Consider the following 57,671-nt stretch of genomic DNA (forward strand, 5'->3'; position numbering starts at 1 on the left):
CAGCGTTCAATCTGAGCCATGATCAAACTCTTCAGTTTAAAATCAATAGTACATATAGTGTACCAATCTTGGCTCATCAATTACTGACAAAAATTTGCTCAAATAAACTTCGAGTAATTTCTACCATTAATCAATGAAAATAATTTCGATCAATCAACTAGTAAAAATCCACACAAGTTGTTCTTCATAATCTCTTAATGATCTTCTTGTTGGTTCGTCACCAGCAAGCTAGGTCGGCTATATTACTCTTTATCTCTAAAGAGTCAACCAGTAATTCAAATTATTTTTAAACTTATCAAATAAAACCAAACTTAATCAATTCAACCAAGTCATTGTTTTATCAGAAGTTTTAATCTTCATCACCGCCGATGGATGTGCATTCTACAGCATTTCACATCCGTTGCAACACCCTTTTCCATTTATTTTTAGTTTTTCATTACGTTTGTTTATTTATTCTACTAAATCAGTGTTTTTTACTTAAAAAGTGTTTTTAGCGTACAGAAAGCATGCAATACGCCAAAGGCACCCATAAGATAAACATTAAAACTGGCATAACACCGTGCACTTCTTCAGGTTTTCTATACAGCCATTGAATAAATGGAATGGCGATACCAAATAATGTAACCATCAATAGCACATCAACCAATCCACCTTTCAGCAGTAGCCACAGCAAAACTGGCACACTCATCATTAAGCCAATTATCAATAAAAAACAGTATTCGTATTTTCTGAGCTGCCATCGTGTGAACCCTTGAATGATCCAGAATTGTTCTGCAGATTCAAAATTTGATTTTAAGTCCATTTTTATTACGCCTAGATTGAATAAACTCAGTGCAATATAGACGGCACACATTAATTGGAATAATTGTGAAGCAGTGAAATCAAGGCTCATGATGTTCCAAGTATCCACCTGTGTGGCGAACCAATACAAAATCACGACCGCAGTAACCGAAATACCGATACTGACAATACGGTGGGTTAGAAATCTTTTATGAAATGCCTGACGAATAATGAGTTTATTTTGGTTGAGCCAAAGTGGGCTATATTTCTGTATCACAAATACGCTAGGTACTTGCAGCTTTATTGGTTTGGATTTCCTACCGAGCAGCCAGAATTTTATTGCCGCTATACAGATGAAAGTAGATAACAACACCGCAACGAGTTGAGCTTCCAATATCGCTAGGCTCAAAATGGGCAAATATGTCAAAAGGCAGACTAAAACCCAATATTGATTCTGTTGTAAAAGCAGCATTTGTATGATTAATAAATTAAAGATCCAAAGAAGCATCAATACACTAATACCAATGGAAGCCAAAAGCTCATACTCAACCCAAACATATAAAAGCGCCAAAACAAATGGCAATAACATCAAAAAGCTTAAACTGCCTAAAAATTTGATTTCCACTGCAAAGCGACTTTTGAGCGTGATTGGCAATAGCGCTAGATAGCGATACCCTTCTCCACCGCTCAAAGCTTTACGCTGTATCGCACACCAAAATACATTTAAGGCAAGAAAGCCTGTCCAAAGAAACAGATTCGTGATTAACGATTTGCAATAAACCAAATCAATAATGGGTTGCACTAAAGATAAGAGCAGTCCGAATAGCATTGGCCCGAGAATTAATGTGACTAAAATAAGTAAATGCTTTTGCCGTGCAACTGCGTCTGCTGTGGTCTTGACATAAAATATCCATCGATATTTCAAAAGCGTTTTTATGATTGTTCGCTGCCCAACATGTCTTTGTATATTCATGCCGCCTGCTCATTGGACTTTAACCTATCTAGCTCGATGATTTTTGCTGCAAGACTGTCTCTAAATACAGGATCATGGCAAGACAATAGAATCAATTTTGATTGGCTCTGCTGTAAAAGTATGCTTGTTAATTCAGCCAAGGCGTTTTGATCTAAGCCATTGCTCGGTTCATCTAAAATCAGTAATGGTGCCGAAGTCATTAAGGCTGCAACCAATAAAAACTTTTTGGTTGTGCCAAAAGACATGTCAGCAAATGGCGTGGCTAAATAGTGTTCTAATTTAAATTTTTCAATGAATATTTGATACTGCTCATGCGCTATCCCTCGAATATCACACATTAAATTCAGAAACTCCTGCCCTTGTAAAAAATCATAAATAGGGCTTTTATCTGGCACATAGGCCACAAGTTTCTTGTATTCATTGTTATGAGGGGCATATGGCTGATCATTAATCAAAATATTGCCTGCATCGAAATCCAGCATCCCAGCAATCATCGCAAGTAAGGTGGACTTCCCTACTCCATTCTCAGCGACAACAGCGACAATTCCGAATTCGTTTAACTCTAAATTTAGATTTGAAAATATACATTTTCCCGCAAAAGATTTGGACAATTGCTGCAAGCTCAAAGAAACCATCATGATGTTCCTGATTTATTATATTAAGTTATTGATTTATTATTAATCTATCTTCACATATCTTAGATCTGAATTAAATAGATTCTTTAATCGACAACTTTAATTTTTTCAGTGTTATTCACTATCTAAATACGCCAAAATCATCTTCGGCAATTCCACTTTAAGCTGCTGTTCTGTAATTAAAAAACTATTATTGCTCACATAGCGCATCATGGTAAATAAAGTACTGTTAATAATCACAAAAGAGCGATGTTTCAGCGTTTCAAAGTTCCAATGTGAATAATAACGATTAAATAAATACATCCCAACTTCAAAAAAATGCTTTTCCAAAACCTGAGAGGCATCTGAATGACTGTATTGATGCCAATGTTTTAAGATCTCAATGAAGAAGCCACGATCAGCTTTCAACATATCAAAGCCAAACTGAATACAAAGTGGGATCACCTCATAAATACTGTGCTGCTCTTGCTCCACGACTATATTTTTTAGTGCTAACCCCAATTGTTCTGATTTTCTGAGCAGTAACTCTTCTACGATTTGTTCTTTATTTTCAAAATATTGATAAATCGATCCAACGCTCACACCAGATTTTTCCGCAATTTTGGGCGTCGTCAGCTCCAGTAAACCTTGTTCTGCAATACACAACTGCGCTGCTTGCAAAATGCTTTCCACGATCATTTTCGCGCGTTGTTGTTGTGGTCTTTTTCTCATTCTATTGCTCTCCAATGCGATAGTGTTATGCGAATTGAATGCGAATAAATATTCATATTAGTGTGGTATGCAACAATAACATTGAAGATCAAAACATGACCACTCACTTCAATACCCGACTGGCTTCATTTCAGGCCACGCAGCAATCTAATCTACTGAGTTTTCTGTTGTCTCATTTGACGGGTCAGGCTGCACAGCCAAATTACGCTCAATATCTTGCCCTCAATAAAGCCTTGCAATGTGGTGATCCACAGATGGAAAAAGTGCTCACGTGGATGATGCAGAACCCTAAACAGCATCGTGAATATTTTGAAATCGCCTTATTTAAAGGTGTCGAGCAGCTCCCCTTTCCTATTCCTGAGCTCGAGCATTTTTTTAAGCATGTTGAACAAACACCGCCTTGGTTAGAGCCAGAAAAAATACAGCAAGCCCTTGAATTCACCCATCGCCTAGGGATTAACAATGGCTTTATATTGCGAGATCTTTCACTCATGGTGGGTTATCTCTTCCCCGGTTTCAATCAGCCGCTCATGCTGACCGGTGCTTTAAATAAACAAGCAGGTACACGTCTGGCTGAAACCACAAAATGGTGGGTAGATATCACTGAAGAACGCGGACTCGAACGTTTGTATGCGGGATTTACATCGACGATTTATGTGCGTTTTATTCATGCTGTGGTACGGCATCAACTCCAAAAAGGTAAAGACTGGGATTTTGCAACGAGGGGGGTGCCGATGAATCAATTTGACTTGGCGATGACCAATCTTGCCTTTAGCAGTGTGGTACTTTTGGGCATTCGCGCTTTAGGGATTTTTCCATCAAAACAAGAGACTGAAAGCTTTTTGCACTTTTGGCGTTATGTGGGTTGGTTGATGGGTATTGATGACAAATGGTTAATTGAAAAAGAATCTGATGGTTGGAAACTGTTGTATTGGATGCAATTTGTACATCCTCAATCTGATGCAAGCAGTATGGCTCTCGGCGCCAGTCTCTCTAAAGAACCTTTTGAACGACAGTACAAATACCTCCGAGCACTTCAGCAAAAACTGGCTTATCGACAACATCTGGAGCTGACACAATTTTTTATTGGCAAAAAACGCATGCATAAATTAGGGCTCAAACCACAGTCCGCCGCATGGTTTGCCTATTATTTATTGGCTAGAAATCTTGTCCTGTATTCAGGCGCTAAGCATGTCCCAAGTTTAAATCAAAAATTACAGCAAAAAGGCCGTGCGATTCAAAAACTCGGTTTAGCACTGTATCAAAGTAAGGCCAAACAACTGGCCAGTATGCACCAATAAAAAAAGCAGAGCGATCGCTCTGCTTTTTAGATGACAAATGTCAGGACTTAGAATTTCATCGAAATACGTGCCCAATAATTGCGACCGATATTATTAAACTGTTGATCAGTCGCTAAACCTGTCCCTGCATCACCCAGTTTATTTAGATGTTCGGTATAAGTTTTATTCAAGAGATTATCCACACCCACAGATACATCTACACCCTCATCAATATGATAAGTACCATTTAAAGACAGTGTGCCAAATCCTGCACTTTCTTTCAGGTCATAACCCACGATATTGCCTTGGTGCGCACTGATACGATTTTGCCCATCAACCACACGCCAGAATGCTCCCAAAGTATAATTATCTTGGATATAACGTAAGTTGATACGTGCTTCTAACGGTGAGATTTGTGGTAATGGCTTGCCATCTGTGGTGTTTTTACCCCACGCATACATTGCGCTGACATCGGCTTGAATATGATCGCTAAATTGATAGCCAATCCCTGCTTCAGCTCCCGCAATGGTAGCATCGACATTTTTCGCACCCGCGCTAAAGGTTGAACCATGATCATGCTCACCTGTATTTGGATGATTGTGATAACTCATCAAAATAAAGTCCTGAATCAGCCCCGCATAGGCAGACGCCCATGAACTGAATGCGCCATGTTCATGTTGATAGCCCACATCTAACTGCAAGGTTTTTTCAGGCTCAACGCCATTAAAGGTGTTTGTTGTGCCTGCATTGCCATGTTTAGGACTAAATAATTCCCAATAATCTGGCATGCGCTCTACATAGCCTAGACCGATATAGGTTTTACCATTGTCATGTTCAGGGTGCTTATTTTCAAAACGAATAAAAGCACTTGGTAATGTTTCATTCAGCTCCGTGTTATAGCCACTCGCTTTCGAAGCGGCGCGCTCATCTTTCACTTGTACTTGATCGAGACGAAGTCCCGAAACCAACTTATTGTTGTCACTCAATTGATAACTGACTTCTCCAAAACCACCATATGACTGAAACTTCATATCGGGTTCACGTGCTTTGTCTTTATAGCTATTGCGCATCCCTTTGCGAATGCTATGTTCATTGTTCTGTGTGTCAATGCCTGTGACAAAGTCAATCTTATCCCATTCATGTGTCACAGCCATACGTGCATTTAATGTTCTGCGAGCAACATTCGATGCCATTGGCATATTCATCATGCCACTTGGTTGAAACTCACGTAAGCTGAAGTTATCCATGACATGATCATTAAAACTATAGTTGACCTGTGCTTCGATTTTTTTAATCACCTCTGTGACATTTTTTTTCTCGACACGAAGGCCTAAGCTTTCACGGGCAAATTGCGAACCATCCATTGAACGGCCTGCGTATACAGCCTCACCATCGGCTTTACCTCCAGTAAGTTCTACCCATGTATCTTCGTTTGGCGTCCAACCAAGAGCCAAATCTGTATTCCACCGCTCCCAGTCTGACGGCACAGTATTACCATCTCCGTCTTGGTAGCTATCCGCAACAGAACGACTGGCATTCAAACGGACATATTTTTTCTCATCACCGACTGCCGCTTCGACATTGTGATCTAAACGACCATAAGAACCGATCATCACACTGGCTTGACCACGGTAGTTTTTATCAGCATCGAACTGTTCAGGTTTGCGTTCAAACAAGACTGTTGCAGCAGAACCTGTATTGGCATATTGAACCGTTTGAGGTCCTTTAATCACTGAAATTCGGTCATAACTTTCAGGGGAAATATAAGACGTTGGTGCATCCATACGACTCGGACACGCCCCTAGATTTTCTGTGCCATCGGTCAAAATTTTAATGCGTGAACCAAACATGCCACGGAAGGTTGGATCTGCATTGGTCCCCCCATTTTTAATAGCACTAAAACCTACAATACTTTTTAAATAATCGGCCCCATCACTGGCAGGTATCGGTTGAATCGGCTGTTTGGGATTGGCACGAACAATCAGGCCATTGGCATCATTCCCCTGATGTGATGTCACCACAATCGGTGCCAAAGTCTGTACGGCATTGGTTTCCGTCATCTCTACGGACATCTCGTCAGCCATCACCGTAGTTGAATAGCAGGCAATACAAATTGCAGCCGCAAGAGGCTGTAGAAAAAATTTAGGCTGAGCCATGTTTATCTCACAAAATACATAAATAAAGGCGTACCTGAGTCCTCAAAGACCCAAGTTTAAAAAACGTCGGATTTATGCAGCGAGTGGCGGGGCTCGACCTTGCGGAAGTAAAAAGAGTTGTTGAAGAACAAACCAGACATGCTTGAAAGCTTTTTGAAAAGCAATTAAACGAACTTGAATTCGATCAAGCACTTCTTTCACATCAAGTTCAGGGGGCAAAACCAAATTGCCATAGACCGTACAATACTGACATTGATGACTGGCATCATGTTCATGGGCAGTATGATCGACTTGAACTTGCTCTACATGAGCGGAAGATGAATGGTGTGAATTTGCGGTATGTTCAGCATGAACATTGGGAAGTAAAAGTGCACGCGTAATGGTTTCGCAGACCGGAGCAACTTGATATTGCTTGGGCAACAATGGCTGTAAAAAAACAGCAATCTGCAAAAAAACGGCTGCAAAGGACAGCAGCACTCCACTACGAAACAATACAGGCAAACCCTAACATTTGTCTGACCCAAGTATAACAAAGCCCAATCGAAATTGGGCTTCTCTCAGGTATTTTTTAACCGCGATCAATTAACGTTTAACTGCGACTTTATCTTTTTGACGTTGGCGAACCAATTTTTCCACTTTGTCACGTGCACGTTGACGTTTCAAAGGCGATAGATAGTCGACGAACAACTTACCATTTAAGTGATCCATTTCATGTTGGATACAAACTGCGAGAAGTCCGTCCGCTTCCACTTCAAATGATTGACCTTCAAGGTTAATTGCCTGAATTTTTACACGTGACGGGCGCTCAACTTTATCGTATATTTGAGGCACTGATAAACAGCCTTCTTCATAGGGCTGCGTCTCTTGCGTCAATGGCGTAATTTTGGGGTTAATAAACACCATGGGTTGATCTTTTTCTTCAGATAAATCCATGACTATCAGCTGAATATGGTGATCTACCTGTGTTGCTGCCAGGCCAATTCCCGGTGCTTCATACATAGTTTCAAACATGTCGGCTGCTAACTGACGAATTTCATCAGTAACTTCTTCGACTGGTTTTGCAATGGTACGAAGACGGGGATCGGGGAAACTTAAAATAGGTAATAAGGCCATACGACGTCCTCACTTATGCCATTGATCAAAAAACAAAATGAAGGAATGCTTCATCAAAAAATTGTGTGTAATATCGTTATTATAACGCAGTTACATACATAATTTTAGGAATTATGATAATGAAAAAGGTTTTGAAGGGCATGCCAACTTTTAGTGCCTTGGGGTTTAAAAAACAATTATTGGCACTTACAGTCTGTGTAAGTGTGGGGATGGGAATGGTCAGTGTTGCAGAAGCTGCCCCTGCTCGTAACGTCAATCCACCGTCATTGAAGGCAGGTGCGCCTCAAGTTTATGTGGTGAAAAAAGGCGATACGTTGTGGGATATTTCCAAGCGTTTCTTAAAAAATCCTGTGCGCTGGCCTGAAATCTGGGCGAGCAATAAACACGTGAAAAATCCGCATTGGATTTTCCCAGGTGACCGCCTATTAATGTGTACCTACAATGGCCGCCCAATCATCGGTAAAGATGAAGGTGATGGCTGTGAAGGTATCATTCGTCGCTATACAGGTGGCACTAAACTTCAACCACAAGTTCGTGTTGAATCCCTAAATAGTGCGATTCCGGTTATTCCATTGGAATATATTAAGCAATGGCTTGAGCGCAGCATGATTGTTGCAGCTGATTCTGTGGAAGGCACACCTTACATTTTAGGTACAGCTGATCAACGTGTATTAGCTGCCAAAGGCCAAACAGTTTATGCACGCGGCCAAGGCATGCAAGTCGGTCAACGATATGCTGTTTACCGTGAAGGCGAACCGTACATCTTTACCGATGCAAACGGCAAAAAATACAACGCAGGTTTAGAACTGACTCAAGTCGCTTCAGGTGTTGCCGTTCGTGGTGAAAATGACATTACCACTTTAGAACTGACCGATACTTATAATGCCGAAGTTCGTCGTGGCGATCGTGTTCTTCCTGAATATGACCCAATGCTGCCAACGCTGTTCTATCCAACCAATGCAGAAAATGTCACTGCTGGCGGTAGTATTGTTCGTGTCATGGGCTCGATTGGTACTGCAGCGGTTCACAGTGTGGTGACGATCGACCGTGGTAGCTTGCAAGGCGTTCAATCTGGTCAAGTCTTTAGCGTGAACCAAAAAGGTGAAATCGTGACTGATCCGAAAACCAAAGAAAGTGTTCAACTTCCAGGACAACGTATTGGCAACATCATGGTATTCAAAACATTTGATAACTTAAGCTATGCTTATGTACTTGAAAGCGAATTACCAATCAAAGTGGGTGCAACGATTCAGCCACCACTGATGGATGACTAAGACCAAATCCATAAAAATGAGGCTGTATTTCAGCCTCATTTTTTATTATCCAACAACGATATCACTGATCATTTTAAACCATAAAAAGAAGACATTTTCAAAGGTCTCATTATGCTCAACTCATTAACTGACTTGCATTTAGATTACATTCGCCTGTGGTTTGTGGTGCAACACTCACTTCGTAGTTTCTATAAAATTCAGCAGCACTATCCTGTCCTACACCACGCCCTTAAGCCTGATCAAATCACCACTTGGCAAAAATTAGGACTGCATAAAAATCATTTACAGCGCTTTGAAGAATTTCATAGTCCAAGTGGACAGCTTAGCTTTGAAAAATGTCTCAAGGATATTCAACAATACAGTGACTTTGTACTGATTCCTGAAGACCTGAACTATCCTCAACAGCTTTTACCTTATAGCGACAAGCCGCCCATTCTATTTGGGCAAGGTAATGCCCAAGCCTTGATGCAACCCCAAATTGCGATTGTTGGTAGCCGCAAACCTAGTCCCCAAGGTCGGCAAATTGCTTATGATTTTGCTTATTATCTAAGTGAGCAAGGGTTCTACATCAATAGCGGTTTAGCACAAGGAATTGATGAAGCGGCACATCGCGCTGCCATACAACACCACAGAACCATTGCCGTGATGGGCACAGGTTTAGATCAAACTTATCCGACCGCACATCAGCGTTTAAGACAAGAGATCATCCAACATGGTGGGACCGTAATCAGTGAGTTTCTTCCACACACTCCACCCCTGCAACACCATTTTCCACATCGAAATCGTATCGTCAGTGGGCTCAGCCTTGGTGTCATCGTGGCGGAAGCGGCATTAAAAAGTGGTTCACTGATCACAGCTCAACGCGCTGCCGAACAAGGCAAATCTATTTTTGCCATCCCAGGCCATATTTATAGTGAGTCGCATCAAGGTTGCCATCAACTCATACGCGAAGGTGCAATTTTGATTGATCATCCACAACAGGTCATTGAAGACTTAGCATTGGCAACACAGTGGCAATCACAAGCTGCCGAAACCTTAACAACCACCGAAATAGCGACACCCGAAACAGCAACACCGGACACTCCACCACCCGACCCCATCCCAGAACATTTAATTGCGCTGTATCGGCAACTCGATTGGGTCGGCCAAAGCCTTGATCAATTGTCCATTCAACTCAAAATTGATACCGCGACATTGACCAGTCAACTGATGGAATTAGAGTTAATGGGCTATGCCACACAACAAGCCGGACACTACTTACGTTGTAGAATGGGTAAATTAGGTTCACAATAGTCCTTTGTCGAATCAGATAAGGTCTATAGAAATGATTACCACCTCTGTTGCAGAAGCAGCTTCCTGTCTTAAAAAAGGTCAGGTTCTCGCATATCCTACAGAGGCTGTTTGGGGATTGGGCTGTGATCCCTACAATGAGCAAGCCTTTCTCGAAATTTTGCGCTTAAAACAACGTCCCATTGAAAAAGGCGTGATTTTATTGGCTGCCAATGTCGCTCAAGTTGAACACCTGCTCCAAGGCTTAACAGAAGATATGCGTCAGCAAGTCATTGCGACGTGGACCAACCGTAAACCCAATGAACGTGCAACCACATGGTTATTACCAGCTGGCGACCATATTCCAACATGGATTAAAGGCAATCATCCAAAAGTCGCAGTCCGTGTGACCACCCACTCTTTATGTGTGGCTTTATGCCAAGCTTTTAATGGCTTTATTGTGTCTACCAGTGCCAATCCTGCAGGATTAACCCCTGCACGTTCCTTACAAGAAGCCAATCAGTATTTTGCCAATGAACTCAATTACTTAAATGGTGATCTCGGTCTAAGCCAAGAACCAAGCAAAATCATTGATGCTGAAACAGGTGAAATCATCCGCGCATAAGCTCGGATGCCTCTCTACACCTGCCTTTCGGAAAAATACAGACAAAAAAAAGCTCAGCCATATAGGGATGGCTGAGCATAAAAAAGGATGTGTATAAAATCACATCCAGAGGGTCTTACAATCTCTGGGTAAATATCAAGTAATTATTTAAAATTAAGAATTACTTCATCATTTACGACAAAAGTATTATGTAATATTTTTTTAAATTTAACAAATAGATTTTTTATATAAATAAAACCACTGACAAGCACTTTATTTGTGATTTTATAACCACTTAGTCAAAATATGTATCTATTTTTGATTGATTTTTAAGACGAGCATTTGTTTTTTAATTTAGTTTTACACTCAAAAATTCATTTTCAAAAGATTTACTCTATAAAAAAATAAGTTTGTTTGCTTATTTTTTAATCAATACTTCTCATAAATTTTCAACTTTTTACTGGATTTACTTACGCTGCGCCAAGATCACCCCAGTAATCGCCATCACTGTGCCCACGGTATGATAAAACATCCACTGCTCAGCCAACCAGAAATAGGCAATGATCGCAGTAAATACCGGCATCAAATTCATAAAAATACTGGTGCGATTCGGCCCGAGATGTTGCACAGCCAACATCCATACCAACGGTGCAATCAATGATGGAAAAATTGCCGCATAAAATACACTTGGCGCATTCGCAGGATTAATCGCATCAATGCCTAAATACAACACGAATGGCAAGTGATATAAAACGGCAAAGAAAATTTGTACATATAAGCTCAACAGTAGCGGAAGTTTCAGTTGCCATTTTTTTAAAAACACCCCATAAAAGGCATAGAAAAACACTGCGAAAATCATGAGGATATCGCCGAAATGTCCGCCCATATTCAGTAATTGACTGAAATCTCCTTGCGCAATGACAAACAATAGCCCCGTAAATGAAATCGCACAGCCCAAGATGGCATAGCGATTAGGCACATCTTTCAGTATGAAAAATGCAACCGCAATCGTAAAAACAGGGATAAAGGCATTGATGATACCCATATTGGTCGCCGTCGTATAATGCGCAGCGGTATAGCCCAAGCCTTGATATAACACCATGCCAAAAGCACTCAGCACAGCCAATTGCTGCCAATGCTGCCCGATAAGCTGTCTTTGCTGCCAAACGGTTTTGAGCATAAAGGGGGTTAGGATCAAAAATGCAATAAACCATCGATAAAAACTGATACTGACTGGTGAAATATAATCAGTTACATAGCGGGTGACGGTAATATTTAACGACCATATAAATACTGCGATCAGAGGCAAACAAATTGCAAATTTCGCCCAACGCGCTTGAAGCAACATGTCTGACTCCTCAATATATCGTGCAAAGATTGGTCTAGGTATTTTGAGTGATGTCTGTTTTAATTGAAATACATGATTTCAGACATTTATATTGTAGTTCAGACATCGACACCTAGGCATATATGACATCAGCACCGATTGAACAACAAATCGAGCTTTTTGAAGCGCACTACACCACATTAGATACGGTCTATCCGCACAGTTGTCTTTGGGGTGATTTTAATTTTTGTCTCGATGGTATTTTCGAATATGAGATACAAGGGCAACACCATCTCTCACCTGCCAGTTATGGGGTGTGGATTCCCCCACATACAGAACATTGCTCAGTCGCGATTGATGAGCAACCTATTCATTATGTGGCAATCCGACTGGCACCTGATCTCTGCATAAATTTCCCCAAGCAGACGGAAGTATTTAGCATCCAGCCTTTCTTTCGTTTGTTGGTGCAAGAAATTTTGGCCTTTCCTACAGAGCAACATACCACACCACCCTATCGACACCTACTACAGGTCTTATTCGACCAGTTAAAAACTGCACCCAAACATCAACATTATTTACCGCAAAGCCATGATGCGGTGTTAAAGCCGATCTTGGCGCAGCTTGCAGATGTAGATCATTTTAGCTTGAGCCTACAACGATGCTTATCCAATGTTGGTTTGAGTGGGCGTCAGTTACTGCGGCTGAGTCAGAACGAACTGCAAATGAGCCTTTCTGAATGGCGAAACCGTGCAAAAATTATTTATGCCATTCAACAACTCCGCGCTGGTCAGTCTATTAAAGCTCTCAGCTATGAATTGGGCTATCAACACAGCTCAAGCTTTATTGAGTTTTTTAAACGCTATACAGGAAAAACCCCAAACCAACACCATGCCACTACTTAAACGATAAGCACTCAAGCAAGCCTCAGCTCGAATTCTGCAAACTACTACAAAAATTATGCGAAAAGCCTATCGATAAAAGCTTGCTGTTCACCAGATTTCCCTTTAAAACAAGGATGAAAGGCACAACTTCAATTAGGAACGAATATGTCAGCTTCAGTTTACGATATCCCGGTAAAAACCATCCAAGGTGATGACACCACACTCAATCAATACCAAGGCAAGGTTTTATTATTGGTCAATGTGGCCTCTAAATGTGGGCTAACACCGCAATATGAAGGCCTAGAAAAACTCTATACAGAAAAGAAATCACAAGGTTTTGAAGTCTTAGGTTTTCCTGCCAATAACTTTTTAGAACAAGAACCTGGTTCTGAAGCGGAAATTCAAGAATTTTGCTCGATCAACTACAAGGTCGATTTCCCACTTTTTGCAAAAATTTCTGTTGCAGGCGCGGATAAACACCCCCTTTATCAAACCTTAACCCAAGCCATTCCTGAACGCATTGGTGAAGGCCCATGGTGGGATGATTTAGTTGAATACGGTTTAACACCAAATCCAAAGCCTGAAGTGCTCTGGAACTTTGAAAAATTCCTCGTGAATAAACAAGGTGAAGTTGTGGCTCGATTTGCACCTGACATCAAGGCAGATGATGCACGTATTGTCGATGCCATTAATGCTGAATTAGCCAAATAATTCGCCAATATCTCAATCTCTCAGTTAAGATTATTTTGATTTTAACTGAGATTGATCATTTTAAATTATCACAATAATAGTTATCAATTATCACATAATGATAATTTACATAGTTTATCCATTATTTTAATATTTCACATACACATTGTTCAAAGTTTCCCTGTAAATACTCATTATGATGAGTCTTATCAAATCACATCCAGCAGTAAACAGGTGAACTTATGAATACATTAATGAAAGCTATCGTTTTATCTATTTCGACAGCACTTGTTGCTGCTCCAGCAATGGCTGCACCGCAAAATAGCCAACAACATGCACCTGCGCATAACCAAAATACGAAAGCTCAACAGCACACTAAACAAAACACACCAGTAAAAAACCAAAGCCAGAACAAGAAAAAAGCCGTAAATCCATCACATGATTGGCGTTCTGGACAAAAAGTACCTTCTGAATACCGTGGTCATAGCTACAAAGTAGACCACACCAAATACAAAAAATTGTCTAAACCAGGCAAAAACCAGCAATGGATTAAAGTGAATGGCGACTACATTTTAATGAATGCTGTCAGCCACGCCATTATCAAAATCATTGCGGGTTAAACCCACCAAAACATCAAAAGAGGGCAAATGCCCTCTTTTTTTTTGTTCAAGCGATTATTTTGTTATTGCTTTGCAACAATCTATTTTTAATCCACATTCTGCCCCTATATTCAAAGCATAGACTTAACACATAGTGATGATTGAATGAAAAAGCTAGTGCAGAATGCCCTTCTCCCTTTTGCCATTTTTAGTGGTGTTTTGGTGCTGATCGGTTGTGACCCTGCAACAGCACCTGAGCAAGACATTCAAACTACCACTGAAGAAGTTGAATTATCCAATACGGCTTCCTCTGAGCATCATGAAGCAACTGAAACAGAATCAGCGGCTCAGCAACAAAATCTAAAAAGCGGCAATATGTTTTACATTGTCCGTGATGTCGCCGACATGCAATTGAAAGCGGGCAGCTATGTTGAGCAATTGAAACAAACCCAAAGCGATATTGAAACGGCAGTCAATAGCCAAGACCCGATTCAACTACAAAAAGCAGCCGATCAGCTGCAACAACAATTGAAAGGTTTTAATCAGGCACTCAGTGGACTGAACCTAAAAAGTACTGAAATCAATGATATTCGCAGCAATTTACAAGCTGCCAATCAGCAAGTTTTGGCTTCACCCTTTTTAAATGGTCAAATGGATTTAACTCAAGTCGATATTCAGAAAATTAAAAATCAAATGGGTAATATCCAACTGGAGATGGTTAAACTTGCCAGCATGATCATTTCAGATCATTCAGCTCAAGAAAAAACATCAGAAAGCTAATTTTCTCTTAGCTCTAAACATGCAAGACAGACCTTTCAATCATACTGAATCGGTCTGTCTTGATTTTGCTCTATGTTATGTTGCCTGTGGGATTTTGCATTAAAGCCGCATATCAATCACGATACGGCCATCAATTTTACCTTTTTCCATACGATCAAAAATATCGTTGATATTTTCGAGCGGTTCAACATGAATATGTGCTCTGACTTTACCGCGCGCAGCGATATCTAGTGCTTCTTTTAAATCCAGACGTGTCCCAACAATTGAACCACGTACCGTAATTCCCTCCAGCACCATATTAAAGATCGACAAGTCAAAAGTTCCGGGTGGCAAACCATTTAAGACCATGGTACCTCCACGACGGACAATGGCAACAGCCTGCTCAAAGGCCTTCGGAGAAACCGCCGTCACCAAGACACCATGACAGCCTTCACCCGTTGCCTGCAACACTGCTTCTTTTACATCGGTTTTTAAGGCATTAATGCCGACATCGGCACCGAGATTTTTGGCCAATTCAAGTTTTGAGTCATCAACATCAATCGCTACGACATTAAAGCCCATTGTTTTGGCATATTGCACTGCCACATGACCTAGACCACCAATACCGGAAATGGCGACCCAATCCCCAGTTTTGGCCTCGGTCATTTTCAATCCTTTATAAACAGTGACACCAGCACATAGAATAGGTGAGATTTCTAATAGATCGACACCTTCAGGAATCACACCGACGTAATCACCATCTGCTAAGCAATATTCTGCAAAGCTGCCGTTGACTGAATAGCCTGAGTTCTGTTGTTGTTTACATAAGGTTTCCCAGCCCGCATAGCAATGATCACAATGCCCACACGCTGAATATAACCAAGGAATCCCGACGATATCACCAACTTTTAAATGTTCAATTCCTTCACCAATTTCAACTACTTCACCGACACCTTCATGTCCAGGGATAAAAGGTAAGGTTGGCTGAACAGGCCAATCGCCATGCATGGCATGTAAGTCGGTATGACAGACACCTGTCGCGATAATTTTGACCAAGACTTTGCCCGGCGTGACTTTAGGAATTTCGACTTGTTGTATTTGTAGTGGTTGATTAAATGCAGTCACTACGGCTGCTTTCATTGTTGCCATATTTATTCTCTCCATCTTATAAGTGTTGAGATTATTTTTTAAACAACCTAGCTCTACTATAGAGGAAGAATAAATTGGTCGGCGTGATGAATTTGTAAGCAATTCTCTCGGTTTGCTACTTCTTGTGATTCAGTACCTGATGATCGGTTGATCGACCACACATCACAAAGTGCCATGCTGTAAATTCACAATATTTTTTAATCTAAAACTTCCCACATAGTGTTAAGAACCGATATTCAAATATTTGAAACGCATAGAATTTTTAAGCATAGAAAATCTCCCAACCAGAAAATAAACAACTGCCTCTTTTTCCTATTTTAAGATTGAGCAAACTCATAGGTATTACAGTTTTTATCTTGTCCAAGTGCACGTTGCACATCTTGCTTAAAACGGGCTTGGGCAAAATGAAATTTGGCTGGCAGAAACAGGGTAATTCGAGTTTTGTCAGCTCCCATTCCCTCCACCAACATTTTATGTAGAAAAGCGCCATTTTCTGTACGCGCCATCAGCGTGCCCTGCTCTAAATGTTCTTCCAGTCGATTGTCAGTATACACATAAGCTTCTGCTGAGGTGAACGCCACACAGTGGTTATAGGCTTGTCTTAGGTTGCGAAAAGCGGATAAATAGGGAATTTCAAGTTCTGTACTGATGCCATTATCCACTGATTCCGCTACCAATGCGGCTTCAGTCGCGACATTCGGTGTGGTGACATATTGGCTTTGGCAGGCAAGCAGCGGCGTTGCCAGCAATAAGCAGAAACATAATCGAAGTGTATACATAAAAAGTCCTGACCTATTTTGTTGTTATTGGCAGTGCAAAAATTGTAGCAAAAGCCCGTAGCTGCTTTAATATGTAATATAAGGTCTACAGATTTTTTCATCCACTATGCAACTGATTATTTTCACCGGTGTACAAGCATCGGGTAAATCCACATTTTATATGTTGAATTTATATCACAGTCATTTGCGTATTAATCTTGATATGCTGAAAACCCGACATCGGGAAAATATGATCTTTGAAGCAGGTTTGGCATCCAAAACCAAAATGGTGATTGACAATACCAACCCAAATCGGGAAGCTCGTGCTCGCTATATCCAACGCGCAGTTGATGCAGGGTTTGAAGTCATTGCTTATTATTTTGAAACCGATTTGGACAGCACCTTAAAGCGCAACAGTTTACGTGAAGGCAAAGCTCATATTCCAGAAGTTGGTGTGCATGCGACCTATCGAAAGCTTCAAGTTCCGTCACGGGATGAAGGCTTTGATCAAATTTTTAAAATTAAAATTATCAGTCACGGCGAGTTTTCAATTTTACCCATGCATGAATAACGACCATTAACCTGCTTTTTGGCTATCTTGCCATTTTTTAAAAGCCGATTGCATGGCCTGACGCTCATATGGTTTCACTAAACGACTTTCTAATGAAGCAAAATCACCTTTATAGGCAGCAGCGACCATCGATTTTGCCAGTTCTTGAATACTCATACGCCCACGGTGTTCATATTGTTGAACTTCTTCATGGGTGAGTTCAACATCCCAACATGACACGACAGAACTTAGATCAACCGCAATGCTCAAGTAATATTGATCAAAGTCTTGATAGAGTTCCCAGAAGTGGGGTTCGAAGGCAATAAGGTTCATAAGAATTTATTAGGCAGATGATTTATTGCAGATTAAGACAAAAGCTGCATGAAATATATGCAACTTTAGATCACGTCATTTACTTTAAATTTAGTAAAAACAATATTTCTAAAGTCGATGTACGAGCAACGTATAAAAAGCTAGAAGTACCAAATTTAGATGAAGGGTTTGATGAAATATTTAAAGTAACAATTGTAGGGAATGGGGAGTTCTTAGTTAGTTTAGATTAAGAACTCTCCTTAAAATTATTTTTTGTATTTAGCCATTATTTCCATCATTCGTTGCATACCTTCCAACTGTAGCTTTAATAATTCCTCTACACCCGATATAGACTCTACCATTGATGGTATTGGACGCTCTCCAAATTGAGCATCCTTATCAAACCAAAATTTCAACTGCCTATTTTTTAAACCACTTTTTATCGAATCTAATGTTTCTAACCATTTAGTTGACCCACTTTTTTGAGCTTCAGCTAAAGCTGTTCCAAATGTGAACTCTCTAGATTTTGATAAGTGAAATCTTTTTTTAAGACGGAGATCCATGTGTAAAGTATGCATTTCCAAACTAAATTTATAATCATCTAAATCAAGTAGATTGAAAATTTCTTTATAACTATCTGTAACTATCATCCAATCACTTTCAGGACATATATCATCTGCCAAACGATCTAAATCACAAGGGAAAAGCTTCCTAATAGTAGTTGGTTGCATCTCTACTCCCAAAGATAAATAGATTTTATGCACTAACTCAGAACAGAATGAACTTTCACTTTCTACAAACTTAACATCTTTAGATTTATATACTTCAGTACTGTAACTCTGAGCATAAAATTGAAGTGTATGTTTTAATACTAAATCCGAATCCATTTCGGCAAGTTTATTATTTCTAATGACTCTCCAATTAGCTTTGCAATTTTCCAACTCTATGAATAGGGGTGAAAGATGCACTCCTTTACCACCAGTTGCATGTATAACCACTCCATCTCCTATATGAATCATTACATGACTACTGCATGCCTTCATATAAAATAGTTTTTGTGCAGCAATTAATTTTGGCGATATCTTATTACACCCCTCTACTAAAATTACGTCTCCGATTTTTAAATTAGATAGAGCATTTTTATAAATTTCACCATTCTCATTATTAATATTCATTTAATTCGTACCAATCATTTTACATTTCAATAATATACTTGCCATAAAAAAACCACCCTTTCGGGTGGTTTCTTCAATCTCAAACTGCGTCTTATTGAGCGCGGTTTTTGATTTTGCGGATGGTTTCCAACTGAGCAGCAGTTTCTGCAAGAGCAGCCAAAGCAGCAGCTGAGTCCAAGTCGCTCTTTTGATTTGCTAACAATTGTTCAGCTTGTTTACGAGCTTCAATAATTGCTGCTTCATCAAGGTTGTCAGCACGTACTGCAGTATCTGCAAGTACAGTAACAACGTGCGGTTGAACTTCTAGTACACCACCTGATACATAGATTAATTCTTCTGTACCATTTTCAAGCAGAACGCGGATTGCGCCCGGCTTGAGCAAAGTTACTAGTGGTGCATGGCCAGGCATAATACCCAACTCACCACCAGCACCTTTAGCAATTAGCATAGTTACAGTGCCAGAGTACAAAGACTCTTTAACACTTACAACGTCACATTGCATAGTTGACATGAGAATCTCCTAAATTAGGTAACTAATTAAAGTTTCTCAGCTTTAGCAATAACTTCGTCAATACCACCAACCATGTAGAACGCTTGTTCTGGAATGTGGTCGTATTCACCAGCTAGAAGACCTTTAAAGCCACGAATTGTTTCTTTAAGCGGTACAAGTTTACCAGGAGCACCAGTAAACACTTCAGCTACGTGGAACGGTTGAGAGAAGAAACGTTGGATCTTACGTGCACGGTATACAGTAAGTTTGTCTTCTTCTGCCAATTCGTCCATACCAAGAATTGCGATAATGTCTTTCAATTCTTTGTAACGTTGAAGAACGTTTTGAACTGAACGAGCGATTTCGTAATGCTCAGTACCCACTACAAGTGGATCTAACTGACGTGAAGTAGAGTCAAGTGGATCGATCGCTGGGTAAATACCAGAAGATGCGATGTCACGGCTCAATACAACAGTCGCGTCCAAGTGAGCGAAGGTAGTAGCAGGCGATGGATCTGTTAAGTCATCGGCAGGTACGTATACCGCTTGAATTGACGTAATAGAACCAGACTTAGTAGACGTAATACGTTCTTGAAGAACACCCATCTCTTCTGCAAGAGTCGGTTGGTAACCTACTGCAGATGGCATACGACCTAGAAGTGCTGATACTTCAGTACCCGCTAGTGTATAACGATAGATATTGTCGACGAACAATAGAACGTCACGGCCTTTACCGTTTTCGTCTTTTTCATCACGGAAGTACTCAGCCATAGTCAAACCAGTCAACGCTACGCGTAAACGGTTACCTGGTGGCTCATTCATCTGACCGTAGACCATTGCTACTTTGTCTAGAACGTTAGAGTCTTTCATTTCGTGATAGAAGTCGTTACCTTCACGAGTACGTTCACCAACACCAGCAAACACAGATAAACCTGAGTGAGCTTTCGCGATGTTGTTGATCAACTCCATCATGTTTACAGTTTTACCAACACCGGCACCACCGAACAGACCAACTTTACCACCTTTAGCGAACGGGCAAAGTAAGTCAATGACTTTAATACCAGTTTCTAAAAGGTCAGTAGAAGCCGCTTGTTCTGCATAAGAAGGCGCTTGACGGTGAATTGGTAAACGAGCTTCAGTACCAACAGGACCAGCTTCGTCGATCGGGCGACCAAGAACGTCCATGATACGACCTAAACATGCAGTACCTACAGGTACAGAGATAGGCGCGCCAGTGTTAGTTACAGTAAGACCACGCTTAAGGCCTTCAGTAGAACCCATTGCAATAGTACGAACTACGCCATCACCAAGTTGCTGCTGAACTTCTAATGTAGTTTCAGTACCATCAACATGGAGAGCGTCATAGATCTTAGGAACGCTGTTACGTTCAAACTCGACGTCGATAACCGCGCCGATGATCTGAATGATACGACCGCTACTCATTGCTGTCTCCTCAATTCAAACTAATAATGTTAAACGGCAGCGGCACCACCAACGATCTCAGAGATTTCCTGAGTAATCGCGGCTTGACGCAGCTTGTTATAAATAAGTTGTAGGCTCTTGATCAATTCACCCGCGTTATCAGTTGCAGCTTTCATTGCAACCATACGAGCAGACTGTTCACATGCGATGTTTTCAATCACACCTTGATAAACCATAGACTCAATGTAACGAACCAATAAACCATTTAAAAGCTCTTCAGCTTCTGGTTCATAGATATAGTCCCAACCGTATTGACGGTTTAGACCTTCGCTTTCCTCAGCAGCTGCTAAAGGAACAAGCTGTTCGATTTTTTGGTTTTGAGTCATGGCGTTGACAAAGCCGTTTGACACTAGATAAATACGATCTAACTCGCCTTTATCAAACGCGTCTAACATCACCTGTACAGAACCAGTTAACTGTTCAAGACTCGGAGCATCACCTACGTTTGTAGTTGCACCAAGAACTTTACCGCCGTAGTTTTTAAAAAACGAAACCGCTTTTTGACCAATTAAAGCAAATTGAACTTCAATTGACTGCTCTTGTTGCTGTTGTACGTGTTTTACCACTTTTTTGAACAAGTTAATGTTCAAACCACCAGCAAGGCCACGATCTGAAGAAACAATGATATAGCCAACGCGCTTTACAGGACGTTCAACCATATAACGGTGTTTGTATTCAGGGTTCGCTTGTACCAAATGAGCAATTACACGGTGCATATTTTCGGCATACGGACGGCCTTGAGCCATGCGCTCTTGCGCACGACGCATCTTAGAAGCTGCTACCATCTGCATCGCGCGAGTAATTTTCTGCGTGCTTTTGATACTAGCTACTTTGGCGCGAATTTCTTTTAAATTTGCCATACGCTTAACCTAGTATTCGAAAGCCCTTTCGAGCTTCCGAAGGTTGATCCGTGAACCAAACCAAAACCAGATTCAACACAGTTGAATCTTAGTAAGTTTGAGTCGCTTTAAAGCTTTCAATACCTGCTTTGATTGCTGCTTCGATTTCTTTATCGTAAGCACCAGTCTCGTCAATTTTTTGCATTAACGCAGCATTTTCTGAACGGAAGTAAGAGATCAACGCAGCATCAAATGCAACGATTTTCTTCACTTCTACGTCAGCCATGTAGCCTTCGTTAGATGCATAAATTGAAACAGCTTGGTCAGCAATTGAGTATGGAGCATATTGTTTTTGCTTCATAAGCTCAGTTACACGTTGACCATGTTCAAGCTGTTTACGAGTTGCTTCGTCAAGGTCAGAAGCGAACTGAGCAAACGCAGCTAATTCACGGTATTGCGCAAGAGCGGTACGGATACCACCTGACAATTTTTTGATGATCTTAGTTTGAGCAGAACCACCAACACGTGATACAGAGATACCCGCGTTCACAGCAGGACGAATACCTGCGTTGAATAATGATGTTTCTAAGAAGATCTGACCGTCAGTAATCGAAATTACGTTTGTAGGTACGAATGCAGATACGTCACCGGCTTGAGTTTCAATAATCGGTAATGCAGTTAATGAACCAGTTTGGCCTTTAACTTCACCGTTAGTGAATTTCTCAACGTAGTCAGCAGATACACGTGAAGCACGTTCAAGTAAACGTGAGTGTAGATAGAATACGTCACCAGGATATGCTTCACGACCTGGTGGACGACGTAGAAGCAATGAAATTTGACGGTAAGCAACAGCTTGTTTAGACAAGTCATCATAAATGATAAGCGCGTCTTCACCGCGGTCACGGAAGTACTCACCCATTGTACAACCAGCATACGGAGCAAGATACTGCATCGCTGCAGGATCAGCTGCAGCAGCTGCTACAACAGTTGTGTACGCCATAGCGCCAGTTTCTTCTAGCTTGCGCACAACGTTAGCGATAGTCGATTGTTTTTGACCAATTGCTACGTATACACATTTAATGCCAGAATTTTTCTGAGCGATGATCGCATCGATCGCCATAGCTGTTTTACCAGTTTGACGGTCACCGATGATCAACTCACGTTGACCACGACCAACAGGGATCATTGTATCTACTGATTTATAACCAGTTTGTACAGGTTGATCCACTGATTGACGCCAAATTACGCCTGGTGCTACTTTTTCAACAGCATCAGTAAGTTTTGCGTCAATAGGGCCTTTACCATCAATTGGGTTACCCAAAGCATCTACTACACGGCCTAAAAGTTCTGGACCAACCGGAACTTCTAATACACGACCTGTGCAACGAGCTTTTTGACCTTCTTGAAGGCTTAAGTAGTTACCTAAGACAACGGCACCCACTGAATCCTGTTCTAGGTTCAGTGCCATACCAAATAAGCCGCCGTCGAATTCGATCATTTCACCGTACATTGCATCAGCAAGGCCGTGAATGCGCACAATACCGTCGGAAACCATAACAATGGTCCCTTCGTTCTTAGCGGTCGCGCTGGTGTCCAGATCGCCGATACGCTGTTTAATGAGCGCACTGATCTCGGATGGATTCAGTTGTTGCATTGCGCTATACCTCAATCTTTTTAAAGTTCAGTCTTCGAGCTGTTAAGCAAGAAGACGAGTCCGCATTTTTTCAAGCTTGTTAAGCGCAGAATCATCTATCACTTGGTCGCCTGCACGAATAACTACACCCGCGATTAACGCTGGGTTAACTTCTACAGAAACATTTACGGCAGCTTCGAATTTTTTCTCTAATGCATGCGCAAGTAATTGTTCTTGTACAGAAGTCAATGGGAATGCAGATTCAATCACTACATCCACAGTATTGTTATTCTGTGATTTGAGCTGTTCGTATTCTTCTGAAATTTCAGGAAGAAGTGCCAGACGGTCATTATCGGCAAGCAATGTCAAAAAGTTTGACACTGCTGCAGTCTGGTCTTCACCTAAAACTTTGGCAAAAATACTTACCTGCTCAGCAGGAGTAAGCTCAGGGCGATTTAGATAAGCTGAAAATGCTTCGTCTTGCACCGCAGCACTGAGCAAGTTCAATGCATTTGACCAAGCGTCAGTTGCATTTTGCTCAGAAGCGTAAGCAAATGCTGCTTTAGCGTATGGGCGTGCCAACGTCAAGAGTTCAGCCATAATCCGCCTCTCTTAAAGTTTAGCAGCCAGCTGAGTCAGCATGGCATTGTGAGCTTCTGCGTCAACTTGCTGGTTCAGAATTTTTTCTGCGCCAGTAACTGCAAGAGCAGCAACTTGTTGACGTAATTCTTCGCGAGCAGCATTGATTTCAGTATCAACAGCTTCTTTAGCTTGTTGACGAATACGCTCACCTTCAGCCGCAGCTTGAGTACGCGCTTCTTCTACCAATTGCGCACCACGACGGTTCGCTTGTTCGATCAATTGAGCCGCTTGTGCTTTAGCCGCATCTAATTCAGCTTTCACTTGTGCTTGCGCATCCGCAAGGTCAGCTTTCGCTTTTTCAGCAGCGTTTAAGCCATCAGCGATTTTACGCTGACGCTCACTAATCGCATTGATTAGTGGTGGCCAAACAAATTTCATGCAGAATGCGACAAAAATCGCAAAAGCAATCGCTTGGCCAATCAATGTGAGGTTGATATTCATTGCTATTCCTCAATAGTTTAATTTAGGAATTAAGCTGATTAACCTACAAATGGATTAGCGAAGATGAAGAACAAGCCAATACCAACACCGATCATAGGCACAGCATCAAGAAGACCCGCGATTAAGAACATACGAGTTTGAAGTTGTGGAGCCAATTCTGGTTGACGAGCAACAGCTTCTAAGAAACGGCCGCCTAGAAGACCAAAACCAATCGCAGTACCTAAAGCACCAAAAGCGATCAAGATAGCAGATGCAATTGCAACTAGACCTAAAGTGAGTTCCATGATAATTCCTCAGAGGTTAGGTTTATACCAAATTAAGTTAAAAAATTGTGTGCCCAACCACCCTTTGACAGTTGAGCAATACCATTAATGCTTTTCGCTAGCCATACTCATATATACGATAGTCAACATCATGAAAATGAATGCTTGTAACGTAATAACAAGAATATGGAAGATCGCCCAAGGCACAGACAACGCCCACTGGATCCAGAACGGCAATAATGCGATCAAGATGAAGATCAACTCACCCGCATACATGTTACCGAACAGTCGTAGAGCCAATGAGATTGGACGTGCAATAAAAGTTACTAATTCAAGAATAATGTTTACTGGAATAAGTAATGCTTTTAAAACTGGGTTACTTGGGTTAAATGGGTTAAGTGCAAATTCTGCACCGAATCCGACAAGACCTTTCTCACGGATACTATAGAAAATAGTTAACGCAAATACTGATAATGCCATACCCAAGGTAATGTTAGGATCAGTAGATGGAACGATTTTGAAGTAAACGTGGTGAGGATCCATACCAAACACGTTAGCACCGATCAATTGAGCTGTATAAGGAATCCAGTCAACAGGGATCAAGTCCATCAAGTTCATGAGGAAAATCCACACGAAGATGGTCAACGCTAACGGCGCGATTAAGCGCGATTTGCCATGGAAAGTGTCACGGACACTTGAGTCAACGAACTCGATAATCATTTCGATTGCAGACTGGAACTTGGTCGGAACACCAGAGTTTGCAGCTTTCGCTACAACCCAGAACAACAAACAGAAAACAATACCAAGGCCAATAGACCAACCCATTGAATCCAAGTGAATAGCAGTGAACCCCATCTCTTGAGCTTCTTTAGCAGTCTCAGCTAACTTCCAAGTACCATCTGGCATTTTGCCATAGGTCAAGTTAGTCAAGTGATGCTGAATGTACTCGGTCGAAGTAAGGGCATGTTCTTCAGCAGCCATAAATCACACCTGGTCAATGTCAAAACTAATAGAGAAAACGAATATCGCGTGCTGCCTGATATCTCGTTACTCTCCAAAAAACTTTTCAATTTTTTGTTGTGTTTACACTCGTTTTTTTAAGCGTGTTGCCCAAAAAGGAGCGACCCACGACATACTTTGTACGAGCATAAAACCACAAAACAATGCCACCGCTGACAACGGCTTGACATTGATCAAAATCAAAATGAATCCAACAATCACGATTGCAAACTTGCCCATTAAGCCACGATACATGTTTGACAGCACCTGTTTAGAGGCACGGGCACCAGCCGCACGAAACGACTGCCATGAAAAGTAGCTACTTGCTAGCCAACATACCAACGCACCCAAAGCTGCACTATATGCTGTGATTGTGTCTTTAAGGACCCAACCAATCAGGGCTGAAACAGGAATCATTACTGCTTGTAAGATGACTAAAGCTTTCGCTAATCGTCGATCAATCATGCGACTAGTTCGACTCATTTTTGTTCACTCACAGCAATTCTGCTTGACAAGTTTAACTGATGATTATTTTTAATCGCAGGCATTATAGAGTTACACCCCTTAACTTGCAATCTTTTCCCGACCTTAGTCGTGTTTTTTTAAATTAGCAAACTGCTTTCAAACTAATCAATAGTTGTTTATTTTTTACTTTACTTTCGTGCATTTAGTGTGCATTTCAGGGTTTCATCAGCCAACATCTTCCATGCTGTTACAAAATCCCCTGCCCCACTCATCGTTTCGTCAACTGGCTGAAAGACGATACCACCGAGCTTTTGATACTGATTTTGACTGGCATGTGCTTCTGCAAGTAAGCATACTTTTGGCTGCGCGCGATGGTCTTTCAGGTACTTGATTTGTGCCAATGTCGGTGCGACATGTGGATCATCTGTCAACGCACCGGTAAATTTCAAATTCAGTGAGCGCTCAAGATATTGATAGGCATCGTGGTAAGACCAGTAAGGTTGAGCACGGCTCGACACATCGGTTTTTTGTGCAGTAACCAAGAGTTTCTGAGCAAATGCACGCGCATTAGCCCAATATTTTTCACGATGTTCTGGAAACTGTTGTGAACGTAAAGCAGCAATAAAAAAGCCGATTCGAACCGCATTGTTAGGTTCAAGCCAGACATGGGTATCGATTGTGCCTTTTAATGCATTGCCACGGACATCCCGTAATGGCAAAGCACTGATAATGCCTGAGTCTAAAATAGCGATACTTTTGCCACTTTCACCTAACATTTTTGCTAAAGGTGCTTCGTGTGCATGGCCTAACCATAAAACGAGATTGGCATCTTGCACGGTTTTACGGTGCGCAGGCGTCAAACTCACATCATGTCCAGATTGATGGTCAAGCAATAGTTTGGGCTGCTCTACACCCTTGAGTACATCCTTCGCGATTAGATAAATCGGTTGTGTAGAAACAACGAGGCCTTGCGCCCAGCTCATCACACTGAATAAAGCCAAACTACAAAAAAGAAATACACGGGACATGGGGAGAGAGCACCATAAAATGAATAGTGTTATAATATAACAAAATCGTAAAAAAACCTACGTCTGTTCGTAAGTACTTACGCTTCATGTTAAGATTTAAAGTCTTTTTCTTTATACAGTTTCGTACTCGAGGTTTGCTATGAGCGCATGTTCACACGAACATCATAATGCTTTGCATGGTGTACACGATCATCATAATGTCGAACAGCGCCTTGCTGAAGCTGAGAGTCTCTGTAGTGCGACGGGTGCTCGACTTACGCCCTTGCGTAAAGAAGTATTGGAACTGATATTGAACGCAACGGGACCAATGGGCGCTTATGATCTTTTGGCTAAAATCAAAAGTGAGTCTGACCGACCTGCAGCGCCACCGACGGTGTACCGTACGCTGGATTTTCTGCTTGAAAAAGGTTTGATTCATCGTCTAACGTCGATTAATGCTTACATCCCATGTTGTCATCCGCGCGAAGGACATCAAGCTGCATTTCTGATTTGCACCGATTGTAAATTAGTCAAAGAAGCATCTGCTCAAGGCTTGATGGCGCAACTCGATGAATTGTCTGCATCCGATGGTTTTACTGCACATCACAGTATTATTGAAATTTCAGGGATCTGTCAGCAGTGCCGCAGCAAACACTAAATGTGAAGCCCATTGTGGCTTTAGAGCATGTTCATGTCCGAATCGATGAACGTGACATTTTAAAAAATGTAGATTTCGCCTTACACGAAAAAGAAATTGTCACCTTGATTGGTCCTAACGGTGCAGGCAAATCCACGCTCATCAAAGTGTTACTGGGTATTGTAAAACCTGTATCTGGCAAAGTGATCAGCACACAAAAATTAAAATTTTCATATGTGCCACAAAAATTTAATCCATCACACAGCTTACCGCTACGTGTGTGTGATTTATTGGCACTAGAAAAATGTGATGCCAGCATTAAGCAAGAAATTATTCGTGATACAGGCATTGCCAAGTTACAACAATCTAAAGTTCAGCAACTATCGGGCGGCGAACGTCAACGTGTATTGATTGCACGGGCTTTATTACGTCAACCGAATGTATTGGTTCTGGATGAACCTATGCAAGGTCTGGATATCCAGTCTGAAGCGGAACTGTATGACTACGTGCGTAGCTTGCCAGAAAAATATGGCTGTGCAGTTTTGATGGTTTCTCATGATTTACAATGGGTCATGCAAGGAACACATCGTGTGGTTTGCCTCAATAAGCATATCTGCTGCAGTGGCTTGCCTGAAAATGTCCAGCAACATCCTGAATATCAAGCGATCTTTGGGACAAACCGTGTGTTCTATCAACACCATCATGATCACTGTGCGCATGGCGATAGTGCAACGCCTTGCCAGCATGACTCTCGTCCCCATATTCACCCTGAACCGGAAGCATAATCCATGATGGAATGGCTACAACTCCTTTTGCCAGCATGGATCATGGGCACTTTGCTGGTGTTCCTGACTGCACCCCTCGGCTGTTTAATGCTATGGCGTCGCATGTCATTTTTTGCGGACACCATGGCACATGGCACTTTACTCGGTGTCGCCATTGCCGGTGCAATGAGTCTACCGCTTTGGACAGGCGTTACATTGATTGCGCTCTTATTGGTTGCAATCTTATGGGTGTTACACGACCCTCGCTTACCCAATGACGCTTTGCTTGCGCTATGTTCTGCAACACTCCTGTGCTCAGGCTTACTCTTCATACAACATTTGCCAAGCTTAAGACCTGAATTACTCAGCTATTTATTTGGTGATTTACTCACCATTTCTTGGTCAGATTTGCCTGTCTTTGCAGTGGTGATCATTGTGGCACTGACCGTGCTGTATAAAAGTTGGCAATCTCAGATTCAGATTGCCATTGACCCCGATATTGCGGTCAGTGAAGGTGTCAGCGCTAAATGGCAACGTCTGATTTTTATGTTATTACTGGCATTATTTACTATATTGGCTTTACGTGCTGTCGGCTCATTGCTGATGGGTGCATTGTTAGTGATTCCTGCATTAACCGCTCGTTTATTGGCAAATTCCCCGAAGCAAATGGTACTGTGGTCTTTCATCATTGCCCAAGTCGGTGTAACTGTAGGTTTATGGTCAAGTGCTGGTTTAAACACCTCTACAGGACTGACCATTGTATTAACTATGGCGCTGCTCTTTGCCCTAATTTTTATTATGCAAAAATTTAAGAAAGTGGCTTAAGTAGCAACGTTCATTGTTCAATTCGCGACATATCAAAAAAAAAAAGCCATGCAGTTGCATGGCTTTTTTTGCACGTCAAATACGATGCTTAGAATCATCTCACTGGATTTATTGATGCACCAAACTCAATAAGCTCGCCGCACAAGCAAATAATACCGCAAAAGCTCGATTCAAATATTTTTGTTGTTTGGGTGATTTTAACAACCGCAGCACTTTTGCAGCGAGACCGGTATACCCCGCCATGACAATCAAATCGATGCTAATCATTGTTGCAGCCATGATGACATATTGAATCCATTGGGGTTTGGATAAATCTAAAAACTGCGGCAAAACCGCCAACAAAAATACAATCGCTTTAGGGTTGCTCATATTGACCAAAAAGCCATGTACAACTAATTTTAAACGTGATTTATTTGGTAAATCTTGTTGGATTTCAATTGACTCTGTTGGCGCTGTCCACTGTAAATAAGCCAAATACAATAAATAGCCCACACCAAACCATTTCACGATCAGAAAAGCCCATGATGTCGTCGCAAATAAGAACCCTGCCCCAGCTGCAACAATGACTATCTGAACCAAAAGTGCCAATTGCAGGCCGATGGCATTCCAATACCCATGCTTAAACCCATAATTCAAACCACTCGACATAGACGCAATTGCACCTGCACCTGGGGAAACACTAATCACCCAACATGCCAACATATATGCAATCCAGATTTGATAGGACATCATTAGCTCAAGTTTGAAATGGGTCTGTATTATATGACATTTACTCTATTTTCATGACAATAATGCACGCTAAAAGGCCAAATGAAGGCTACACTCTCAGCGCTGCTTAAGGCACAATACACACAGCCACTCAGAAATTATAATTTTTAGGAGCCATGAATGTCTGCTCAATCTGTAATTTTGCCATTACCCTCAGATCATGCTCGTTTTATTGTTTTACGTTTAAAAGATTTAACGATTAGCGAATTAAAAGAACAACTTGAAGACTTACTTAATACTCGTGATCGTCTGATTACCCAACATCCAAATGCACAGATTAAAACGGCTGTGGCTTTTGGACCAGAACTTTGGGCACAACTTTACAGTCAATCCCCGGCAGGCTTTAAACAACTTGATCCAATTCAAGGTTCATTTAACATGCCTGTAGCCCCAGCAGATGTATTTATCCATATTGCAGCACAGCGTACAGATATTTGCTTTGCGCTGAGCCAAGCATTCTTTGATGGTATTCAAGATAAAGTTGACGTACTGGATGAACGTGTGTGCTTCCGCAATTTTGATGGCCGTGATTTAACCGGCTTTATTGATGGTACTGAAAACCCTCAATTTCCAGATGACCGTGCTGAAACAGCATTATTAGCAGAAGATGCGGGTATTTTTGCTGATGGTTCTTTTGTCTTTGCACAGCGTTATGCACATAACTTAGATAAATGGAAAAAGTTAAAGGTAGATGCTCAGGAACATGTCATTGGGCGTACCAAACTTGAGTCGATTGAGTTGGATGAAGACGAACAACCTGAAAACTCACATGTATCACGTACCGTTGTTGAAAATGGCGAAGGTGAAGAACTAGCAATTTTGCGTCATTCATTGCCTTATGGCGATGGCCGCGGTGACCAAGGTTTGTTTTTTATTGCTTATACCCATGACCTCAGCATTATCGACAGCATGCTAGTACGTATGTTTGGCACCAGTGGTGACGGCATTCATGACCGCTTACTTCACTTTGTCACTCCTATGGATGGCGCTTATTACTTTGCACCGAGTGAAGAGTTATTGGAAGAAGTTTTGGAAGATTGAATAAATAAAGCCGACGAGAGTCGGCTTTATTTAACAATGTTGGATTTTTCAAGTCCTTAACAATATTTCTATATTGAATAAATGAAGCCCAAATAAATTGTTAAAGATTATTACAAAACATCTGATAATTTTATATAGCCTTTTGTTATTTTACCCAACCCCTTAAATTCAACATTAATATAAATCAGGTTATTATTCTCAATCAAGCCATCTATTTTTACTTTATCACCACGAATAATATATGATTTTGTTTTCTTTAATTCATTATTAAAAAAATATGCTTTATTTGCGCTTATTTCTAAATTTTTCACTACTTGATTTGAATTGTTTTTTAAATACATTTTAAACAACCCACCTGAATAAACCTTACTTAAATTAAGATCACTATCTAGTGTTTTCAATTCTTCTGACAGGAGATATTTACCATTTTTCAAAACATATATTCGAGTATACCCAACAGCTCCATCATTAAACCTTTCAATAATTTTATATTCATTAATATCAAATTCTGGATCATATAGAGGGCTTAGATAGAATTTTTTTGCTTTATTTTCTGATATATCGAATATTTCATATTTACCCCCAGAGTTACAATCATCAGTGTGATTTACAAATAAATATCTTTTATTATCATTAGTTAAATTTTCAATTGAAAAAGCATCTTTATCAAAACAGTAATTCTCATCAGTAAATAGAAAAATTTTAGCATTATCCTGTTTAAAAAAAATATTATTATTTTCTTTAACCAGCTTATTATCGGCACATGCAAATGTGGAATAAACCAATATAAATAGAAAAATAAAAAAATTATTTGAACCCATTTCGCTTTTCAACCTCTCTTAATATTTTCAAAAATAAGCTTTTTCTTTCAGCAAGACCATTTGTACCACCATTAATCCTTTTGCTTACCTGCTCTACTACACCTAAATGATATGAATCTGAGTATGTTTTTGTAAAATCAATATAACCATTACGAACTAAACTATCCGCATTTTTAAACTCATTAAATGCCCATACTGCACTTTCCACAGCATGAAAAAGATCATTGCATAATAAGTCTGGATCACTTACCACATCGATCCCTGAATATTTTTTATATTTAAGATATGCACTTTTCCACGTTAATTGAATTAAACCTTTACCTTTATATTTGGGTCCATCACCTGGAGTCGTATTTCCTTCTGCTAAAATTTGTTTACGCCTTCTACATGATCTACTCTTAGGAGCATTACATACTTCTGGAGGAAAATTTCCAATGTCATAATCCTTTCCACTTGCATATTCAATCAAGGTATTAAAATGATCACACTCATGATAAATTTGAGCAAGAAAATGACATAATATAAGCTTATCTGTCATTTTATACTTCAACAATCCCTTATTTAAAGCGGGTAAAAATTGTTCTGGAGTCGAGTTTTGAGTTGGTCTTCCATTCATTGTTTTATGCCAAAACAATTTTTTTGTTCCATAAACTTCTTTGAAAAAGCTTAATGAAATTATCTCTCCCGCAGAGGTATCTTCTATCCGCTGTGGCGTAATTGGATCATTTTGGGCTGTTTTTCCATTTAAAACATCTACATCTAATTGTAAATCAATAAATTCTTCTTTTACTCTTCTAACCATAAAATCTACTGAATCTAAAGGTTTTCCATCGGGTTTAAATATAGTCAATTTAATTTTTTGACCAACCCAATTTGTTAATTTCAACTGTCCGTTTTTAACTTTAAAATTTTTCTTGTTAACATTATCAAAAATCATTTCAACATCAACATCTTGAACCGCATAACGCTGACCTGATTTATCTAACACCTTTATTAGGGTGAAACCTTTAAAATTATTATATGGCTCATTAAGTTTAATTAATATAGGTTGTTCTTTTCCAGCCCCCGAATTTCCAGAAAAATTAAGCTCAAATTGATCATTAGAAGTAAGTACTAAAACTTCAATATCTCTATTTGGTGATGATAATACCTCAACAATACCTTGGTCATTGGTATATTTATCTGGGGAACTCCCCTTACCTTTTGGTCTTGACTGAATGGGGAAATTAACCATTGCTTTCCCATTACTATCCAATACTTTAAATAATGTACTAACTATTCCTTTACTAGGACTTACATTGCTTGTTCTTTGATATTCTTCAATTGTTTTAGGTAAGTTAATTATAATAGGATTCTTTTCTGATGAGCTTATTGAAGAATTAATTAATTTAAATGATGTGTAATCCTTCTGATTAGGAGGTTTTGCCAATATCTCTATCATTCTATCCGGCGATGCTTGAAATATAAAAAGACCATTAACATCTGTTTTTTTTAAATTTTCTTTCGATGATCCTAGGTATTTAGATTTTACATTTAAATTAATTACATACTTTCCAGAACTATCAAAGAATTTTGCTATTATTGTATTTAATTCAGCCATTTAAAAATCCTCACTTGTATATACATTATTATCATCAAACTCAAGTAAAGCCTCTTCTAATAATTCATCTTTATTATCACCATCTAATCGTTTTTGTTTCAGCGAAACATATGAAGAATCGAAACCTAACGCAATAAAATCATCCGCTTTTGGTGTATAAAATCGTAAAGAACTTATTTTATTTTCATTATCTAATAAATCTTTTTTAGCTTTTAATAAAACATTCTGCTTTTCATTTAAAATAATAATTTCTTTTTCTATTGTGGAATTTTCATTCCAAGTGTAATCAACCTGATTACTATAAATTGCTTCTAGCTTTGGCAAACTTACTTTAGGTGTTATTGCAGTTCCGCCTCCCACAAAACTATGCTGCCCGGCCTTACTCTCAAACTTGCCGCCTGTTGTTGTAAATATTCCACTGCCATTAATTTTCAGTTGCGAGCCCCCTGCAGTCAGCACAATTTCTTTAGGACTGGTAATTTCAATTTTATCTTCCGTTGAAATGAGCTTAATCACCTTTCGGGCAATTGCTTCAATAGCATCATCTTGGGCTTGTAATTCAACTTTCCCTTTTGCGGCATACGCACTCAGGCCCTTTTGAGCTGCAAACAAACTGATTTTATCTTGCGCATGATGCACAATATTTTTTTGTGCACTCACATTCACTGAACCTTGGGCACTTTCTGCAATATCCTGCGAGGCTTGTAAAACAATATCTTCCGGTGTGGTAAGTGCAATACCATTGGGTGATGCAAGCAACATCAACGCTTGGCGGAATAATTTGCCTTGTTCTTGTTTTTCCACTGTATTGGATTTTTCTAAACCTTGCGCATAGCCTTCCATAAAGCCTTGTACTTTTTCTAATGCTTTTATGGGTGTCATCGCTGGTGGTAAACCAAAACCACCATTATTCAACAAATCATCGGGGTTAAATTTGATGTCTTCGATCAATTTACCCACATCTTTTAATGCTTTTAATGGATCTTCTTTTAGGTTGCTTTTCAGACTTGCGATTCTCCCCTGAATCACATCTTTACCATTTTCTTCAATATGATCTATGACAGACTTTAAGTTATCAAAGGCATCTTCGGCATCATTAAAAAATGCTTTAAATTCTTTTACTGTACTTTTGACATCATGTGCGATTGAGCCCATTTCTTTGACAAAACTTTTACAGTTCTTTAACGCTGCCAATGGGTCTCGACTTAGCTCCTCCTTGAACAAATTTAAAGTCGCTTTGACAGCTTCGGCAGTACTTTTGATTTCTAAAGAGTTTATTAACTTCGGCAAACGATTAATTACATTTAATGCATCGGTCTGCTGCTTTACGGCTAAACCACTCAGCATATTCATGCTCTGATGCCCTTGATTTAAAAGAGACTGAGCTTCAGCAGCAGCAAGATGATCGGCAACTGCTTTATCCTGTGCATAGGTACTAATGAGTAAACCTTTACCTGCACGCATTGCCCCCCAAGCATCCGTACGCAGCTCAAACCCCTCACCACGACCATGGCTACTGTCTTGTTCTTTAGGATGGCTGAGATTACCTAAATTCAGCTGTGTCGCCGCATGACTACTTTGTAATTGGGTACTGATCTGCCCTGTCGTATCATCGAAGCGCAGTTGGTTAAAGCCTGCTCCCGCAACTTCTTGCGAACGGATACCACTGAGTTTTTTGGTTTCAGGAAGCTGACCTTTGAGGTCAAACATGGTCTGAGAGCGCTCAGCTTCATGTATTCGTCCTACTACAAAGGGACGATCCACATCTCCCTCAAAAAAGTCGATGACCACAATCTCGCCAATACGAGGATGGAAACGTGCTCCATAACCTTCACCCGCCCAAGGAGTCAGTACATCGACCCAAGCCGAGTCACTGTCATTATCATTACTCCCTGCTCCGCCATCATGACTGTGGTCGTCACTGCGGGTGAACGTAAACCGAACTTTGATACGCCCCCAAGCATCGACATAAATACTTTCACCTTCTGGACCGACCACTTTAGCCCGCTGTGGAAACGCAGGTGGCCGGTGTAATAAAGGATCATATTCAGGCACCACAGAAATTTGCCGACGGACCACATAGAGCTCATTGGCCTGCCGTTCATCCCCTAAAGATAGCCAACGACTCGCGGCAAGTAACTTTTCTAATTGAACCAAAATATCTTTGGGTAAATTATTTTGGTTATAAAATGCTTTGCCCAATATGAGAAATTCACGATCTGTCGTTTGATGTTGATCGATTTCAGGATGATTTTCTAATTCAAACCAATACCCAACTTGTGCATCCCTTACGCTACTGCTGGCGGTAAAATATTTGGCTTGTAATTCCTGATATTGATTGAGTTGCCGATTCAACTGATCCAATTGCTGTGTATTTGAAGTGGTCGCCTGATCTGCACCTTTAAGGTCAGTTGTCCAAGCCGAACTTACGGTCCAAGCCTGCTCTAAACTTAAGGTTTCATTGTGCTGTTGCTCACTCTGTGCATGGGCGCTTAAGAGCGGATTACTTTGGTCTTGTGCCAAATGTTGAGCTTGCCAACGCTGCGTTTGAATGGTGGTCGATTGTAAAAAGCGTTCTGCCACAAAACTGGTGATCGTGTCTAAACGTTCCGTGGCATGACTCCGATGAAAGCGAATTTTTTTCCGCTCTAAAGCACTATAAGCCTGATTGGTATCAATTAAACGCAGCTGCTGTGCTTGCATCGGTGCAGCCGAAAATGCGACAAATAACTCCGCTTCATCAATTAACCAATTGATCCCTTCACTGCGCCAAAGGCGAGTTAAAAATGCATAATCACTTTCATTCGCCTGCATGGTGAATGGACGCACATCATAAGTACGTGCCAACCCCTCTAAGTTCAGACTTAAACTGGCAGCAAACAACGCACTTTTTTTCTGCCATTCACTAAAAATAATCTCGGTCATCTCCCCAACCGATTTATTCATAAAGACACGGCTGTTACGACGCTTATGCCAGAGTGCTGTGGCATCCTCAATCACCAGCTTATAAACGGTCAATGCACCATCACTTTGACCTTGGCTTGCCCCGGTAATCACCCCAGTCAGGCGACTGAGTTGTCCCAAATCTGTCACTTGATCGACAGCCACTCGGCCACCGATAAACTGCTTTAAAGCAAGATGAGCATTGGTCGAGAGACAAATAATTTCCGTACGAAAGCCTTGATTGATAAGGTGTTGACCTTCAATCCGTTGAATAAAAACTTCTGTGTTTAATGATTCATTTGAAAAATGAATGTGTAGCGCACGTTTCTGTACGCTAAAGCCAAAGTTTTCCACCATGGCGTGAATATTTTTAAGCATTGTTATTATGTATTTAATTTTTTTAATGACGGCATTTTAGGAAATGTTTATTTTTTCGTCTACCCTATTTTGCAAATAATTTGTTGAATTCTTCTTTTTGGCTTTCACATCACTTTAGGATTCAAGTGAATAGGAACATCAATACTGGATCATTTTTGCTGAGCTAACTTTTCGCAGCCGCTGAGATGCTGCTACACTCAAAATGCAATCTATAAAAAATTTTAAGCTCCATGATCACAATTGAATCAAAACTCCCTGCGCAAGGCGTGACTATTTTTAGCGTCATGAGTGCAATGGCTCAGCGTCTAAATGCACTGAATTTATCTCAAGGTTTTCCTGATTTTCCAGCACCTCCAGCGCTGTTAAATGCGCTAAGTGATGCAACGCAACAGGGTTTTAACCAATATGCGCCCGGCGATGGACTGATGCATTTGCGTGAGCAATTGGTCCAACTGTTTGCCCAACGCGACCAATTAAATATTGACCCTCACACCGAAGTCACCATTACCCCGGGTGCAACCATTGGTATTTTTAGTGCCATTCAAGCCGTGGTTCATGCGGGTGACGAAGTGATTATTTTTGATCCGAGCTATGATAGTTATGCGCCCAGTGTAAAATTGGTTGGGGCTCATCCCATTCACATTGCCTTAGAGACGCCACATTTTACTGTGGATTGGAATCGTGTTGCTGCTGCGATTAACGATAAAACCCGGATGATTATTGTCAATACACCGCATAATCCAACAGGTGCTATTTGGGATCGTGAGGACTGGCTCAACTTGATCGAACTGATTCAAGATAAAAATATTATTGTGCTATCAGATGAGGTCTATGAGCATTTAATTTTTGATGGTCGTCAGCATCTATCTGCTTTGTCATTTCCTGAGCTGCGTGAACGTAGTTTTGTCGTGGGTTCATTTGGTAAAACTTTTCACGTTACAGGGTGGAAAACTGGTTATTGCATTACAGCGCCAGCCTTGATGCAAGTGTTTCGCCAAATCTATCAATTTGCCAATTTCTGCGGTGTTACGCCCGTACAAATGGCACTGGCTAACTTTATGGCAGAACATCCTGAGCATATTGCTGAATTGGCCGATTTTTACCAAGCCAAACGTGACCGTTTCAATGCCGGCTTAAGCCACTCTAGATTTGAGTTGATTCCATCGGCAGGTACCTATTTCCAAAACCTTGATTACAGTGCCATACGCCCAGATTTAAGCGATGTGGAGATGTGTCAGTTGTTGGCAGAGCAACATAAAATCGTAGCGATTCCAGTCTCGGTGTTCTATCAAAAACCTCCGGAAAATTTACGCTTATTACGTTTCTGTTTTGCCAAACAAGATGCCACCTTAGATCAAGCTGCAGAGATCCTCTCCGCGGTTTAAAGCAATATCTGCCCAAACGTTTTTTTAAAACAGACATGTAGAAATAATGAAGCCTTGGTTACTCAAAAACTAAGGCTTTTTTGAATGCAAACATGATAGTGTTATCAGTAACTTAAAATCATAAAAAGCCGCGTCTAGGACCTGAGCATGTCAAAACAACAGTCCCTCGTTACTCAGCAAAATTTATGGAAAACGTTTTTAGTTTTTCTGGTGCCTTTGATCGCCACCAATATTTTGCAGAATTTATCTGGGACCATTAACACCGTTTTTGTCGGTCAGATGCTTGGGGTACATGCCATTGCAGCCGTTGCGGTATTTTTCCCGATCTTGTTCTGTTTAATGGCTTTTGTGATTGGACTCTCGGCAGGTGCAACCGTGTTGGTGGGTCAAGCTTGGGGCGCACAAAACCTTGAAAAAGTTCGTACTGTGGTGGGTTCCACCCTGTTCATGACCTTGATTGGTGGCAGCATCATTGCCTTTTTAGGGGTGATATTTGCCAAGCCCATTTTATTGGCCTTAGGCACAGCCCCAGACGTGATGCATTTATCTTTGCCTTATGTGCAATGGATGCTTGCGGGTAGTCCACTACTCTTTATTTATATTATTTACACCTCGATTTTGCGTGGGGTCGGTGACAGTACCACTCCGCTGATCGCATCGGGTATGACCATTGGTTCAGGGCTGATCATTACACCCGTGCTGATTGCCGGAAAATTTGGATTTCCAAGTTTAGGTATTATTGCCCCTGCCATTGCCAGTCATATCGGCTTTTTAATTGCCTTGGTATTTTTATATTTCTACTTAAAAAAGAAAGATCACCCGCTCAAACTCAACTTCGAGTTGATTCGTCATATTCGCCATCAACATGATCTTAGTAAAATTATCTTAAGACTGGGGATTCCAACGGGTATTCAGATGGTCACGACCTCTGTGGCCGGTCTCGTCATTGTCGGTTTAGTTAACCGCCATGGGGCTGATGCCACTGCTGCATATGGCGCGGTCAATCAGGTTTTGAACTATATCCAATTTCCGGCCTTGTCCATCGCGATTGCGGCTTCTATTTTTGCAGCACAAGCCATTGGTTCGGGTCATTCTGAATTAATTAATCGCGTGAAACGTACGGCCATCGGGATGAATTTCATTATTACTGGCATCTTGGTGGCATTGGGCTATTTATTCTCTAAATATTTAATGGCGCTGTTTATTACAGACCCTGAAGTTGTGGTTCTCGGTCAAGAATTGCTGTTCATTGTGCTTTGGTCGATTTTATTTTTTGGTGCCAGTGCGATTTTTGCTTCCATTATGCGGGCCAGTGGAACGGTGACCGTGCCGATGATTATTAATATTATGGCGATTATTTGCATTGAAGTGCCGTGTGCCTACCTATTCAGTGAATGGTGGGGCTTAAAAGGTATTTGGTATGCCTATGCCTTGGCCTTTGTCAGCTTATGTATCTTACAAGGGCTGTATTACCAACTGGTATGGAGACGAAAAGCCATCAAAGTATTGCTATAAGGTTCGCTAATAGCGTTCAATGCCAATACACGCTTTAAGTTTACATATGGAAAATCTTGTACAGATCCATGCATAAAGTTTGCCGTTAAACTGCTGTTTATTTTTCAACATTTGATTTTATATCCTGTGGATTTATCTACACTTAAAACACAATAGATTTAAAAGTTACATATTTTCAAACAATTACGGTTTGGCATAGATTTTGTTCTTATCCCAAGTATCTTTTAAGAATAATTGGGATGAGAAATTTTTATGTCTAAACGTCAAATAAAGCTTGGGGCTTTTATTCCAACTACCTCACAGCATGTCGCAGGTTGGCGTCATCCTGAATCTCGCCCACAAGATCATCTCAATATTGATTATGCAATTGAACTGGCAAAAACCGCAGAACGTGGTCTATTCGATGCCTACTTTCTTGCCGATGGTCTGTCTGTCCGTTGGAGTTCTGCTATCGAAGGTGAGAAGGGTTTGGGCGATAAAGGTGTTGGCTTTGAACCCGTCACATTATTTGCAGCCCTTTCGGCTGTGACGCAAAATATAGGCTTTATTGCCACAGCATCTACGACTTATGAAGACCCTTATATTTTGGCGCGTAAATTTGCTTCTTTAGATCATATTTCTAAAGGTCGTGCTGCATGGAATGTGGTAACGACAGCTTCTGCCGATGCCGCAAAAAACTTTAACATTCAGCAGCACCCTGAACCCAAAGAGCGTTACGAACGTGCCGATGAATTTATTGAGGTGACTCAAAAACTTTGGGACTCATGGGAGGATGATACCTTCCATTACAACAAAGAAACCGGACAATTTTTTGATGCCCGCAAACAACATCAGCCCAATCATCAGGGCCAATACTATCAGGTACTGGGTGCACTCAACGTCTCTCGCCCACCGCAAGGCTATCCGGTGATTGTTCAAGCAGGGCAATCTGAAGATGGTCGTGAACTAGCCGGTAAATATGCCGAAGTGATCTTTACAGCACAGCAGAATTTAGCAGATGCCCAAGCCTTTTATCGTGATGTCAAAAACCGCTTAGTGAAATATGGCCGCCATGCAGATGACCTGAAAATTATGCCGGGCGTTTCGATTTTTGTTGCCAAGACAACTCAAGAAGCCCAAGAAAAATATGACTTTTTAAATAGTTTAATTCACCCAGAAGTGGGTTTAAGTTTATTGTCTGCTTTGGCAGGTGGCATTAATCTGGCCAAATTTGATCTAGATGCCCCTTTCCCAAAAATAGAAGATGCAGACATTAATTTCTCCAGTCGTCAGCAGATGATGATTGATATTGCCCGGAAGCACAATTTTAGTATTCGTCAGCTCTATCAATATATCGCTTCAGCCCGTGGACATTGGACCTTGATCGGCACGCCGGAACAAGTCGTAGACCAACTGCAGGAATGGTTTGAGAATGACGCTGCCGATGGTTTTAATGTCCTACCGCCAACAACACCTGCGGGGTTAAATGACTTTGTCGATCTCATCGTTCCTGAACTGCAACGTCGCGGTCTATTCCGAACAGCCTACGAAGGCACGACTTTACGTGAAAACCTCGGTCTAAAACGCCCTGAGAATCAATATGTGCTGAAGAATCAACAGGTGCAGGCCTCTTAGTTATTTTTCAATGAGTGATTTTATTAACCCATCTCTAAAATGCCTCATCCGAGGCATTTTTTCTATCTGAGTTAGGCCATCTGCATAAAATCCCTTAATTTTATTATGTGTTTATATATAAACAGATAAGTTCTGCAAGATTTTGGATGATGCATCCACAACAAGCGATTGATTTCTCTGTTGATTTTTAGACATTTAAAATTCAACAATACAATAAATGCATGTTTTATAATAATATTTTAATTGGCATAAACATTGTAATACTCCTAGTGAACAATAACATTTACAGAGTTCATTTATGTCAAAACGTCAAATTCGCTTAGGGGCTTTCGTACCAGGGACTTCACAACATGTGGCAGGCTGGCGCCATCCGCAAGCTCGCCCACAGGATAGTCACAATTTAAAATACTTTATTGAACTGGCAAAGACCGCTGAGCGTGGTTTATTCGACGCCTATTTCCTTGCGGATGTTCCCGTTACCGTCGATCCTGATACAACACCTGATTTGGGGCTGAATGGCACCTTCTCTGCCGGACTCGAACCGGTATCCCTATTTTCTGCACTTGCAGCGGTAACCGAACATATAGGCTTTATTGCCACAGCGTCGACCACCTATGAGGCACCTTATAATTTAGCACGTAAATTTGCCTCTTTAGATCATCTGTCTGAAGGTCGGGCGGCATGGAATGTGGTGACCACTTCTGGCAGTGTGGTTTCAAAAAACTATGGCATCAATGATGCACTGCTCCCCAAAGAACGCTATGAACGTGCAGATGAGTTTATTGAAGTGGCACAAAAGCTTTGGGACTCTTGGGAAGATGATGCCTTTGAATACAATAAACAGACTGGGCAATTTTTTACGGGCGATAAACTGCATCCACCTCGCTTTAAGGGTAAACATCTTGCGGTACATGGTGCATTAAATATTGCTCGTCCACCACAGGGCTATCCCGTGATTGTACAAGCGGGACAGTCTGAAGATGGTCGTGAACTGGCAGCCAAATATGCCGAAGTTATTTTCACCGCACAGCAAAAATTAGAAGATGCTCAAGCCTTTTATCGTGATGTAAAGTCGCGTCTTATCAAATACGGTCGCCATGCCGATGACTTAAAAATCATGCCGGGTGTCTCGATCTTTGTTGCACAAACTGAAGCCAAAGCTCGGGCAAAATACGATGAATTAAATGCTTATATTCATCCGACTTTGGGACTGAACTTACTCAAACAATTGGGTGGTTTTACTGAAGACCTGTCGCAATTTGACCTCGACCAAGCGCTACCAGAACATTTAACACAGGCGCAAAATGGCGCAAGCCGTCAACAACTGATTTTAGAGATTGCGCGTAAAAATAATTTTACCATTCGACAACTTTACCAATGGTTTGCGAGCGCACGTGGACATTGGACCTTGATTGGCACGCCTGAACAAGTCGTAGATCAACTGCAAGAATGGTTTGAGAATGACGCTGCCGATGGTTTTAATGTCCTACCGCCAACAACACCTGCGGGGTTAAATGATTTTGTCGATCTCATCGTTCCTGAACTGCAACGTCGCGGTCTATTCCGAACGGCTTATGAAGGCAAGACCTTACGAGAAAACTTAGGTTTAAAACGACCTGAAAACCAATATGTTTTAGAAAAAAGACATACCTCCCAAGCCTCATAAACCAACGTTTAATAAAACTGAAAAATAAATGCCCCAACTGGGGCATTTTTATGGACTGATATTAATCCAACTTAAGCGATGATCATACTGACCTATATTTGATAAGCCTAAAAAAAGCCCTGAATTCAGGGCTTTTACATTGTCTAGGTGATGGTCAATTCAGACTTACCATGCAAATTTATAATCGGCAAATCGGTGAGATAAAGGTTCAAGCAACTGATCTTTTACTGGATCACTAAAGTCAGTCAAAATGTCATTTTTAATATTGGTCAGACGGACATCTTCGCGTTTACGCGGATGGGCTAAATGAATATCTACAATACGTTTAATTCGTCCCGGATGTGGCTGCATGACCACTACCCGATCACCCAAAAATACCGCTTCTTCGACATCATGGGTGACAATAATCATGGTGATTTTTTCACTTTGCCAGATTCGCTGTAATTCATCCTGTAAATTTTGCCGCGTCAATGCATCAAGTGCGCCAAAGGGTTCATCGAGCAGTAAAATCTGTGGTCGATTCACCAAACTACGGGCAATCGCCACACGTTGATTCATCCCACCAGACAACTGCGAAGGATAAGCATCTTTAAATTGGGTTAATTTGACCAACTCTAAATGTTCATCAATCAATACATCTTCTTCTGCACGGCTAAACTGGCTTTTATGCAATGCAATCCGTACATTTTCCCGTACCGTCAACCATGGAAACAGGCGATGATCTTGAAACACGATACCACGTTCCAAACTCGTGCCCTGTATAGGCTGACCATCAACCAAAATCTGGCCCTGAAACTGACGCTCTAGACCAACCAACAACCGTAATAATGTGGATTTTCCGCAGCCACTACTTCCCACAATACTAATGAACTCACCCGGCTGAATATTCAGGTTAATGTCCTTAAGTACAGTTAAGTCTTCTTGCTTTTGTGTGGGATAATGTTTCGTTAGCTGCTGAATAGAAACCGAACCAGCTTGTTCTACGCTCATATCATTATTCTCTATTTGTGCTGACAAACTTTGCTGGACTAAACCTTAGAGTTTAGCCAGCGACACTTCCGTCGATTTAATTAACACCACCACCTCTGAACCTACTTTTAAATCTAAATCCTTCACCGAACGCGTCGTGATCACGGACGTAAAAAAGCCTGCTTTGGTTTCCACATCAATTTCTGAAACCACAGGACCCTCTACGATTTCATTAATCACGCCTTTGAATTGGTTTCGCACATTTACTGAAGTAATCGCCATTTTAATTATGCCTTTTGTTATTAAGAGAGCTTTACTATAAAACAGTTCAATCACTTGCTATATCTTGATTTATCCTTTAGTTATCCCGATTTTATTTATCTTAAAATCAGATAAATAATCCACGCATGAGTTTATCGGTGAAACTGATATTTAAATATCGAATTATTATTTATCTTTTATTTTTAAATCTTTCATCATGATCTGCATTTTCAACAACTATAAGAAACGATATGTCTATTTTGACCCACCCTGCAGTGCCCTCTGCACTGAAACATAAACGGGCAACAGCGACGGTCTTTGCAGACCCGTTATCGCAAGCGTTGTTGTCTCGAATTGAACAAATTGCACCAAGTGAGGCCAATGCACTCATCATTGGTGATACAGGCACAGGTAAAGAATTGGTTGCACGCCAAATCCACCAATTGAGCCATCGTGCCAAAGGTCCTTTTATCGCGGTGAACTGTGGTGCCTTTACCGAATCATTAGTCGAAAGCGAATTATTTGGACATGAAAAAGGAGCCTTTACAGGGGCAATTAATAGCCGTATCGGTTGGTTTGAAGCAGCCCATAATGGCACCTTATTTTTAGATGAAATTGGTGATCTGTCCTTGCCTATGCAAGTCAAATTACTCCGTGTTTTACAAGAAAGAGAGATCGTTCGAGTCGGCTCACTCAAATCCATTCCAATTAATGTCCGAATCATAGCCGCAACCAATGTCGATTTAGAGCATGCCGTACAGGATGGGCGTTTCAGGGAAGATTTATTCTACCGCTTACATGTGGCGTTGCTACGCATTCCACGTCTCTCAGAACGTCGTGGTGACATTTTGCCTTTGGTTAAACACTTCATTCAGGTCTATCAAACCAACCCACATGACACACCATTACGCCTCAGCCCATTGGCGCTCAAGAAACTCCATTTACATAGCTGGCCGGGAAATATTCGCGAATTAGAAAATACCATTCAACATGCGATTTTAGTCAGTGAAAAAGGTGTGATTGAACCAGAAGATATTAGTTTTTCGAGTATTCAAAGTGCATCGTCGTTTTCGCGTGCAGAACCTTTTAACTTACAAAATGCCACCTCTGCTGTAGCCAACATCAAAGATATTCAAGATGCTGGACAGTTACTTGAGCAGACCTTTTTACAAATTTTTCAAGCCGCAAATCAACTTAAGCATGACAATATTAATGAGCTGATTGAAGAAAAATTTATCCGAAGTGCGTATCAGCACTGTCAATACAATCAAGTGCATACGGCTCGTTTGCTTGGAGTGACAAGGAACGTGATTCGCACTCGCCTAATTAAATATGGCTTATTATAAATAAGTCATATTTTTATTTACTCCACATTAAAATAATAATCCCAAAAACTGATACATAAATATTCATCTACATTATTCTTTATTCATTGCATTATTTTAAATATAAAAAATCAGTAATAAAAAACCTCAGTATATCCCGAGGTTTTTATTTATTTTTCCATTTTGTCTAGATTATTCCACGGGGTTTCGTTTCCACGCTGTAAAGTATTTTTCTAGTCCAATCAAGAAATAGTTAAAGGATAAGCCTACAAGGGTAATGACTAATATGCCTACAAACATTTGTGGAATTTCAAAGCTAAATTGCGAATAAATAATCAGATATCCCAGACCTGCTTTGGCACCAAACATTTCTACTGCCACTAAGGCCAAAATAGAAATCGCCCCTGCCAGACGGATACCGACAAAAATCGTGGGTACGGATGCAGGTAGAATCACTTTTCGGAACAATTGATAGGGTTTTAGGCCCATGGTTCGTGCCGATTTAATCAGTAAAGGATCGACCGTTTGTACGCCTGTAATGGTATTCAATAAAATCGGCCATGTGCATGCATACACCAACAGACTGATTTTTGAGGTTTCACCAATGCCTAAAAATAAGATAAACAGCGGCATCAACGCCAATGCTGTGGTATTTCGAAACAATTCTAACAAGGGATTTAAGGTTTCAGCCACGAGCTTGTACCAACCAATGATGAGACCTAAAGGAATTGCGATCGCTAGGGCCAAAATGAAACCAATAATGGAACGCTTTATACTGGCCAAGAAATGGATGCCTAATTGACCGCTTTGATATAGCTGCCATGTAGTTTCCAATACCACAGATAACGGCGGTAAAAAAGCCGGATTGACCACACCACTCCGCGGCAGAATCTCCCACAGCAAGAAAAAAGCCACAATGGCAATGGTGCGTTTAAAGACCGTGTTTAACCAAGTGAATTGTAGTCTGGGTTTAATGTCGTTATACGATTGCGTATAACTGATGGCTTGTTTAGTCGATGACATAAATAAATCCTCTGAATATTTTAGTTATGTGCAAGCTGTTTATGTTTTTCAAGGGCTTGCGCTTTAATCACTTCTTCACTGAGCAATGACCAAATTTTATGGCGAATTCGGCCATATTCAGGCAATGAACGGACATCTTCACTGGAGCTGCGCAAGCTTTGAGGAATTTCAATCACTTCCTTAATTCGCCCCGGTCTTGAGGTCATAATCGCCACTCGCTGACTCAGATAAATTGCTTCATCAATACTGTGAGTAATAAAAACAATGGTTTTTTTCGAGCTTTTCCAGATATTGATCAGCTCGGCTTGTAAGGTTTCTCGGGTTTGCGCATCTAGGGCAGCAAAGGGCTCATCCATTAATAAAATTTCTGGTTCATAAGCCAAACTTCGGGCAATCGCAACCCGCTGTTTCATCCCGCCGGAAAGCTCATTCGGATAATGCTTTTCAAAGCCACTGAGACCCACAAGCTGTAAATAGTATTCGGCTTTTTCACGGCGTTCTTTTTTTGCTACGCCTTTGGCTTCTAGACCAAATTCGATATTTTCCAGTGCGGTTAACCATGGATAGAGCGCATATTGCTGAAACACAATGCCACGGTCTAAACCCGGTTGAGTAATCTGCTTGCCACTCAGTAAAATCTGCCCTGCCGACGGTTTGGTTAAACCCGCAATTAAGTCTAATAATGTAGATTTTCCGCAGCCACTTGGCCCCACGATTGAAACAAATTCACCCGGCTGAATATCCAAAGTGACATTTTCTACGGCAACAAATTCAGGCTTATAATTTTTACTGCCGACATGGTTTTGTGCAGGAAATACCTTACGCACGTGATCTAAATGTAATGCACTGGTCATTGTTATATTCCTTTTGATTTTTGGTCTTGCGCATAGGGATTAAATTCATTGCTATAGATGCGACTGACCTCAATTTGATTTGGTTTTAATTTGTGTTCTTTTTCTAAGGCACTCACCCATGGGGCAAAATCCTGATCTTTTTGCACACCACCCACTTCGTGGACACCTGTGCCTGTGTAATATGGAATCAGTGCTGTATTTTCATTGCGTTGACGTTTTTCGATAATACTTTCCATACGGGCAATGATTTGCTCTTTCGGCGTGTGGTGTAGCCATTCTTGAGCTTTGGCCACGCCACTGACAAAAGTGCGAGCCAACTCGGGATGTTCTTGAATAAACTCTCCTCGCATCGAAAAACTCCCTGCGGTAAAGGGGCCGTATAAATCAATATCTTTAAAGATGCTGCGTACACCACCATTTTTTAAGGCACGTTTTTCCAAAATGCCAGAGAACACTGCAATATCAATTTGCCCATTCCTTAAGGCTTGTTCTGAGCTCACCGGTGGCAACATAATCAGCTCAACTTGACGGATTTCATCATCGGTTAATCCATGGCGAGCCAAATAATCTTTCACCACAAAGTCATAATGCGCCCCGTAGGCATTCACTGCGACTTTCTTGCCAATAAAGTCTCGTGGGCTACGAATAGGACTATTTTCTAGCACATAAAAACCCACGTTTTGTTCAGCATCACTGCCATAAGAAGCCACTACGGGGACAACATCTAGACCCGCGGCAATAACTTTCACCACAGCACCATTAAAGGCGCCAGCAAAATCAACATCACCGGCCACCAAAGTGAGTAAATCTTGTGGCCCACCTTGTACCGTGCCGACATAACTGAGTTTAACGTCGCCTAAATAGCCCAAGTCTTGTGCCAATTCAGGTAAGGACACCAGTCCCGGATAGCTTTGATAGCGTAGTTCTTTTAAAGCCACTTGCTGAGGTCCATCCACTCGCTGCGTGCTGCAACCAACCAAGGCTGTGCCACCGATCAAGGCAGCTAAAAATAGGCTACGCCAGAGTTGGGGAATTTTATGGATTGTCTTTTTTTTCATTGTTATGTTCTCCTATCCAACCTGCTGCCAAGCTAAAACTTTACGTTCAACCCAAGTCAGTACCGTATTGAGCAACACGCCTACAGCACCAATCAGCAACATGCCAAAAATAATCAATTCGACATCAAAAGCCTGACGCCCTTGAATCACGATATTGCCCAGACCATTGCCATAGTTCGCCAATAAAAATTCAGAGCCAATGGTGGCAAGCCATGCGAAAATCAGCCCAAGTTGTAAACCGACAAAAATCTGTGCCGACGCGCCAGGCAAAATCAATTTACGAAACGTATAAGCCTTGGAAAATTGATAGACTTCGGCCACTTCACGATATTTATGTGAAATACTGCTCACGCCTTCAAAGGTGTGTAACGCCACGGGATAAAAAACCGACAAGGTAATAAACAGCACTTTGGCGCCATGCCCCTCACCTAAAAAAGTCGAAATTAGTGGCAACCATGCGAACAGCGAAATTTGACGCAATACATGAAAGCTCGGTGCAAATAACCAATTCGAAAGGCGTGAACTCGCGATTAAGATGCCAAATAACACGCCCGCTATCGCACCTATGCCATAGCCGATAAAATTTCGCGCCAAACTTTCGCCAAAGCCTGTCAAAAAGCTCGGTTGTTGGAGCACGGTTACTGTTTTTTGCAGCACGAGCCATGGACTAGGAATCAACTTTGGATCAACCCAATTTTGCTGTGAGGCCACTGCCCACAGTGCGATAAATGCCACAGGTAGAACAAGTGCTTTTGCTGCTTTAACTAAGACTTGGCGCGCTGCCCCGTGTAATGAAAGAATGCTCATGAGTTCCCTCCTACTCGGGTTGCGTGAAAGCGCGCAGTTTTTTCTAACCAAGCCAGCAAGGTATCTAAGACATAGCCCGTAATACCAATCAGAATGATCGCCATGAAGATCAAGTCCATCTGCATTAGCTGACGTCCCCACACCATGAGATAACCAATTCCTTCACTACTTGCTAATAACTCGACAAAAACCAATGCCAACCACGCCTGCATAATGCCTTGACGTAAACCACTGATCACACTGGGTAGTGCAGCTGGGAAAATCACTTCTTTGAGTTTCTGCCAATTGCTGTATTGGTAAACCTCTGCCACTTCCATCAAACTATTCGGCACATGAGTAATGCCCTTATAGGTTGCAATCAACAGCGGTGGTAACACAGCCAATGAAATAGCGGCAATCTTCAAAGCCTCATCGATGCCTAAGAAAATCATCAATAATGGAATCCAGCCAACTATGGGAAATTGCGCAACAAGATTCACCGTCGGAAAAATAAAGTCCCGACTACGCTTTGCTAATCCCAACACAGTACCAAGCAAAATCCCGACACTGGCACCAAGCAAGACACTCCATAAAATACGTTTGGCACTGATGGCAAAATGAAAACTCAATTCTCCGCTTTGCCATAATTCGACTGTGCTTTGCCACACCAGACTCGGTGCAGGTAAAATCTGCTCAGGCAACCACTGTTTAAGTGTTGCCACATACCATAGACCGAACAACAAAACTGGCATCAGGAGTCCACACGCCACTTGCAAAGTTAGTTTTAAATAGGTCTTAAAAAAATCCAACGCACTTCGGTCACTTTGCAAGGGAACCGAATGTGCAGATACATCCGTAAGGCTCATAATTCTTGTCCTTTTACGCTCTGTTCTGAGACATCAGGTTTTAAAAATTGAATAAATTCCTGATCTTTGCTGATCAAAATAATCAGACCAATAAACACCAGCCCGATCGGTAAAAATAAATTTTGTAGTCCAACCTGTGCGCCAAATACGGCGCCTATCAAGCCACCCAACAGTCCACCCGAAGGTCCGACGAGGGCTAAAATTGGAGAAATCTTTGCCATCGCGGTTTGCTCACCCACTCGGGCGAAAGACATAAAATTGGCGATATGCAACATACCGAGCCCTAGTCCAAACATGACCGAAGCAGGCCACATCAACAGCGTGATCTTGGTTAGGGCTAAAATCAGTAATGCCGTTGCCATCAGGCTTAGGCCAATTAAATAAAACTTTTGATAACCCATCAGCTCAGCCAAACCACCCATACTGAATAGAGACCCCACAAAGACGATGCCTTGTACGGTCAGCAGCATCACCGCCATTGGCTCTGAAAGTGCAAAACTTTGGATAGCAATCACCACAATGAAAAAGCCAAAGTAGTTATTTGCCACGCTGCTCAAAAATTCCAATATGCAGACAATCCGCAGTGAGGCATGGGTTTTGATGAGTGCCAAAGGCGCCACAATATCCCGCCATTGAAAATGCGGGCGATTCGTCGCTTGCGAAGTACTTCGTTGAAAACACCACGGAGCCAACAGCAAGGTGCCTAAAAAAAGCAAAGACACCACATAAAAACTTCCGCCATAGCCGAAATGCTCGATCAACAACACGCTCAATGCAGGCGCAATCAGGAAATAGCCCATCATGTGCGAACCGCGAAACCAACCCGCACGGGCTGGACCTAAACGTTTTAAGTTGCTCAAAAAAACGGTATTGATCGAAACAAAGCGCATGGGTAAGACAAAACTTACTAAGGCTGTGACTGCAAAGAGATACCATGCACCAGCTTTGAGTGGCGTTAAGCTATACACCACAGCGCCCAACACACTACCGATGCAGAATATTTTCAAAGACCCAAAGCGCTGTACCAACACGCCAATCGGCAATGCCATGATCAAAATGCCAAAATTTTGCGCTGCAGAAATTAGCCCCAATTGCAATTCGGTGGCTTCTAAATGCACGGCATACAAGGAAATTAATACCCGTGCTACACCCACACCCAGTCCAGCCAAAATCGTAAGCAGCACAAAACTGCTCATAAATTTGGTGGTTAATGGACTGGCAATCACATTGCTTTCAATCGGACGACTCATGGCTGCGACTTACTTCGGTTGACCTTGAGCATTAAATTGGCGCCAGTAACCCTCTAACTTCAGCTCTTTCAAGGCATTATTCAGATACTTCGGCTCATACCATGTTTTGGTATCCACATCACGACGGATTAAACGAGCGTCTTTGGCAATTTTTAAAGCACTGTCAATTTGTGAACGGTGGAACTCGTCTAATAGCGGTGTAGTACGGTCTTTTAAATTCCAGCCATCCCACGTTTTTTGATAATCCACCAACGGAATGCCACTTTGTGCCCAAAGTTTATATTGCGCACTACGATTAGCTTCTTGAGAACTCCACTGCGCTTGTTTAATCAGTGTCGTCACGACACGTTGCACCACCTCTGGATATTGTTTTTCAAAACTTTCTGTCACCCAAAAGTGCGCAATCGGTGCAACTTTGGGATCTTTAATTTCTAGTAATGTTTTCGCCACACCACGCGCTTGCAAACTAAACGGTGAAGTAATCGTGGCATCAATATCACCTGTCGCTAACGCAGTACGCGCCGAATAGGCATCTTGCGAAATCACTCGTAAATCGCGCTCAGTTAAATTGTATTTTGCTAATACACGGTTAAAGACGATCTGACCATTGGTGCCTTTAAAGACGGAGAATTTTTTGCCTTTTAGATCTGCAAAGGATTTGGCATTAGAGCCGGCAGGCACCACCACATAGGTAGGACCAAAACGCCCTGTTGAAAACAACACTTTGGTTTTTAATCCCGTCGAACGTCCAACCAATGAGGGCAAATCGCCATGCAATGCAAAGTCAACTTTGCCATTGGCTAAAGCTTCATTGGTTGCAGGGCCTGCTCCTGGGAAGAACAGCCAATTCACCTTAATGCCATCTTTTTTAAATTCTTGTTCGAGCACACCTCGTAAATGTGCTGTAGCTACAAAACTACCGCCCACTTTGGGTTTACCCCCCTCACCCGCGCCTGATACAGAAATACGAATTTCTTTGGGATTGGTAGCATGCAATTGAACGCTTAAACCAAGTGCTGAAAGTGCCAAGAATGTGGCTGCGATTTTTTTAGAAAAGTTATTCATATCGAATGTCCTTAATGATTTAAATTTTTGAATTAAAAGGTGTACTGAACTTGAGCTTGCAGCTCATTGGTGTCTTTTTGATTTGCCGTTTCGACATCGAACAGGTAGTGATTCAGCTGTAATTGGAATTTTGTGGTTTGCGCAAAAAATAGGTTTAAGCCCAAAGAATGAATGTCATATTCACCAATACGACCGCTCGCGGTGTCGAGATAGCTTGCGTTGTTTTTATTTGGGTTATAGCGGTCAAAACGGTAATAACCTTGGACTGACTTCGGCCAGAAATCATCAAATTTGGCATTGGATTTAATACTGTTGTAGAACTGATCGCCCAAGGTGTAGAAAGCGGTAAAAGTATGCCCTTCCGCTTTGGCTTCTTTGATGTCTTGGGCTATGGTGTCGACATAATCGGTCTTGCCTTGCAGATATTCATAGGTCACACCAAATGGGGCATGGTTATAATAAATATCGAAACCCAAACGATCGCGTTTTGCAGCATTATCAGTGATTCCGCCGGCTGAAATTTTCGATTCGCCTTTGATATAAGAGGCCCCAAACTTCAACTCACGAAAAATGCTGGCGTAGTCCACTGGCAAGGTAAAAGCCACACGACCGATATAATCTTTGCCGTTGTTGTCATCTGCCTTATTGCTGGCGTTCCCATTGGTCACCCCTAAAGCATACTCAAATAGCGGCGCACGGTAGTTCGAAGCAAAGTCGACAAAAGGTTGGGCATCACCACGGACAATGAATCCATTTTGACGATTAAACAGTCCTAAAAAGGTCGAAGCTGCAGCGGTACTAATGGTTGGACGCAAATCTTCAGGAGACTGCACATCTAGACCAAAGGGCAATAACTGCTGACCGAGCGTAAAGTTCAGTTTGGCAGTTTCAGGGCCAGCATTGGTGGCAAAAGCGTTATAGCGAACAAAGGCATCTAGTAAGTTAAAGTTACTGTTATTGGTGCCATCATTGCGTTTGCCATAACCAAAGGACAATTGATAATCGAGGTTTTTGCCTTCGTTATAATCACGGAATAAATTCCCGCGCACACCAATCAGCGCAGTCCCAATATCAAATGTCGATTTGGTTGAACCCAACGGACCCGTTTCATCGAGCGCACTGGCACGTAGTTGAACTGTGCCATACAGGGTTGTATCACGAGTCGATTTTGTAGTTTGACGTTCATATTGACGTGACTGATCGTACTTATAGTTTTCAATATCTGCACGTAAGCCGTCGATATCTTCGGATGTTGCTGTGGTCACTTCTGCAACCTGCGTTTCACCTTCAACATCAGCGGCGTTGCTCGTATCGTCTGTCGTCACCGCGGCCGTTTCTACGACTTTACTTTTCGTCGTCCCAGATTCCACTGCATTTAAGCGTTTTTGCAAACTCTCAATTTGTTGTTTTAAGCTGCTCAGTTCTTGCTGAAGTGCTTCATCCGATGCAAAACTCAGCGGACTGGTTGCGGATAAAATCAGTCCGACCGCAACGGTTAATGTGGTTTTTTTCATGATTTGGTTTCACTAACATTTTTCCCAAAGCGCAAAATCCCCCAACCCCATGCAAGGTGCATGAAGTGAATGTACTGCGTGGGTTTTTAAAAATTAATCTGAGTGGTCGTAGGTTTTATTCAACTTATGCACGACCGAAACTCGAAGACAGCTTTTAGAATTTAAGCGCGCATCATCGCGAGTGTCATAGCACAACAACATGCCTGTTGCAGGACACGAAAAGCAGAAAGATATCGATGCGTAAAAGTACTCATAAATGTTCCATACAGTGGTGAGTTTTGTTCACTCTAATATGGCAACAACTGTGCCAACATTTTAAGTATTTATTTTTTAAAGCTTTATTATTTAAACCTGATAAATTCTGTTGGTTTTGACGCCAAAAAACTGTTGGTTATTTAACAGTTGCTTATTTCAAATCATCAGATATCTCCATTTTATATCTCATTTTATGAAATAAGCAATACGCCTTGGGCTTTCCTTTGGGCATAAAAAAAACCCACTGACGTGGGCTCTTTTCAATCGATTTTAATTACCGCTTATTGACCAAATTTAGTCGCCATCGCTGTTAATTTTTGATAACCCGTCGGTAGCAAACGTTGGATTAAATCAATCGCTTTTGCATCATTACCAATCAGTAAACGACGCTTATCTTTTTGTACCGCTTCAATGATTTGGCGAGCTGCTTCTTCAGGTGGACAACGCAAGAATTTATTAAACGACTGTGCCGATTTTTGCGGGTTCATGCCTAAACTTTTCAAGCTATCATTCATTTTTGCGGCATTAGCAATATTGGTACGAATCCCGCCCGGATGTACACATAGCGCACTCACGCCACAGTTTTCAATATCCAATTCTTGGCGTAAAGATTCGGTAAAGCCACGTACTGCAAATTTAGTGGCATTATATGCCGACTGTGTTGGTTGCGCAGTTAAGCCAAACAAGCTGGAAATATTGATGATATGACCTTCACCACTTTGCTTGATATACGGTAAAAATTCTTTGGTGCCATAAACCACACCCCAGAAGTTAATATTGACAATCCACTCCAGTTCTTCGTAGCTTGCGCCTTCAACGGTCGTGCCCAATGCCACACCCGCATTGTTAAAAATCATATTCACCGAACCATGATCTTTAACGGTCTGTGCTGCCCATGCTTTCATTGCCGCAAGGTCTGACACATCGAGTTTTTGCTTAGTTACACGGACATTGCTGGCTTTCACCAAGTCAACGGTTGCCGCAAGCCCCTGTTCATTCACATCGCTTAAAGACAGATGACACCCTTGTTTCGCCAAAAGCACTGCCAATTGCTGACCAATACCTGAACCTGCACCTGTAATGGCAGCCACTTTATTTTTGAAGTTTTTCATTGTGATTCCTTATTCCTTTATGCTGCCGCTTGGCTTTATCACAGCATGATCTCATTTGCCAATGTGTGCAGTTCGTCGACTTAATATAGTTTTGACAATACATATTGTCAATGTCATCTTAGGACGTGCTAAGCTGTTGAAATCGCCAATGCTTAAACATAGGTTTAAACTGAAATTATTGCTAAAATAAGACAAAATTCTGCTTTAGTTCAGCGTATATTTTCATGACAGATGCAACAAATCACACAGAACAACAACAGGCAAAAAATGTGAAGGAACGTCAATTTAAAGGGCTTTCTCTCAGTGAACGTAAGCAAGCGCGACGTGAAAAACTGATTGAAGCCGGTATAGAAGCCTATGGAACACATGGCTTTTTTTCAGTGACTGTGAAAGATATTTGTTTGGAAGCCAAGCTGACCGAACGCTATTTTTATGAATCATTTAAGAAAAGTGAGCAACTGTTCCAGACCATCTTTTTAAAATTAATCGATGAACTGCAACAAAACGTGATGCAAGCCATCATGCAAGCATCCACCGATTCTAAAAAAATGATTGAAGCAGGTTTAACCGCCCTACTGTTAACTTTAAAAAATAATCCCCGTATGGCGCGCATCATTTACATCGATGCTATGTTGGTACAAGAGCTACATAACCAAGCCACGATTCATGAAACCATGATGCGCTTTGACCGTATGATTCATGCCTTTGTCATGCTGATGATGCCGAATATTGATCGTTCAGAACGTGAAATTTCGATGGTTGCAACCGGTCTCAATGGTTATGTCACCCAAATTGCGATTCGCTGGGTCATGAGTGGTTATAAACAACCGATTGACGAAGTTTTATCGTCATGTAGCGTGGTCTTTTTGGCCTTGTTGGATGCTTTTTCTGAAAAACCCAGTAAATAAATTCTGAGCTCAACACTGATCTTTACAATTTTTTTGAATGATTTTTTTGTGACAACAGCATGATGCAAAGCCCATGTTGTTGAATATTTCAGGATTTAAATTGTCACAATTTCTTTCTAAACCCCAATGAAAGATCATTTTTGCAATGATACTGTCATAATTAATCTTTGTAATAAGCCTGTCATAAATATAAAACGGTCTACCGTTTACATAAAATAGGGTATTGCGCTGTGAAAGATGACTATATTTTAATCGTCGACGACGAACTCCCGATTCGGGAAATGATCCATACTTCACTGGATATGGCTGGTTTTCAATGTCAGCAAGCTGAAGATGCCAAACAAGCGCACCAAATGATTGTAGATCAGCGTCCTGCACTGGTTTTATTGGATTGGATGATGCCTGGTGGCGTGAGTGGTGTAGACCTATGTCGTCGTTTAAAACGCGATGAAAATTTGTCAGAGATTCCAGTCATCATGCTCACTGCGCGCGGTGAAGAAGACCATAAAGTTCAAGGTCTAGACGCGGGCGCAGATGACTACATGACCAAACCCTTTTCCACCCGTGAGTTGGTGTCACGCATTAAAGCGGTGCTACGTCGCTCAAATGCATTGGGTGGTGAAAAAACCATTGATGCCAATGGCTTAATTCTCGATCCAGTCAGCCAACGTGTCAGCTTTGGCAACACCATTTTAGATATGGGACCGACTGAATATCGTCTATTGGCCTTCTTCATGACTCATCCTGAACGTGCCTATACCCGTGCTCAATTATTAGATCAGGTTTGGGGTGGAAACGTGTATATTGAGGACCGTACCATTGACGTTCATATTCGTCGTTTGCGTAAAGTTCTTGAACCTTTCCAAGCCGATCGTTATGTGCAAACTGTTCGTGGTACAGGTTACCGTTTCTCTACCCGTGCAGACGCTGTGATGGGTTAGTCATTTTAGGTCTTTAATTTTCTATGTATGAACCGTATCCCGTCCCTGAACTTGCCAGTGAACATAAAAAATTCCGTTACAGCAGTTTATGGACTTTTGCCAAGCAGGATTTAAGACTGCTGGCATTTTTCCTGCTCATTGCTGCACTCATCGGCTTTGGTATCGGGTACTTATGGATCTGCATCTTAATTGCCTTTGCAGTGTTCTTTGCATTGCAAATGCGTTCGCTGTACTTGGTTAACGAATGGATTTCAAACCGTCCCTATGATGTT

The 57,671-nt window shown here is 41.3% G+C and carries 57 protein-coding genes (1 of these 57 running past the window's edge); 21 read left to right on the forward strand and 36 right to left on the reverse strand.

Annotation, left to right across the window (positions count from 1 at the left end; genetic code table 11):
- Positions 1–490: 490 nt before the first annotated feature.
- The 3 genes from FTU06_RS09440 to FTU06_RS09450 all read right to left on the reverse strand — a co-directional run bounded on the left by FTU06_RS09440 (position 491) and on the right by FTU06_RS09450 (position 3,099).
- On the reverse strand, positions 491–1,753 hold the full coding sequence (locus FTU06_RS09440; protein WP_180146238.1) for a hypothetical protein: 1,263 nt from the start codon (positions 1,751–1,753) through the stop codon (positions 491–493).
- Entirely contained in the window at positions 1,750–2,391 is a 642-nt protein-coding gene (locus FTU06_RS09445; RefSeq protein WP_180009533.1) for an ABC transporter ATP-binding protein, read from the reverse strand. The genes FTU06_RS09440 and FTU06_RS09445 overlap by 4 nt, the downstream gene beginning before the upstream one ends.
- 111 nt (positions 2,392–2,502) lie before the next feature.
- Positions 2,503–3,099, reverse strand: coding sequence for a TetR/AcrR family transcriptional regulator (locus FTU06_RS09450; RefSeq protein WP_180009532.1), 597 nt, complete (start codon positions 3,097–3,099; stop codon positions 2,503–2,505).
- Between the two features lie 95 nt (positions 3,100–3,194).
- Here FTU06_RS09450 and FTU06_RS09455 point away from each other — a divergent pair, with 95 nt between their 5' ends.
- Positions 3,195–4,400, forward strand: coding sequence for an oxygenase MpaB family protein (locus tag FTU06_RS09455; RefSeq protein ID WP_180113448.1), 1,206 nt, complete (start codon positions 3,195–3,197; stop codon positions 4,398–4,400).
- A gap of 47 nt (positions 4,401–4,447) precedes the next feature.
- Here FTU06_RS09455 and FTU06_RS09460 read toward each other — a convergent pair whose 3' ends face one another.
- The 3 genes from FTU06_RS09460 to def form a co-directional block, all read right to left on the reverse strand.
- Positions 4,448–6,535, reverse strand: coding sequence for a TonB-dependent copper receptor (locus FTU06_RS09460; RefSeq protein WP_180146243.1), 2,088 nt, complete (start codon positions 6,533–6,535; stop codon positions 4,448–4,450).
- A gap of 72 nt (positions 6,536–6,607) precedes the next feature.
- Positions 6,608–7,036, reverse strand: a complete 429-nt coding sequence (locus FTU06_RS09465) for a DUF2946 family protein (RefSeq protein ID WP_180089662.1) — start codon at positions 7,034–7,036, stop codon at positions 6,608–6,610.
- Between the two features lie 81 nt (positions 7,037–7,117).
- A complete protein-coding gene (gene def, locus FTU06_RS09470) occupies positions 7,118–7,648 on the reverse strand; it encodes a peptide deformylase (protein WP_078191459.1) in 531 nt (176 codons plus the stop codon).
- Positions 7,649–7,767: 119 nt separating this feature from the next.
- Between def and FTU06_RS09475 the strand changes: the two genes are divergently transcribed.
- The 3 genes from FTU06_RS09475 to FTU06_RS09485 all read left to right on the forward strand — a co-directional run bounded on the left by FTU06_RS09475 (position 7,768) and on the right by FTU06_RS09485 (position 10,816).
- Positions 7,768–8,922, forward strand: coding sequence for a LysM peptidoglycan-binding domain-containing protein (locus FTU06_RS09475; RefSeq protein WP_180146247.1), 1,155 nt, complete (start codon positions 7,768–7,770; stop codon positions 8,920–8,922).
- Between the two features lie 111 nt (positions 8,923–9,033).
- Complete coding sequence (gene dprA, locus FTU06_RS09480) at positions 9,034–10,215, forward strand: DNA-processing protein DprA (protein ID WP_180089664.1); 1,182 nt, start codon at positions 9,034–9,036, stop codon at positions 10,213–10,215.
- Between the two features lie 31 nt (positions 10,216–10,246).
- Positions 10,247–10,816, forward strand: a complete 570-nt coding sequence (locus tag FTU06_RS09485; protein WP_111885874.1) for an L-threonylcarbamoyladenylate synthase — start codon at positions 10,247–10,249, stop codon at positions 10,814–10,816.
- A 445-nt stretch (positions 10,817–11,261) separates the two neighbouring features.
- Here FTU06_RS09485 and FTU06_RS09490 read toward each other — a convergent pair whose 3' ends face one another.
- A complete protein-coding gene (locus FTU06_RS09490; protein WP_180146250.1) occupies positions 11,262–12,143 on the reverse strand; it encodes a DMT family transporter in 882 nt (293 codons plus the stop codon).
- A gap of 122 nt (positions 12,144–12,265) precedes the next feature.
- On the opposite strand from FTU06_RS09490, the gene FTU06_RS09495 reads away from it, so the two are divergent.
- The 4 genes from FTU06_RS09495 to FTU06_RS09510 all read left to right on the forward strand — a co-directional run bounded on the left by FTU06_RS09495 (position 12,266) and on the right by FTU06_RS09510 (position 15,072).
- The gene (locus FTU06_RS09495) at positions 12,266–13,024 is read left to right on the forward strand and encodes a helix-turn-helix transcriptional regulator (protein ID WP_180146253.1); all 759 of its coding nucleotides are present in this window, start codon (positions 12,266–12,268) and stop codon (positions 13,022–13,024) included.
- 144 nt (positions 13,025–13,168) lie between these two features.
- Complete coding sequence (locus tag FTU06_RS09500; RefSeq protein WP_111885877.1) at positions 13,169–13,714, forward strand: glutathione peroxidase; 546 nt, start codon at positions 13,169–13,171, stop codon at positions 13,712–13,714.
- 221 nt (positions 13,715–13,935) lie between these two features.
- Positions 13,936–14,313 carry an RcnB family protein gene (locus tag FTU06_RS09505; RefSeq protein WP_078191466.1) on the forward strand — a complete coding sequence of 126 codons (378 nt, stop codon included), beginning with the start codon at positions 13,936–13,938 and terminating at the stop codon, positions 14,311–14,313.
- Between the two features lie 144 nt (positions 14,314–14,457).
- Positions 14,458–15,072, forward strand: coding sequence for a hypothetical protein (locus FTU06_RS09510; protein WP_180022166.1), 615 nt, complete (start codon positions 14,458–14,460; stop codon positions 15,070–15,072).
- A gap of 99 nt (positions 15,073–15,171) precedes the next feature.
- Here the strand turns inward: FTU06_RS09510 and adhP are convergent, their stop codons facing one another.
- Positions 15,172–16,200 carry an alcohol dehydrogenase AdhP gene (gene adhP, locus FTU06_RS09515; RefSeq protein WP_180022167.1) on the reverse strand — a complete coding sequence of 343 codons (1,029 nt, stop codon included), beginning with the start codon at positions 16,198–16,200 and terminating at the stop codon, positions 15,172–15,174.
- Positions 16,201–16,517: 317 nt separating this feature from the next.
- Positions 16,518–16,979: a hypothetical protein gene (locus FTU06_RS09520; RefSeq protein WP_180022168.1), complete on the reverse strand. Its 462-nt coding sequence runs from the start codon at positions 16,977–16,979 to the stop codon at positions 16,518–16,520.
- 106 nt (positions 16,980–17,085) lie between these two features.
- On the opposite strand from FTU06_RS09520, the gene FTU06_RS09525 reads away from it, so the two are divergent.
- The gene (locus tag FTU06_RS09525; RefSeq protein ID WP_180089670.1) at positions 17,086–17,529 is read left to right on the forward strand and encodes an ATP-binding protein; all 444 of its coding nucleotides are present in this window, start codon (positions 17,086–17,088) and stop codon (positions 17,527–17,529) included.
- 6 nt (positions 17,530–17,535) lie between these two features.
- Here the strand turns inward: FTU06_RS09525 and FTU06_RS09530 are convergent, their stop codons facing one another.
- The 12 genes from FTU06_RS09530 to FTU06_RS09585 all read right to left on the reverse strand — a co-directional run bounded on the left by FTU06_RS09530 (position 17,536) and on the right by FTU06_RS09585 (position 27,276).
- Complete coding sequence (locus FTU06_RS09530) at positions 17,536–17,841, reverse strand: hypothetical protein (protein WP_180089672.1); 306 nt, start codon at positions 17,839–17,841, stop codon at positions 17,536–17,538.
- Positions 17,842–18,086: 245 nt separating this feature from the next.
- Positions 18,087–18,995, reverse strand: a complete 909-nt coding sequence (locus FTU06_RS09535; RefSeq protein ID WP_180089674.1) for a YiiX/YebB-like N1pC/P60 family cysteine hydrolase — start codon at positions 18,993–18,995, stop codon at positions 18,087–18,089.
- Between the two features lie 91 nt (positions 18,996–19,086).
- Positions 19,087–19,506 carry a F0F1 ATP synthase subunit epsilon gene (locus FTU06_RS09540; RefSeq protein WP_078191472.1) on the reverse strand — a complete coding sequence of 140 codons (420 nt, stop codon included), beginning with the start codon at positions 19,504–19,506 and terminating at the stop codon, positions 19,087–19,089.
- A 26-nt stretch (positions 19,507–19,532) separates the two neighbouring features.
- Positions 19,533–20,927, reverse strand: a complete 1,395-nt coding sequence (gene atpD, locus FTU06_RS09545) for a F0F1 ATP synthase subunit beta (RefSeq protein ID WP_078191473.1) — start codon at positions 20,925–20,927, stop codon at positions 19,533–19,535.
- A 29-nt stretch (positions 20,928–20,956) separates the two neighbouring features.
- On the reverse strand, positions 20,957–21,826 hold the full coding sequence (gene atpG / locus FTU06_RS09550) for a F0F1 ATP synthase subunit gamma (RefSeq protein WP_078191474.1): 870 nt from the start codon (positions 21,824–21,826) through the stop codon (positions 20,957–20,959).
- 88 nt (positions 21,827–21,914) lie between these two features.
- On the reverse strand, positions 21,915–23,459 hold the full coding sequence (gene atpA / locus FTU06_RS09555; protein ID WP_078191475.1) for a F0F1 ATP synthase subunit alpha: 1,545 nt from the start codon (positions 23,457–23,459) through the stop codon (positions 21,915–21,917).
- Positions 23,460–23,501: 42 nt separating this feature from the next.
- Positions 23,502–24,038, reverse strand: a complete 537-nt coding sequence (locus FTU06_RS09560) for a F0F1 ATP synthase subunit delta (protein ID WP_180146256.1) — start codon at positions 24,036–24,038, stop codon at positions 23,502–23,504.
- Between the two features lie 12 nt (positions 24,039–24,050).
- Positions 24,051–24,521 (reverse strand): F0F1 ATP synthase subunit B, encoded by a 471-nt coding sequence (locus FTU06_RS09565; RefSeq protein WP_078191477.1) that lies wholly within the window; start codon positions 24,519–24,521, stop codon positions 24,051–24,053.
- A 38-nt stretch (positions 24,522–24,559) separates the two neighbouring features.
- A complete protein-coding gene (gene atpE / locus FTU06_RS09570) occupies positions 24,560–24,805 on the reverse strand; it encodes a F0F1 ATP synthase subunit C (RefSeq protein WP_000424060.1) in 246 nt (81 codons plus the stop codon).
- A gap of 84 nt (positions 24,806–24,889) precedes the next feature.
- Complete coding sequence (gene atpB, locus FTU06_RS09575) at positions 24,890–25,765, reverse strand: F0F1 ATP synthase subunit A (RefSeq protein ID WP_078191478.1); 876 nt, start codon at positions 25,763–25,765, stop codon at positions 24,890–24,892.
- Positions 25,766–25,867: 102 nt separating this feature from the next.
- The gene (locus FTU06_RS09580) at positions 25,868–26,266 is read right to left on the reverse strand and encodes an ATP synthase subunit I (RefSeq protein WP_078194025.1); all 399 of its coding nucleotides are present in this window, start codon (positions 26,264–26,266) and stop codon (positions 25,868–25,870) included.
- 170 nt (positions 26,267–26,436) lie between these two features.
- Positions 26,437–27,276, reverse strand: a complete 840-nt coding sequence (locus FTU06_RS09585; protein WP_180105976.1) for a metal ABC transporter solute-binding protein, Zn/Mn family — start codon at positions 27,274–27,276, stop codon at positions 26,437–26,439.
- A gap of 139 nt (positions 27,277–27,415) precedes the next feature.
- On the opposite strand from FTU06_RS09585, the gene FTU06_RS09590 reads away from it, so the two are divergent.
- From FTU06_RS09590 to znuB, 3 genes are read left to right on the forward strand one after another with little or no spacing between them, the layout of a single operon-like run.
- Entirely contained in the window at positions 27,416–27,913 is a 498-nt protein-coding gene (locus FTU06_RS09590) for a transcriptional repressor (RefSeq protein WP_168378806.1), read from the forward strand.
- Positions 27,886–28,677, forward strand: a complete 792-nt coding sequence (gene znuC / locus FTU06_RS09595) for a zinc ABC transporter ATP-binding protein ZnuC (protein WP_180039825.1) — start codon at positions 27,886–27,888, stop codon at positions 28,675–28,677. Before FTU06_RS09590 ends, znuC begins: the two co-directional genes overlap by 28 nt.
- Positions 28,678–28,680: 3 nt before the next feature.
- Entirely contained in the window at positions 28,681–29,481 is an 801-nt protein-coding gene (gene znuB / locus FTU06_RS09600; protein ID WP_180005342.1) for a zinc ABC transporter permease subunit ZnuB, read from the forward strand.
- Between the two features lie 108 nt (positions 29,482–29,589).
- Here the strand turns inward: znuB and FTU06_RS09605 are convergent, their stop codons facing one another.
- Complete coding sequence (locus FTU06_RS09605; protein WP_180146259.1) at positions 29,590–30,210, reverse strand: LysE family transporter; 621 nt, start codon at positions 30,208–30,210, stop codon at positions 29,590–29,592.
- 159 nt (positions 30,211–30,369) lie between these two features.
- Between FTU06_RS09605 and FTU06_RS09610 the strand changes: the two genes are divergently transcribed.
- Complete coding sequence (locus FTU06_RS09610) at positions 30,370–31,290, forward strand: Dyp-type peroxidase (RefSeq protein ID WP_180063295.1); 921 nt, start codon at positions 30,370–30,372, stop codon at positions 31,288–31,290.
- A 110-nt stretch (positions 31,291–31,400) separates the two neighbouring features.
- On the opposite strand, the gene FTU06_RS09615 is transcribed toward FTU06_RS09610, so the two are convergent.
- Genes FTU06_RS09615 through FTU06_RS09625 form a run of 3 tightly spaced genes read right to left on the reverse strand, consistent with a single transcriptional unit; the run spans position 31,401 to position 37,032 of the window.
- A complete protein-coding gene (locus FTU06_RS09615; RefSeq protein WP_180146262.1) occupies positions 31,401–32,111 on the reverse strand; it encodes a hypothetical protein in 711 nt (236 codons plus the stop codon).
- A complete protein-coding gene (locus FTU06_RS09620) occupies positions 32,098–33,711 on the reverse strand; it encodes a glycoside hydrolase family 19 protein (RefSeq protein WP_180146265.1) in 1,614 nt (537 codons plus the stop codon). The genes FTU06_RS09615 and FTU06_RS09620 overlap by 14 nt, the downstream gene beginning before the upstream one ends.
- A complete protein-coding gene (locus FTU06_RS09625; RefSeq protein WP_180146266.1) occupies positions 33,712–37,032 on the reverse strand; it encodes a type VI secretion system Vgr family protein in 3,321 nt (1,106 codons plus the stop codon). It abuts the gene before it with no gap.
- 230 nt (positions 37,033–37,262) lie between these two features.
- On the opposite strand from FTU06_RS09625, the gene FTU06_RS09630 reads away from it, so the two are divergent.
- From FTU06_RS09630 to FTU06_RS09645, 4 genes are all read left to right on the forward strand, one after another.
- Complete coding sequence (locus tag FTU06_RS09630) at positions 37,263–38,417, forward strand: methionine aminotransferase (RefSeq protein ID WP_180146269.1); 1,155 nt, start codon at positions 37,263–37,265, stop codon at positions 38,415–38,417.
- 147 nt (positions 38,418–38,564) lie between these two features.
- Positions 38,565–39,932 carry an MATE family efflux transporter gene (locus tag FTU06_RS09635; protein WP_180146272.1) on the forward strand — a complete coding sequence of 456 codons (1,368 nt, stop codon included), beginning with the start codon at positions 38,565–38,567 and terminating at the stop codon, positions 39,930–39,932.
- 252 nt (positions 39,933–40,184) lie between these two features.
- Positions 40,185–41,546 carry an LLM class flavin-dependent oxidoreductase gene (locus tag FTU06_RS09640; RefSeq protein WP_180146275.1) on the forward strand — a complete coding sequence of 454 codons (1,362 nt, stop codon included), beginning with the start codon at positions 40,185–40,187 and terminating at the stop codon, positions 41,544–41,546.
- A gap of 298 nt (positions 41,547–41,844) precedes the next feature.
- Positions 41,845–43,212: an LLM class flavin-dependent oxidoreductase gene (locus tag FTU06_RS09645; RefSeq protein ID WP_180146278.1), complete on the forward strand. Its 1,368-nt coding sequence runs from the start codon at positions 41,845–41,847 to the stop codon at positions 43,210–43,212.
- A gap of 165 nt (positions 43,213–43,377) precedes the next feature.
- Here FTU06_RS09645 and FTU06_RS09650 read toward each other — a convergent pair whose 3' ends face one another.
- Positions 43,378–44,202 carry an ABC transporter ATP-binding protein gene (locus FTU06_RS09650; protein ID WP_078194037.1) on the reverse strand — a complete coding sequence of 275 codons (825 nt, stop codon included), beginning with the start codon at positions 44,200–44,202 and terminating at the stop codon, positions 43,378–43,380.
- 45 nt (positions 44,203–44,247) lie between these two features.
- Positions 44,248–44,463 carry a molybdopterin-binding protein gene (locus tag FTU06_RS09655; protein WP_067765474.1) on the reverse strand — a complete coding sequence of 72 codons (216 nt, stop codon included), beginning with the start codon at positions 44,461–44,463 and terminating at the stop codon, positions 44,248–44,250.
- A gap of 230 nt (positions 44,464–44,693) precedes the next feature.
- On the opposite strand from FTU06_RS09655, the gene FTU06_RS09660 reads away from it, so the two are divergent.
- On the forward strand, positions 44,694–45,788 hold the full coding sequence (locus tag FTU06_RS09660; RefSeq protein WP_180024713.1) for a sigma-54-dependent Fis family transcriptional regulator: 1,095 nt from the start codon (positions 44,694–44,696) through the stop codon (positions 45,786–45,788).
- A 171-nt stretch (positions 45,789–45,959) separates the two neighbouring features.
- Here the strand turns inward: FTU06_RS09660 and FTU06_RS09665 are convergent, their stop codons facing one another.
- The 9 genes from FTU06_RS09665 to FTU06_RS09705 all read right to left on the reverse strand — a co-directional run bounded on the left by FTU06_RS09665 (position 45,960) and on the right by FTU06_RS09705 (position 55,550).
- Positions 45,960–46,790 carry an ABC transporter permease gene (locus tag FTU06_RS09665; protein ID WP_078194039.1) on the reverse strand — a complete coding sequence of 277 codons (831 nt, stop codon included), beginning with the start codon at positions 46,788–46,790 and terminating at the stop codon, positions 45,960–45,962.
- Positions 46,791–46,810: 20 nt separating this feature from the next.
- Positions 46,811–47,644 (reverse strand): ABC transporter ATP-binding protein, encoded by an 834-nt coding sequence (locus tag FTU06_RS09670; protein WP_078191496.1) that lies wholly within the window; start codon positions 47,642–47,644, stop codon positions 46,811–46,813.
- Positions 47,645–47,646: 2 nt separating this feature from the next.
- Complete coding sequence (locus FTU06_RS09675; RefSeq protein ID WP_180146281.1) at positions 47,647–48,702, reverse strand: ABC transporter substrate-binding protein; 1,056 nt, start codon at positions 48,700–48,702, stop codon at positions 47,647–47,649.
- 12 nt (positions 48,703–48,714) lie between these two features.
- Positions 48,715–49,509, reverse strand: a complete 795-nt coding sequence (locus FTU06_RS09680; protein ID WP_180146284.1) for an ABC transporter permease — start codon at positions 49,507–49,509, stop codon at positions 48,715–48,717.
- Complete coding sequence (locus tag FTU06_RS09685) at positions 49,506–50,354, reverse strand: ABC transporter permease (protein ID WP_180010791.1); 849 nt, start codon at positions 50,352–50,354, stop codon at positions 49,506–49,508. Before FTU06_RS09685 ends, FTU06_RS09680 begins: the two co-directional genes overlap by 4 nt.
- A complete protein-coding gene (locus FTU06_RS09690) occupies positions 50,351–51,604 on the reverse strand; it encodes an MFS transporter (protein ID WP_180146287.1) in 1,254 nt (417 codons plus the stop codon). The genes FTU06_RS09685 and FTU06_RS09690 overlap by 4 nt, the downstream gene beginning before the upstream one ends.
- 9 nt (positions 51,605–51,613) lie before the next feature.
- Positions 51,614–52,669: an ABC transporter substrate-binding protein gene (locus tag FTU06_RS09695; RefSeq protein WP_180124156.1), complete on the reverse strand. Its 1,056-nt coding sequence runs from the start codon at positions 52,667–52,669 to the stop codon at positions 51,614–51,616.
- Between the two features lie 32 nt (positions 52,670–52,701).
- Positions 52,702–54,183 carry a carbohydrate porin gene (locus FTU06_RS09700; protein WP_180146290.1) on the reverse strand — a complete coding sequence of 494 codons (1,482 nt, stop codon included), beginning with the start codon at positions 54,181–54,183 and terminating at the stop codon, positions 52,702–52,704.
- A 536-nt stretch (positions 54,184–54,719) separates the two neighbouring features.
- Positions 54,720–55,550 (reverse strand): SDR family oxidoreductase, encoded by an 831-nt coding sequence (locus FTU06_RS09705; RefSeq protein ID WP_180146293.1) that lies wholly within the window; start codon positions 55,548–55,550, stop codon positions 54,720–54,722.
- Positions 55,551–55,774: 224 nt separating this feature from the next.
- On the opposite strand from FTU06_RS09705, the gene FTU06_RS09710 reads away from it, so the two are divergent.
- From FTU06_RS09710 to phoR, 3 genes are all read left to right on the forward strand, one after another.
- Positions 55,775–56,458, forward strand: a complete 684-nt coding sequence (locus tag FTU06_RS09710) for a TetR/AcrR family transcriptional regulator (RefSeq protein ID WP_078191503.1) — start codon at positions 55,775–55,777, stop codon at positions 56,456–56,458.
- 230 nt (positions 56,459–56,688) lie between these two features.
- Positions 56,689–57,399, forward strand: a complete 711-nt coding sequence (phoB, locus tag FTU06_RS09715; RefSeq protein WP_078191504.1) for a phosphate regulon transcriptional regulator PhoB — start codon at positions 56,689–56,691, stop codon at positions 57,397–57,399.
- Positions 57,400–57,422: 23 nt separating this feature from the next.
- Positions 57,423–57,671, forward strand: the 5' end (the start) of a protein-coding gene (gene phoR, locus FTU06_RS09720) for a phosphate regulon sensor histidine kinase PhoR (RefSeq protein WP_078191505.1). 1,110 nt of this gene lie beyond the right edge of the window; only the first 249 of its 1,359 coding nucleotides appear in the window; it begins with the start codon at positions 57,423–57,425; its stop codon lies beyond the right edge, outside the window.

It is taken from the genome of Acinetobacter sp. YH12052 (assembly GCF_013419835.1).
GTDB classification, from domain to species: domain Bacteria; phylum Pseudomonadota; class Gammaproteobacteria; order Pseudomonadales; family Moraxellaceae; genus Acinetobacter; species Acinetobacter amyesii.

Excerpts from the sequence above, each read along its gene's own strand:
- FTU06_RS09655 (WP_067765474.1), bottom strand. The coding sequence starts at position 44,463 with ATGGCGATTACTTCAGTAAATGTGCGAAACCAATTCAAAGGCGTGATT.
- FTU06_RS09475 (WP_180146247.1), top strand. The coding sequence starts at position 7,768 with ATGAAAAAGGTTTTGAAGGGCATGCCAACTTTTAGTGCCTTGGGGTTT.
- FTU06_RS09450 (WP_180009532.1), bottom strand. The coding sequence starts at position 3,099 with ATGAGAAAAAGACCACAACAACAACGCGCGAAAATGATCGTGGAAAGC.
- FTU06_RS09605 (WP_180146259.1), bottom strand. The coding sequence starts at position 30,210 with ATGTCCTATCAAATCTGGATTGCATATATGTTGGCATGTTGGGTGATT.
- FTU06_RS09625 (WP_180146266.1), bottom strand. The coding sequence starts at position 37,032 with ATGCTTAAAAATATTCACGCCATGGTGGAAAACTTTGGCTTTAGCGTA.
- FTU06_RS09680 (WP_180146284.1), bottom strand. The coding sequence starts at position 49,509 with ATGAGCATTCTTTCATTACACGGGGCAGCGCGCCAAGTCTTAGTTAAA.
- FTU06_RS09455 (WP_180113448.1), top strand. The coding sequence starts at position 3,195 with ATGACCACTCACTTCAATACCCGACTGGCTTCATTTCAGGCCACGCAG.
- FTU06_RS09630 (WP_180146269.1), top strand. The coding sequence starts at position 37,263 with ATGATCACAATTGAATCAAAACTCCCTGCGCAAGGCGTGACTATTTTT.
- FTU06_RS09535 (WP_180089674.1), bottom strand. The coding sequence starts at position 18,995 with ATGAATATTAATAATGAGAATGGTGAAATTTATAAAAATGCTCTATCT.
- FTU06_RS09685 (WP_180010791.1), bottom strand. The coding sequence starts at position 50,354 with ATGAGCCTTACGGATGTATCTGCACATTCGGTTCCCTTGCAAAGTGAC.
- FTU06_RS09665 (WP_078194039.1), bottom strand. The coding sequence starts at position 46,790 with ATGTCATCGACTAAACAAGCCATCAGTTATACGCAATCGTATAACGAC.
- atpG (WP_078191474.1), bottom strand. The coding sequence starts at position 21,826 with ATGGCAAATTTAAAAGAAATTCGCGCCAAAGTAGCTAGTATCAAAAGC.
- FTU06_RS09710 (WP_078191503.1), top strand. The coding sequence starts at position 55,775 with ATGACAGATGCAACAAATCACACAGAACAACAACAGGCAAAAAATGTG.
- FTU06_RS09620 (WP_180146265.1), bottom strand. The coding sequence starts at position 33,711 with ATGGCTGAATTAAATACAATAATAGCAAAATTCTTTGATAGTTCTGGA.
- FTU06_RS09690 (WP_180146287.1), bottom strand. The coding sequence starts at position 51,604 with ATGAGTCGTCCGATTGAAAGCAATGTGATTGCCAGTCCATTAACCACC.
- atpD (WP_078191473.1), bottom strand. The coding sequence starts at position 20,927 with ATGAGTAGCGGTCGTATCATTCAGATCATCGGCGCGGTTATCGACGTC.
- FTU06_RS09565 (WP_078191477.1), bottom strand. The coding sequence starts at position 24,521 with ATGAATATCAACCTCACATTGATTGGCCAAGCGATTGCTTTTGCGATT.
- FTU06_RS09560 (WP_180146256.1), bottom strand. The coding sequence starts at position 24,038 with ATGGCTGAACTCTTGACGTTGGCACGCCCATACGCTAAAGCAGCATTT.
- FTU06_RS09490 (WP_180146250.1), bottom strand. The coding sequence starts at position 12,143 with ATGTTGCTTCAAGCGCGTTGGGCGAAATTTGCAATTTGTTTGCCTCTG.
- atpE (WP_000424060.1), bottom strand. The coding sequence starts at position 24,805 with ATGGAACTCACTTTAGGTCTAGTTGCAATTGCATCTGCTATCTTGATC.
- FTU06_RS09640 (WP_180146275.1), top strand. The coding sequence starts at position 40,185 with ATGTCTAAACGTCAAATAAAGCTTGGGGCTTTTATTCCAACTACCTCA.
- FTU06_RS09675 (WP_180146281.1), bottom strand. The coding sequence starts at position 48,702 with ATGAAAAAAAAGACAATCCATAAAATTCCCCAACTCTGGCGTAGCCTA.
- FTU06_RS09585 (WP_180105976.1), bottom strand. The coding sequence starts at position 27,276 with ATGTCCCGTGTATTTCTTTTTTGTAGTTTGGCTTTATTCAGTGTGATG.
- atpB (WP_078191478.1), bottom strand. The coding sequence starts at position 25,765 with ATGGCTGCTGAAGAACATGCCCTTACTTCGACCGAGTACATTCAGCAT.
- FTU06_RS09670 (WP_078191496.1), bottom strand. The coding sequence starts at position 47,644 with ATGACCAGTGCATTACATTTAGATCACGTGCGTAAGGTATTTCCTGCA.
- FTU06_RS09610 (WP_180063295.1), top strand. The coding sequence starts at position 30,370 with ATGTCTGCTCAATCTGTAATTTTGCCATTACCCTCAGATCATGCTCGT.
- FTU06_RS09540 (WP_078191472.1), bottom strand. The coding sequence starts at position 19,506 with ATGTCAACTATGCAATGTGACGTTGTAAGTGTTAAAGAGTCTTTGTAC.
- FTU06_RS09615 (WP_180146262.1), bottom strand. The coding sequence starts at position 32,111 with ATGGGTTCAAATAATTTTTTTATTTTTCTATTTATATTGGTTTATTCC.
- FTU06_RS09525 (WP_180089670.1), top strand. The coding sequence starts at position 17,086 with ATGCAACTGATTATTTTCACCGGTGTACAAGCATCGGGTAAATCCACA.
- FTU06_RS09530 (WP_180089672.1), bottom strand. The coding sequence starts at position 17,841 with ATGAACCTTATTGCCTTCGAACCCCACTTCTGGGAACTCTATCAAGAC.
- FTU06_RS09705 (WP_180146293.1), bottom strand. The coding sequence starts at position 55,550 with ATGAAAAACTTCAAAAATAAAGTGGCTGCCATTACAGGTGCAGGTTCA.
- FTU06_RS09660 (WP_180024713.1), top strand. The coding sequence starts at position 44,694 with ATGTCTATTTTGACCCACCCTGCAGTGCCCTCTGCACTGAAACATAAA.
- FTU06_RS09650 (WP_078194037.1), bottom strand. The coding sequence starts at position 44,202 with ATGAGCGTAGAACAAGCTGGTTCGGTTTCTATTCAGCAGCTAACGAAA.
- FTU06_RS09460 (WP_180146243.1), bottom strand. The coding sequence starts at position 6,535 with ATGGCTCAGCCTAAATTTTTTCTACAGCCTCTTGCGGCTGCAATTTGT.
- FTU06_RS09440 (WP_180146238.1), bottom strand. The coding sequence starts at position 1,753 with ATGAATATACAAAGACATGTTGGGCAGCGAACAATCATAAAAACGCTT.
- def (WP_078191459.1), bottom strand. The coding sequence starts at position 7,648 with ATGGCCTTATTACCTATTTTAAGTTTCCCCGATCCCCGTCTTCGTACC.
- FTU06_RS09580 (WP_078194025.1), bottom strand. The coding sequence starts at position 26,266 with ATGAGTCGAACTAGTCGCATGATTGATCGACGATTAGCGAAAGCTTTA.
- FTU06_RS09495 (WP_180146253.1), top strand. The coding sequence starts at position 12,266 with ATGACATCAGCACCGATTGAACAACAAATCGAGCTTTTTGAAGCGCAC.
- FTU06_RS09510 (WP_180022166.1), top strand. The coding sequence starts at position 14,458 with ATGAAAAAGCTAGTGCAGAATGCCCTTCTCCCTTTTGCCATTTTTAGT.
- FTU06_RS09590 (WP_168378806.1), top strand. The coding sequence starts at position 27,416 with ATGAGCGCATGTTCACACGAACATCATAATGCTTTGCATGGTGTACAC.
- dprA (WP_180089664.1), top strand. The coding sequence starts at position 9,034 with ATGCTCAACTCATTAACTGACTTGCATTTAGATTACATTCGCCTGTGG.
- FTU06_RS09700 (WP_180146290.1), bottom strand. The coding sequence starts at position 54,183 with ATGAAAAAAACCACATTAACCGTTGCGGTCGGACTGATTTTATCCGCA.
- FTU06_RS09500 (WP_111885877.1), top strand. The coding sequence starts at position 13,169 with ATGTCAGCTTCAGTTTACGATATCCCGGTAAAAACCATCCAAGGTGAT.
- FTU06_RS09485 (WP_111885874.1), top strand. The coding sequence starts at position 10,247 with ATGATTACCACCTCTGTTGCAGAAGCAGCTTCCTGTCTTAAAAAAGGT.
- FTU06_RS09645 (WP_180146278.1), top strand. The coding sequence starts at position 41,845 with ATGTCAAAACGTCAAATTCGCTTAGGGGCTTTCGTACCAGGGACTTCA.
- adhP (WP_180022167.1), bottom strand. The coding sequence starts at position 16,200 with ATGGCAACAATGAAAGCAGCCGTAGTGACTGCATTTAATCAACCACTA.
- atpA (WP_078191475.1), bottom strand. The coding sequence starts at position 23,459 with ATGCAACAACTGAATCCATCCGAGATCAGTGCGCTCATTAAACAGCGT.
- FTU06_RS09635 (WP_180146272.1), top strand. The coding sequence starts at position 38,565 with ATGTCAAAACAACAGTCCCTCGTTACTCAGCAAAATTTATGGAAAACG.
- FTU06_RS09505 (WP_078191466.1), top strand. The coding sequence starts at position 13,936 with ATGAATACATTAATGAAAGCTATCGTTTTATCTATTTCGACAGCACTT.
- znuB (WP_180005342.1), top strand. The coding sequence starts at position 28,681 with ATGATGGAATGGCTACAACTCCTTTTGCCAGCATGGATCATGGGCACT.
- FTU06_RS09445 (WP_180009533.1), bottom strand. The coding sequence starts at position 2,391 with ATGATGGTTTCTTTGAGCTTGCAGCAATTGTCCAAATCTTTTGCGGGA.
- FTU06_RS09695 (WP_180124156.1), bottom strand. The coding sequence starts at position 52,669 with ATGAATAACTTTTCTAAAAAAATCGCAGCCACATTCTTGGCACTTTCA.
- FTU06_RS09520 (WP_180022168.1), bottom strand. The coding sequence starts at position 16,979 with ATGTATACACTTCGATTATGTTTCTGCTTATTGCTGGCAACGCCGCTG.